This is a genomic window from Flavobacterium caseinilyticum (genome assembly GCF_004349085.1).
GTDB classification, from domain to species: domain Bacteria; phylum Bacteroidota; class Bacteroidia; order Flavobacteriales; family Flavobacteriaceae; genus Flavobacterium; species Flavobacterium caseinilyticum.
Genome location: NZ_SMFM01000007.1, coordinates 57,672 through 115,342 on the forward strand (window position 1 = coordinate 57,672; position 57,671 = coordinate 115,342).

Consider the following 57,671-nt stretch of genomic DNA (forward strand, 5'->3'; position numbering starts at 1 on the left):
ATATAAAAGAGGTTTTGGTGTACCAACTTTAATTGCGGTTCACCCAGAAAATAATCCAAACGGAGAAGGTTTTGAACAAGCAAAAGCGTATGCTGTTGCTACAGGTGGTCACAAAGCTGGAGTATTGAACTCTTCATTTGTAGCCGAAGTAAAATCGGATTTAATGGGAGAGCAAACCATTCTTTGTGGAATGTTACAAACAGGTTCTATTTTATGTTTTGACAAAATGGTTGAAAAAGGAATCGAGCCTGCTTATGCTTCAAAATTAATTCAGTACGGTTGGGAAACAGTAACTGAAGCCTTGAAACATGGTGGAATTACTAATATGATGGATCGTTTGTCCAATCCTGCAAAAATTGAAGCGTATGAATTAGCAGATGAATTAAAAGACATCATGCGTCCGTTGTTTCAAAAACACATGGATGATATTATCTCTGGTGAATTTTCAAAAAACATGATGATTGACTGGGCTAATGATGATATCAACTTATTGACTTGGAGAGCTGCAACTGCAGAAACTAACTTCGAAAAAACAGCTCCTACAACAGCAGATATTTCGGAACAGGAGTATTTTGACAATGGTGTTTTGATGATTGCCATGGTAAAAGCAGGTGTAGAATTGGCTTTTGAAACCATGACTCAAACTGGAATTATTGAAGAATCAGCGTATTATGAATCTTTGCACGAATTGCCTTTGATTGCAAATACAGTGGCTAGAAAAAAATTATATGAAATGAACAGAATCATTTCAGATACTGCAGAATATGGTTGTTATTTATTTGATCATGCTTGTAAACCGTTATTGACTGATTTTATGAAAACGGTGGATACTAATGTAATTGGAAAACCTTTTTCAACTACAAATGGAGTAGATAATGCTGTTCTTATTGCTGTAAACAAAAGTATTCGCCAACATCCAATAGAAGAAGTAGGGGAATGGTTGAGAGAATCGATGACTGCCATGAAAAAAATAGGATAATATAACAGCAATTACCACACATGAGGGCGTGCAGGGATTAGCATTATATCATTTGATTTCATAATATCTTGGATTAGTTAAAAAAATATTAAAAAATATAAATGGATATGGATGCTTGTACATTCACTTAACTTTAAAACCAATAAAGTTAGGTGAAGTAGTCCCTACTATTTTGTTTGATTAACCGAAAACTAATGTCTCTTTATATTTTAAAATAAACCTAGCAATAAATTCCATTCATAGATAATATGGTTCTCGTTAACTATAATTTATCAAGTTTTTTAGGACCATATTCCATTGTGATTAAATTTTGTTGATTCAAAGGTGGGAAAGATTTTATCTATCTCGCCTTTTCGTATTTTGTAAATTTTGTCAAAAACAGTAAGAATTAAACAAATTACTATTATAAGTGCTTTTTTATTTGAGAATCTATTTTTTTTTGCAAGTATTAATAATTTAAATAGTTTTAAGAATAGCGAGAGATTTGATACTTTTATAAAAAATTAAAACATGAGCTATTATAAAATTGAAAATTTAGAACAATATTTTAAACATTATAACAAATCAGTTCGTGAACCAAGAAAATTTTGGGGAAAAATAGCAGAAGAAAATTTCACTTGGTACCAACAATGGGATAAAGTGGTAGATTTTAATATGGCGGAAGCCGAAATCAAATGGTTTACGGAAGCTAAAGTAAATATTACAAAAAACTGTATCGACAGACATCTTAATAAAAGAGGGGAAAAGACTGCTATAATTTTTGAGCCTAATGATCCTGCTGAAGAAGCATTGCATATTACTTATAATGAATTACACCAACGCGTTTGTAAAATGGCCAACGTACTTCGTGAACAAGGAATAAAAAAAGGAGATCGCGTTTGCATTTATTTACCAATGATTCCTGAATTAGCCATTACTACTTTGGCTTGTGCCAGAATTGGAGCTATACATTCGGTTGTTTTTGCAGGATTCTCATCCTCTGCCGTAGCGACAAGAATTAATGACAGCGAATGTAAAATGGTTATCACTTCAGATGGTGGTTTTCGTGGAAATAAAACTATTGACTTAAAAGGAATAATTGATGAAGCATTAGAAAAATGTCCTTGTGTTGAAAAAGTTTTAGTGGCTAAAAGAATTCACACCGATATTAATATGGAAGAAGGCCGTGATCAATGGCTGCAACCTCTTTTAGACGAAGCTTCAGATAATAATGTTGCCGAAATAATGGATGCCGAAGATCCATTATTTATTTTATATACTTCTGGTTCGACAGGAAAACCAAAAGGAATGGTGCATACTACTGCGGGTTATATGGTTTATACGGCCTATACTTTCAAGAATGTTTTCAATTATGAAGAAAACGATATTTTTTGGTGTACCGCCGATATAGGCTGGATTACCGGGCATTCGTATACTTTATATGGTCCTTTATTGAATGGAGGAACAACAGTAATTTTTGAAGGTGTTCCCAGTTATCCTGACTTTAGTCGTTTTTGGGAAATTATCGAAAAGCATAAAATAACGCAGTTTTACACAGCGCCAACGGCAATTCGTTCTTTGGCAAAAGAAAGTTTAGAATATGTTCAAAAATATCCATTAAAATCTTTAAAAGTAATTGGATCTGTAGGAGAACCCATAAATGAGGAAGCTTGGCACTGGTACAATGACCATGTGGGAGATAAAAGATGTCCAGTGGTAGATACCTGGTGGCAAACTGAAACCGGTGGAATTATGATTGCGCCAATCGCTTTTGTTACTCCAACCAAACCAACATACGCAACTTTGCCCTTACCGGGAATACAACCCGTTTTGATGGACGAAAAGCGTAATGAAATTGAAGGCAATCAAGTGGTTGGTAGCTTGTGTATCAAGTTTCCCTGGCCTGGAATTGCCAGAACAATTTGGGGAGATCATCAGCGCTATAAAGACACTTATTTTTCTACTTTTCCTGGAAAATTTTTCACAGGAGACGGTGCTTTGCGTGATGAAGTAGGTTATTATAGAATTACAGGCAGGGTAGATGACGTAGTTATTGTATCCGGTCATAATTTAGGAACTGCTCCAATTGAGGATGCCATTAATGAACATCCAGCAGTTGCTGAATCAGCGATTGTGGGTTTCCCACATGACATTAAAGGAAATGCATTATATGGTTTTGTCACTTTAAAAGAAACTGGAGAATATCGAAATAAAGAAAATCTGATCAAAGAAATTAATCAGCATATAACAGATCACATTGGACCGATTGCCAAGTTGGATAAAATTCAATTTGTATCTGGTTTGCCAAAAACAAGATCCGGAAAAATCATGCGTAGGATTCTGCGCAAAATTGCAGAAGGTGATTATTCAAACTTTGGTGATACATCGACCTTGCTAAATCCTGAAGTTATTGATGAAATAAAAGAAGGAAAACTGTAAATTAAAAGAGAAGCTGTTTGAATCAAACAGCTTTTTTTTTGCACTACTACGACAAGGAGTAATCAAATTAATTATGTAAGCTTTATATTTAATTATATAGCTGTATTGGCAAACATTTTTATAAATTTACTTCTGTATGAAAAATAAAGAAGTCCTAATTATCGGTGGCGGTTTGGCAGGTTTGACGGCTGCAATTCATTTATCCCAAATTGGATTCAAAATTACTGTTGTAGAAAAAAATGAATTTCCGAAACACAAAGTTTGTGGCGAATACATATCAAACGAGGTTTTGCCTTATCTCAATTCGCTTAATTTAGATATCGCAGGTTTACTTCCAACAACTATTACTCATCTTGAATTTTCTACAAGTTCCGGGAAAATTATCAAAAACAGTTTGCCTCTCGGAGGATTCGGTATTAGCCGTTTTACATTGGATGAATATTTATATAAAAAAGCAGTTGCGAACGGCTGCGAAATAATCAGCGATACAGTTGAATCGATTGTTTTTGACGACGATGCATTTACCGTAACCACTTCAGATAATACCATTTTAAAATCGGAGATTGTAATTGGTGCTTTTGGAAAACGTTCAAATATCGATCAGAAATTAAATCGTAATTTCATTCTGAAAAAGTCTCCTTGGTTGGCTGTAAAGGCTCATTATTCAGGAGATTTTCCTAATGATTTGGTTGGTTTACATAATTTTAAAGGAGGATATTGCGGCGTTTCAAGAGTAGAAAATGACATCATCAATATTTGTTATTTGGCTGATTATGAGACCTTTAAACAATTTAAAAATATTGATGATTATCAAGAAAAAGTAGTGTCTCAAAACCCACATTTAAAAGTAATTTTCGAAAAAAGCAATTTGCTTTTTGAAAAGCCTTTAACAATCAGCCAAATTTGTTTTGAGCAAAAACAAGCCGTGGAAAATCATATTTTAATGATTGGCGATACTGCCGGATTAATTCATCCTTTATGCGGCAACGGAATGGCAATGGCTATTCATAGTGCAAAAATTGTCTCCGAATTAGTGGAAAAATATTTCAGTAAAGAAATCAAATCCAGAAATGAATTAGAAGAATCATATATTCAGGAATGGAATTTTAATTTCAAGAAAAGACTTAAAATGGGGCGATTGCTATCGAATCTTTTGCAAAAGCAGAGACTATCCGATGTATTGATGCGGATATTAATTATATTTCCGTTTTTATTGCCAAAAATCATAAAAAAAACACACGGGAAACCTATAATTTTAAACTTATAAATGCTTATCAATACCCAATATAGAACGGATCAACCGGAAACGATGGACGATTTTGCCATGGAAGGAGAAATCTTACGGGATGCATTAGACAAAATTGCCAGAATTAACCAGCTTTTAGGAGGAAACCAGTTAACTTTACGAGGTGTTCATAAATTGATTGAAAACATTTCCAAAACAACTGCAATTACTATCGTCGATGTCGGTTGTGGTAATGGTGATATGCTAAGAACTTTAGCCGATTATGGGTTAAAAAATAATTTGAATTTTCAATTGATAGGAATTGATGCAAATAACTTCACCGTTAATCATGCGGAACATTTATCTCAAAATTATCCAAATATAACCTATCAGTGTGAGGATATATTTGATAAATCTTTTGAAGAATTAAAATATGATATTGTTCTGTGCACATTGACATTGCATCATTTTAAAGACAATGAAATAATTCATTTATTAAATATTTTTAATGCAAATGCAAAAATTGGAATTGTTATTAATGACCTGCACAGGAGTGCAATAGCGTATCGTCTTTTTCAAGCATTATGTTTTGTTTTTCGATTGAATGCCATGTCCCGTGACGATGGATTAATTTCGATTTTAAGAGGATTTAAAAAAGTAGAATTAATAAATTTTTCAGAAAAATTAAATTTTAGCAACTATAAAATCCAATGGAAATGGGCTTTTCGCTACCAATGGATAATTTCAAAAATATGAGTGTAAAAATAAAAACAGTAAGCAAACAGTTACCCAAATATTCAAGAAATACAGAAGAAATTATTCCATTTCTTGATGCTTGGCTCGTTGGACAAGACGAGCGCTTCATTAGAAAAGTAAAGAAGATTTTTGAAGGTGCAGCTGTTGATAAACGATACTCCATTATGGATCCAATTGAAGTATTTACAAAAACTTCATTTGAGGAAAGAAACGATATTTATGTTCGTGAAGTAATTGAATTAGGTGAAAAAGTGCTAGAAAAAGCGTTGAAAAAAGCCAATTGGAATCCAGAGGATTTAGACTACATCATTACAGTAAGTTGCACTGGAATTATGATTCCGTCACTGGATGCTTATTTAATCAATAAATTGAAATTACGTCAGGATATTGTTCGGCTTCCAGTCACCGAAATGGGCTGTGCAGCTGGTATTTCGGGAATTATTTACGCTAAAAATTTCTTGCAGGCTAATCCTGGCAAACGGGCTGCCGTAATTGCTGTCGAAAGCCCTACAGCTACGTTTCAACTAGACGATTTTTCGATGGCAAATATTGTGAGTGCAGCTATTTTTGGTGATGGCGCTGCTTGTGTTTTGCTATCTTCCCATGAAGATGATGAAGGTCCCGAAATTCTAGCTGAAGAAATGTATCATTTTTATGACAACATACACATGATGGGTTTTAAGCTTACCAATTCAGGTCTGCAGATGGTGTTAGATATTGAAGTTCCTGAAACAATTGCTTCTCATTTTCCGGATATTATTCATCCTTTTTTAGAAAAAAACAATATGGAAATGGGGGATATCGACCATCTAATATTTCATCCAGGTGGAAAGAAAATTGTTCAAACGGTTGAAGCTTTATTTTCTGATTTAGGGAAAAATATAACCGATACCAAAGAAGTATTGCGTTTGTACGGAAATATGTCGAGTGCAACTGTTTTATATGTTTTGGAACGAATTATGGATGGTGCTCCAAAAAAAGGGGAGAAAGGATTAATGCTGAGTTTTGGACCGGGATTTTCGGCGCAACGAGTTTTATTACAGTTTTAGCCCCTAACCCGTAAATGAGGGAATAGAATAACTATGAGGAAAGAAGAAATTATATCAAAATTACCGTACTCCAAACCGTTTTTATTTGTGGATGAAATTCTTTATATCGATGAAAATGGAGTCGAAGGTAACTATACTTTTGATGAAAATCTTGATTTTTACAAAGGGCATTTCAAGGATTTCCCTGTTACTCCGGGTGTTATTTTAACAGAAGTTATGGCTCAGATCGGTGTAGTTTGTCTGGGGATATTTTTATTGAATGATACATTTAGTAAAACTACCTCAATTGCTTTAACATCAACAGAAATAGAATTTTTAAAACCTGTTTTTCCAAATGAAAAAGTGACTGTGGTGTCGGAAAAGATATATTTTAGATTTGGAAAATTGAAATGTAAAGTTAGCATGCTAAACAACAACGGAGAAGTTGCTTGTACAGGAATAATCGCAGGAATGATGATATCCCCACCCCAACCCTCCCCGAAAGGAAGGGAGCGAAAACCGGATTAAAATAATTTATTGAAAATGTCATTGGAATTTAATTTTATATGAACAAACGAGTAGTAATAACGGGACTTGGTGTTGTTTCTCCAAATGGAGTAGGGCTTGACACGTTTACTCATGCTATCAAAAATGGGATTTCTGGTATTAAAAAAGATTCTGAATTAGAACGGTTACAATTTTCCTGTCAGATTTCCGGAACGCCTGAAGTTTCTGTTGAATTATCATTAAACTATTTTTCTGAATTAGAATTGCGGAATTTTAATGCAACTGGTATTTTATACGGTGTGATCGCTGGAATAGATGCATGGAAAGATGCCGGTTTATCTTTGGAAATCAATGAAGAACCGGATTGGGACAGCGGAACTATTTTTGGGACTGGAACTTCAGGAATCGAAAAATTTAGAGAAAGCATCTATAAAATTGATGATTTTCAGACACGAAGATTGGGAAGTACGGCCGTGGCGCAAACTATGAATAGTGGCGTCAGCGCGTATTTAGGAGGAAAATTAGGTTTAGGAAATCAGGTAACAACTAATTCGTCAGCGTGTACAACCGGAACGGAAAGTATATTGATGGCGTATGAACGCATACGGTCAGGTCAGGCAAAACGTATTTTAGCAGGAAGCACAAGTGATTCTGGTCCTTACATTTGGGGCGGATTCGATGCAATGCGAGTTTGTACTTTTAAACACAATGATTCTCCAGAACAAGGTTCAAGACCAATGAGTGCCAGCGCTTCGGGATTTGTTCCTGGAAGTGGAGCAGGAGGCCTGGTTTTAGAAGATCTGGATACTGCGGTAGCTCGTGGTGCAAAAATTTATGCAGAAGTTTTAGGTGGAAATATTAATTCTGGTGGACAACGCGGATCAGGAACTATGACAGCTCCAAATCCCACAGCGGTTCAGAAATGCATTAAAAATGCTATTGCAAATGCAGGAATTCATCCAAATGATATAGATGCTATAAACGGACATTTGACCGCAACATCCAAAGACAGTCTAGAAATTCAAAATTGGAGTGAAGCTTTAAGAAGAAAAGGAACTGATTTTCCATATATTAATTCGTTGAAATCAATGGTTGGCCATTGTTTGTCAGGAGCGGGAAGTATTGAAAGCGTGGCTTCGGTACTGCAATTGCATCACGGATTTGTTTTTCCGAATATAAATTGTGAAGATATGAATCCTGCGATTACAGCTCTTATTGATGAATCCAGAATCCCCATAAAATTGATTGAAAAAGATTTAAATATTGTTGCAAAAGCCAGTTTTGGTTTTGGAGATGTCAATGGTTGCGTCATTTTTAAGAAATTCAAGCAATAAATGTTAATAAAAAATTTAAAAAATAAATTATAAATTAGTTACGAAAATATTGAGATAGTTATGAATAAAGAAGATATAATTGAGCAATTGAAAGGTATTGTAAAGCCATATGTTGCAAATCAGGAAGCATTTGAAATACTTACAGAAGAAACGGATTTTATCAACGATCTGAAAATTAACTCCGCTAATTTAGTCGATGTCATTTTAGATATTGAAGAAAAATACAACATTATAATTGATAATGAATCAATGGAACGTATGATCAACGTAAAATCCGCAATGGAAATTATTGAAACTAAGTTATCCGAGAAAGAAGTTGATTCTTAAAGTTTTAAATTGTAGGGTCTATAAATCTAAATCTGGGACAAAATGATAGGAAATGATATTGTAGATTTGGTTTTAGCCAAAAAAGAAAGCAACTGGCAACGCAAAGGGTTTTTAAATAAAATTTTCACAACAAAGGAGCAATTACTTATTACTGCTGCCGAAAATCAGGAAGTCATGGTTTGGAATTTATGGACCAGAAAAGAAGCCGGATATAAAATTTACAACAGGCAGACTAGTATCAGAGGGTATTTTCCTTTGCAATTAGAATGTCATTACGAAAGTGAAACTACAGGAACAGTTTATTGCAATGGCAATAAATATCATACAGAAACCAAAATTTCAAAGGACAGCATCTATACTATTGCAGTTGCCGAAAAAGATTATTTTAGACAACTGAGGAATTTAAACACGGATGTTAAGCTATGCAAAAACAACGGAATTCCTTTTATAATTGATGATTTGACTAAAATTGAAATACCCGTATCGATTACGCATCACGGGCGTTTTTGGAAAGGAATTACCCTAGGATTTAATACTCCAAATATTATTTAATTCCCAATCTAGACTTTAATTTTAAGAAAAGTAAAGCTGTTTTATACGCATCTTCCGAAGCAGAATTTCGATCACTTTTAGGAATATTGTATATCTTGCAAAGTTCATCGAGTGAAAATTGCTTGTCATTTGCATCCGTGAGTTTACGGTGCATGACATCAACATCCAATGCTTCATTTTTCAATCTTCCACAATCTAATTTTTCTAACGCTTCATTTATCATATCCACATCAAAATCGATATGATGCCCCACAAGTACTGAATTTCCAATATATTCAATAAATGCTTTTACAGCATCAGGCTCTCCCAGTTTTTGCATTTTTGTCTCGACCAAAAATTCTGTAGAAAGCCCGTTGTCATGAAAAAATTTATACTGCAGAATAACGGCTTCAAAATTATCTGCAATAATGATACTATTATCGATTACGGCAAAGGAACCAATCGACAAAATAACATCCTTAGCAGGATTTAAACCTGAGGTTTCAGTGGAGATAACCACAAATCTTGTTGATTTTTTATCAAATTTTGCAAGATAGCTTTTCCAAAATTCAGGATATTCTTTATTGATATTTTTTAACCAGTCTAACATAATTTATGAAAATTGAGTAAGTTGAAATTTACTTTTTATTAATTCTTCCAGTTCTTTCATAGGTGCTAAAGCGTTTTTTAATTTTTCTTTATCAATTTTTGACATTTCATCAAGATTAATAAACTGACCTGAATTATCATTTTTCAGGCCTTCCAATGTTCTGAATTTCGATAAAACTAAAAAGGCTTCGGCACAATTAAGATAAATTTCACCATGTTTTGGATCTGCAATCGCCATCTGTCTAAAACGTTGGTGTGTATTATTGATTCCCTTTATACCATAACTCAAGGCAAATAATCGAGCACCGTCGATTAAAGGCATTAAAGCACGTGTTTTAATATCAAATTTATCTTTATTTAAACCTTCTTCTTCAACATTAAATTTTTTGAAAAAACTTAAAGGAGAATTTTTTCTCAACGCGTCATTTCCTAAAAAGTCGAAAAATAAAGTGTTATTTTTAGCATTTTTGAAAATTACGTTTCCAATCGCATCTTCAATCCTTTGTTCTCCAAAAGTAATTTCATAATCAAAGAAAATACTGCTTAAATCATTACTATTCTCCCCTGGAGTGTTCATCCAGCTGTCATATTGTTTTATCCAGTCTGTGAGTGATTTACACCAAATCATATTACTTCCCATATGGCCATTTGGACACAAATCATAACCAATTTTCTCAAGTGTTGAAGTTGTTCTTTTACCTAACTTGAGGAAATAGTCTTTCACTTCTTTGTACTTATCGGCTGCTACATCTTCAAATATTAAAATACTATCCTGATCGGTTAAAAGTAGCTGTTCCTTTCTTCCCTGACTACCTATACTTAACCATGCAAAACGGGCAGGAGGGGAACCTAAATCTAAAATCGATAATTCGACGGAACGTTTGATCAGTGCCAAATTAATTTCGCTGGCAATATTGAAAACGTGAGAAAGAGGTATATTTTTTGATATCGAAGTCTGTATCAAATCAGTCAATCTTTCTCTTATTTGTTTTAATTCTTTGGATGATTGTGAACGCTTAATTTCTTTAATTAAAACCCCTGGATTACTGGCTTGTGCGGCAATTAAATCATGTTCAGTGATCATTCCCTTCAATGTAGATTTATCTGTTCCATCTTGAGTTACACATAAATGCGTCACATTATGCTTTAACATCAATAATTGCGCTTCGGCAAGAGAAACATTCTCAACTACTGTAATCACTGGAGAAGACATTATTTTGTCTACTGAAATTGTTATAGGATATCGTCCGGTGGCAATTTTTGAACGCATATCAGTATCGGTAATTATTCCTAATGGGATGTTATTCTCGCAAATAACAATATTATTTTTCAGGGTTTCTGTCATTAATTGCGCAACATCCTGAACAATAGCATTTTTTGCCGTTATTAAAGGCGAATTATTATAGGTTAACGATTGGAAATATTGCATTTCTGATTGTTGATCAGAATAGAAAACATTATCGGAAATCAGTTTGCCGATCAAATTTTCTTTGTCTTTTGGATTTCTCGTATTGACTGCGAAACTTTCTAATAAAAAATTCAAAACATCAGAATTGTTAGCAACAAAAGGGCGAAAGGTAGCAATAGGAATTGCATAAACAATGCTTTCTTCTCTTGCTTTAGCGGTCATCATGTAGTTGTTTTTGGCAAAAAACGGACGTAAACCAAAAATATCTCCTTCGTTACATTTATTTAATAGAGTTTCTTCCGCATCTGCAATTACCGACAGATTAATAACTCCTGATGCCACCACATAGAAACTATCATGTAAAATATCGTTAATTTGAAATAATGTTTTATGTTTTTCTAAATTTACCACCCGGATACTTGTCGCAATTTCAGATAATTCTTCAAACGTCAAGTGATTAAATGGAGAATATTCCTTTAAAAAATCAGCAATGTGTTCCGCAATTGTATTCATAATTGGTCAAATAAATAATGTATTGTTTGTAAAAATAACAAAATAATAAATTATAATACGGTCATTTTTCTGGTAAAACAATTTAATTGTTAAGTTCATAATTTTTTCTTAAAATTAAAAGGAAATATGCTAAGTTAATGGAACTTATTTTATTTTTATGAGATAAACTAAATCATTTAAATCATGAGATTACTTAAAAAAATACATCTTTTACTTGTAGCATTTTTGATCACAAATTCCATAAATGCTCAAGAGAAACCAACAAGCACAAAGGAAATGGTTTCGGGAAAAATTAATGATGCTACAATCACCATCAATTACGGAAGTCCATCTGCTAGAGATAGAGAAATTTGGGGTAAATTAGTTCCATTTAATCAAGTTTGGCGTGCTGGTGCCAATGATGCTACAACTTTTGAAACTGACAAAGAACTTATTGTTGAAGGCTCAAAATTGCCTGCGGGAAAATATTCTTTTTTTATAATTCCAAAAGAAAAGGAATCCGTTGTTATCTTTAATAAAGAATCCAAACAATGGGGAGCTTATAAATACAAAGAAAATGAAGATCAACTCCGAGTTACCGTTAAACAAAAAGTCGCGAAGTCAAAAGCTGAAAAATTAATATATACAATAGATGCCAATACTGTTTCATTAAGTTGGGATAATTGGATAATTCCAATTTCTGTGAAGTAAAATTTATTTTCATATGTTATAACGGCATTACCAGTAGGTAATGCCGTTTTTGTTTTATTCTAAAATAACTATAAATTCTATTTTACATAATATAAATTATAGTTCATTTATCTATAATAGTATTTCAGTGCTTTTATACAGATTATTGCAAATGGTCATCTTCTAGCCGCAATTCAAATTTATTTGATCTAACATTTTGAATGGCTTCTTTATTATCTACCTTTGCAAAATATTAAAAAATTCAGTTTTCATGGCTATCACCGTAATGACAAAAACAAAATACATCAAATTGATCCTGATTTTAGGCTCATTAACAGCCTTAGGTCCTTTTTCAATTGACATGTATTTACCGGGATTTGCTGGGATTGCTAAAGATCTGAATACTTCGGTTGCAAATGTTTCGATGACTTTATCCAGTTATTTTATTGGAATTTCTGCAGGACAATTACTTTACGGACCTTTATTAGATCGTTATGGCAGAAAAAAACCGCTGTTTATTGGACTATTAATTTACATATTAGCTTCTTTAGGTTGCGTTTTTGTAACTGATATTGATACTTTTATTGGATTGCGATTCATTCAGGCTGTCGGTAGTTGTGCTGCAACTGTAGCTTCTGTTTCTATGGTTCGGGATTTATTTCCTGTGAAAGATATTCCTAAAGTATTCTCATTACTGATGCTTGTTGTTGGGCTTTCGCCAATGCTTGCGCCAACTATTGGTGGTTACGTGACCGAATATTATGGTTGGCATACTGTATTTTTTATATTAATGTGTATGGGAATTGTGATTCTATTGGCAGCTCAAATTGGTTTACCAAATACTTTTAAACCCGACACTTCAATTTCATTAAAGCCAAAACCAATTATTACTAATTTTATCATTATTCTAAAAGAACCACAGTTTTATACCTATGCTTTTGCTGGAGCGGTAGCATTTTCTGGATTGTTTACCTATGTAGCGGCATCTCCTATTTTATTCATGGATATTTTTGAAGTAAATGGTAAAACCTATGGATGGATATTTGCTTTTATGTCCTTGAGTTTTATAAGTGCCAGTCAGTTAAATTCTTTGTTGTTAAGAAAGTTTACAAGCGAACAGATGATATTAGGAGCATTAATTTCACAATCAGTGATTAGTGTTTTATTTCTAATCTTGGCAATGAATAATCTTTTGGGATTATATGAAACTATTGCCATGCTATTTTTATTCTTAGCCTGCTTAGGAATTTCAAATCCAAATACCGCTGGACTGACGCTTGCTCCTTTCTCAAGAAATGCGGGAAGTGCCTCAGCATTAATGGGGGCCATCCAGCTAGGGTTAGGCGCTTTAGCATCTTTTGCTGTAGGTATTTTTGTAAAAAACTCAATGTTGCCAATGGTTTGGATTATGACAGTTTCTACAATCCTTGCTTTGATTATTTTACTTCTTGGAAAACGAAACATAAAAAAAACTATTGCACTTTCTACTGATGAAGAAATTGTAATAGTTCATTAATTATACCTTTAGATTTATAATTATTTAGGTTCTATTTTTACTTTTTTATCAGGTCTGATAATCATACGTAAAGATTGATCTTTTGCGAAATAAGCAATCATCCAGTTGAAGAATGTTTTTACTCTGTTGCGATAAGTAATGAGAGAAATCAGGTGAATAAACAACCATATTATCCACGCAAAAAATCCTTTGAAATGCATTTTGGGTTTAGGTAAATCGACTACAGCCTTATTTTTTCCTATAATAGCCATTGATCCTTTATCATTATATTTAAAGGGTTTTAATGGCTTTTTTTCTCGCATTCGTTTAAAGTTATTTGCCAAATTTATCCCTTGTTGAATGGCGACCTGAGCCACTTGTGGATGACCATTGGGAAAATCGGTATCAGTAAGCTGAATACAAGTGTCGCCTATCGCATAGATATTTTCAGTACCATTCACTTTATTGAAGGCATCGGTAGCCATACGTTTTCCGCGACCATAACTTTCAGCTGGAATTCCTTCGAAAACTTTTGCAGAAACTCCCGCGGCCCAAATTAAATTCTTGGTTTGAATGGTTTCGCCATTTCCAAAATACACGGTGTCATCAATATAATCCACCACAGTAGTATTTAATTTTACTACAACACCTAATTTTGTCAGTGCTTCCAGTGTATCTTCCTGCGACGCTTTACTCATAGGTGATAATAAGGCATTGGCACCGTCAACCAGATAAATGTTACTTGCCGTAGTACTTAATTCCGGATATTCTTTCAGTAAAATGCTTTTACGCATTTCAGCAAACATTCCAGAAACTTCCACTCCTGTTGGACCGCCGCCAGCCACAACAATGGTTAATAATTTTCGGCGTTCGCGCATGTCTTTGCAAATGGCTGCTTTTTCCAAATTTTTCAATAAAGTGTTACGCATCACGATGGCATCATTCAGCGTTTTCATTGGAATGGCATTTTTCTTTACGTTTTCCATGCCAAAATAACTTGTTTCCGCACCAGTGGCAAAAACTAAGTAATCGTATGTTAATTCTCCATTATTGAGAATGATTTTATTTTCGGAAGGATTTACTTTTAATAAATTTCCCAGACGAAATTTCAGATTTTTTTTACCCGAGAAAAATTTTCGAAAAGGATAACTGATACTTGACGGTTCTAAAAACGCCGTTGCAACCTGATATATAAGTGGGGCAAAGAAATTATAATTATTTTTATCAACGAGCGTCACGTTGATTTCTTTTTCATTTAACAGTTCTTTAGCAAGATTAATTCCTGCAAATCCTCCACCTATTATTACAATTTCCATAAAGTATCATTTAATATTCAATCAAAAAAAACATCCATAAATATACACTATTTATGGATGTAACTAAATTAACAAGTATTAAAAAACTTATAAATTTTTACTTCATTTTTTGTCTTTTAACCGGTTTTTCTGTTGGTTCGTTTTTATTTTGCAATATATAATTAGCCAATAATTTTTCAATTAACTCATCTTTAGTCAAATGATGAAAAACTGTTTTTATTTTTTCTTTTAATTCAGGAGCAACATCATGATTAGGTTTAGTTTTGAAGATTTGCTTGGCCCATAATAACGTATTATTTTCTTCGATGCTGGCAACAGTTGGTTTTTTGAATTGGGTAAATTTTATTCCTAATTCTTTTTCGAAATCAGCAATTTCAGCTACTTCTTCAGGTTGTAAAACCGTTAACGAAAGACCCTTCGCTCCTGCTCTTGCCGTTCTTCCGCTGCGGTGCACGTATGCTTCATAAACGTCCGGTAAGTGATAATTGACTACGTAAGAAATTTCTTTTACGTCAATTCCTCTTGCCGCTAAATCTGTCGCAACTAATATATTGATATGTCCTTCGCGGAATTGTTCCATTATCCTGTCTCGAATTCCTTGTGATAAACTTCCGTGTAATGCACCTGATGAAAAGCGGTTTATGGCTAAGTTTTTGGCTAATTTATTGACCGCTGCTTTCGTTTTACAAAAGATAATTCCGCGTTCACCTTCTTTAGAATTCAGGAAATGCATCAAAACATCCAGTTTTTCAATGGGATCCACAACAATATATTCATGGTCAATTCCTTGATTTCCTATTGTTTCCATGTTGGCACTAACTTGTACCACATTTTTATTCAAATAATTCTGAATCAATTGTTTGATAGTCCCAGGCATGGTTGCCGAGAATAAAAAAGTACGATGAGTTGCAGGTAATTCCGCTACAATCTCGTCTAAACTTTCTTTTAAAATAGTCACCATTTCATCGGCTTCATCGAGCACAAGAAATTTAGTTTCTTTTAAGTTTATTGCTTTTCGCTGAATTAAATCGATTAGACGTCCTGGAGTTGCCACGACAATATGTGTAGGCAGTGAAAGTCTTTCTATTTGTGGTTTGATTGGAATTCCCCCGCAAGTTGAAGCAATAGAAACATCGGGTAAAAATTTAGCAAAATCTTCTAAGTTTCTAAAAATCTGGTGTCCTAATTCCCGAGTTGGAACTAAAACAACAGCTTGTACAACTGGTAAATTAGTATCAATTAATTGTAAAATTGGTAATCCAAAAGCCGCCGTTTTTCCTGTACCTGTTTTAGCAAGACCAACGAAATCCGTAGTGTTTGATAAAAGTAACGGAATTGTTTTTTGTTGAATTTCTGTGGGTACAACAATTTTTAATTCGGTGATCGCTTTTACTAGTGGTGCTGAAATTCCTAAATCAGAGAATTGTTTTGGCATTTTTTTGGATTTTATATTTTATAAAAAATAGTTGTTGTGTAAACGTAATTTTTAGCCCCGATGGAAACGGCATCCTGTTGTGGCGGGGTTCGCCACGACAGATATAGTGTACAGCGGGATTAGCTCCTTAAAAAGAAATTAATCTTCATCGGGTTCGTTCATAATTTTCTCACGGTATTTTTTTCCGGTTAGCAATACCAGTTTTAATTTGTAATCGTCAACAAGCCATTCGCGGTAATTTTTACTGCACTGACTCAAACATTTTGAATAACGCTTGATGCGACAATCGATATCATCATCTAACAATTTTCCCAATGCTTTGGCCTCTTGCAGGGTCTCGGAATTATCAATACACATCGAAGCGTGTTGTTCCAATGATTTTTCCAGTACTTCTTTTGAACGCAAATTTTGTTTGATGATGAGTTTATGTTCTTCATCAACATCAAAAGTTACGACTTCGGTTTTACTGAATTTAGCTCGTACTTCAGGCGGCATGCTGTATTTAAAATACAATTCAATTTCAGTATCGTCACGTAAATTTTCCAAGTAAAACTCCGGTGATTTAAAGATGTGCTGCCAGTTTACCGGCTCACTCCACAATCCGAATCGTGCTGCATTATTACCAAGATCGATAACGCTAAAAATATCTTTGTTAGGTAATTTTCTGGAACCACGACCAATCATTTGGTAATATAATGTCAATGATTTTGTCGCTCTGTTTAAGATGATAGTTTCCACAGTTGGCTCATCAAAACCGGTAGTAAGAATCCCAACTGATGTTAGAATAGCATCCGGTGTATGCTTGAACCAATGTAAAATATCTTTTCTTTCCTCGTTATTGCTGGTATTATCCAAGTGGCGGATGGCATAACCGGCTTCTCTAAATGTTTCATATACATATAAAGATGTATTGATTCCATTATTGAAAATTAAGGTTTTCTTGCCCAAAGATTTCTCAGTATAGGCATGCAATAATTTTTCTTGCATGGCCATATTCGTGTATAAATCATCCGATGATTTCACGGTGTAATCTCCGTTGATTCCTACTTTTAGAGAGGTCAAACCAACATCATAGCTGTACGTTACTGCTTTTGCCAAAAATCCATTTTCAATCAACGAACTTATGGTGTCTCCTACGATTAATTCGTCGTAGCTTTCATGCATTGGCAGCTTAATATTTGAACTTAAAGGCGTTGCGGTAACTCCTAATATAAACGCATTTTTGAAGGAACTCAATAATTTTCGAAAAGAATTGTAATGTGCCTCATCGATGATGACCAAACCTACATTATCCAAATGCAATTTTTCATCGTTGATACGGTTTTTCAAAGTTTCGACCATGGCAACAAAACACGAATAATCGTTTTGATCCGGAAGTTCTTTCACTTTACTGTTGATAATTTTGTTTTTTACATCAAAACCCTTCAACATTTTTGAAGTTTGCTTACATAACTCAATTCGGTGTGTTAAAACAACTACTTTTTTATCGTGTTGTGATAAGTAACGTCGCACTATTTCTGAAAAAACTACAGTTTTACCGCCGCCAGTAGGCAATTGATATAACAAATGGTGTTGTGGAGGTGCGTTATCTATGCGTTCAAATATGGCGTCAATGTCGCCTTGTTGGTACGCATACAGTTCTTTTTTGTCTTCGATTTCTATTTCTAAAGTGTTTTGGGACATTGCTTATTGTTGGATTTTTGCAAAAATACACCTAAAAAACAGTTTAGTTGTCAATTTTAATCAAAAAAAATAGGATTGGTTAAATAAAATTGAATTATACACGAAGCTAATATTCGAATCGCTCAATAATAGCATTGAACTCAGGTTCGTTGTACCATTTTTGTGTAATGGTTTCATTATGTATGGCTACTATTCTTGTTTTGAAATCGGTGAGTATTCCATTTGCAATCAAAAAAACAACAGCTTGTTCAAAGGAATTGAACATACTTTTAAAAAACAAGTCTTGTTTTATAACATTTTCCGATGCAAAGGTTTGTGCAATTTCAATATTGTATAACATTACGTCAGCGATTACATAAGGATCCACTCCCAAGAGAATAAAGTGCTTAATATATTTTTGTCCAACGGAGCGTCGCATTTTAGGTTTGCTGCGTCTGCCCGCCTTTTTGAAAGGAAAATATTCATTTGAAATTTTGAGTTTACATTCCTGCAAAAGCGTTTCTTCTTTTGGATTGAAAACAAAATTATAATAGACTTTTACAGGACTGAATTTCTCGTACAATTCTAGAATTTGCTCTTCGAGTTGCTCTTTATTCAATTCAGCTACGTATTTTTTTAAATCGCGTTTGCTCATTATCAAAGTTTAAGAATACAAAAGTAATTTACTTTAGGTCCCAATGTGCCGAAAATCAATGATAATACTTAATTTTGGCACAAATAAAAGTAGACGTGCTTTTTTTCCTAACCTAATTTTCTACTTTTATACTCAAATTTATTTCTTATGCTCAAAATTTTCAAAATTGTCGCTTTACTGGAAGGTATTTCTTATCTGGCTTTATTTTCAAACATGCTTATTGTAAAGCCATCCAATCTATCGTTGTACAAAACATTACTTTTTCCAATAGGAATGGCTCACGGAATCTTATTTGTGAGTTATATCATTTTAGCGATCATGCTGAAGTTTGAACAAAACTGGGACTGGAAAAAATTCGGTATTATCTGTCTTGGTTCCCTAATTCCTTTTGGAACTTTTTATGTAGATAAGAAATATTTACAGAATGTATAAATACATAGAAAAAATATTTACTTTTCTATATCCTGTTTTCCGAAAATGGGGTTTGGGAACCAGTTTAGCTTCCTATTTTAGCTTGTTGCTCAATATCATTATTTTGTGCGTCTTGGCTTACTTAATCTATGTGGTTTTTCGACTGATCTTAGTAACGATTATGGCCGTTATTGCCCAGAAAACTAAAACCAGATTTGATGATTTACTTGTCACCAATGAAACGGCAAAATACATCGCTCATTTAATTCCATTATTGTTTATTTACAAATCAGTACCAATTATTCTAGACCGATTTGAATATTGGGAAGGCTTTTTTGGAAAATTAGTTGGCATCTACATCATAATATTAGTTTTATGGATTGTACGAACTATTTTCAACGCCTTACGCGATTACTTGAAGCTGAAACCTCGGTACAGCGACAAACCTATTGACAGTTTTATTCAGGTAATCATGATTATGCTTTGGGTAATAGGAATTACATTGATTATTTCCAAATTATTCAATATCAACCAAAAAGAGCTGTTGACCATTTTAGGAGCAGTTTCTGCAGTAATTATTTTGATTTTCAGGGACACTATTTTGGGTTTCGTTTCCAGCGTACAAGTCTCTATAAATGATATGGTTCGTATTGGCGACTGGATTACGATGGATAAATTTGGTGCCGATGGAGATGTGATCGAAATCAATCTGGCAACAGTAAAAGTTCGAAATTTTGATAACACCACGACTACTATCCCAACCTACAGTTTAAGTTCCGATTCGTTTCAAAACTGGCGCGGAATGCTCAATTCTGATGGGCGACGCATCAAAAGACACATTCTGATTAAAACAAGCAGCATCCGATTTTTAGAAGAAGCAGAATTAAGTGATTTGAAAAAAATACATCTTATATCGGATTATATTGACACCCGAAAATCAGAGATTGACGAATATAATTCCACTAATAAAATAGATAAATCAATTGCCATTAACGGTCGAAATTTGACCAATTTAGGCTTGTTTAGAAAATACATAACCGAATATTTATTCCAATATCCTGGATTAAATCAACAGATGTTGATGCTTTGTCGCCAATTGCAATCGACCTCACATGGAGTTCCACTTGAAGTTTACGTATTTTCCCATGACAAACGTTTTGAAAATTATGAGTACATCATGTCAGATATATTTGATCATATTATTGCCTCAGTGGGTTATTTTGATTTGGAAATTTTTGAAACCGCGACAGAAAATGAATCAAAAGTTTAATTGGGATTTAAATTTCATTTTTTTTCCATTGTCTTCTTTTCAAATTACCAAATGTTTAATTCTTTATAAAAAATTAAAATTTTAACTTCATTCCGCCTATTTTTTTTTAATTTTAAATAAAAAAAAATGAACGAGCGTGATACTTTTTTAAGTGAATTTCGAGGACAAACCATTGGTTCCGTTACCACACAATCTACAACTGAAGAATCATTTCAAAATGAAGTGCTGAGACCAATTCTAAAGCTACAAAATGATTTATTTGTGGCCTCTTTCACCAATTATATCAGTAAAAATAAAGCTGATTTTTACAGCCATTCTCTTGACAAAAAACAATCGATCATAGAAAATGCAATCCAAAAAGACATCAAATTTAGAAATGTTTTGAAGGGAATGGTGATAGGTTTATTCACTTCCGATGAATATGCCATTTACACAAAAAACTCCTCCAATATCAATAAAAGAATGATGAGTATGCTGGTAGAGAGGTTGAAAAGCCAATTGCAACTTTTTGAAATTAAAAAAAGTAATTAGCTGTTTTACTTCTATTTTTTAATATTTCCCGAAGCCATAACATATTTTCACGCTCTAATCATCCTTGATTACAGCCGAATGCCTTTAATATTTGAAATTACGATATGTTAAAACAATTTGATTTATTGCTTATAATGTAAAAAATGACTCCTTATTAATTTAAATGTCACAATTTAAATTCCAATTTAATAATTCTAATCTTTTTATAATAATTATTATTCAAGTTAGTTTTTCTATGCCGTTTGTATGACTTTTTTTCATTATAATTGTTAAAATTAATAGTATGAAGGAAGAATATTTTAAATGGCATTCCCCAAATTTAAACAGGGAAATTGAAATGTTGGTTTTTGGACATGCTGGATATCCTGTTATCTTATTTCCGACTTCTATGGGAAGTTATCATGAAAACAAAGATATGGGATTGATCGAATCCGCAAAATGGTATCTTGAGCAAGGTTTAATCCAAATATTTTGCCCGGACAGTATTGACAAGGACAGTTTTTACAATAAAAACATCCATCCCGTTCACCGTATAGAAAATCACGTTAGATATGACAAAATGATTTGTCACGAAATTGTTGAAAAAGTAAAGAATAATACCTCTTCTGGTAAAGTTGCTATTGCTGGCTGCAGTTTTGGAGGCTATCATGCAGCAAATTTTGCTTTTCGTCATCCAGGTTATGTGAGTCACCTGTTTTCAATGAGCGGTGCTTTTAATATTAAGAGTTTTTTGGATGGTTTTCATAACGAAGATGTATTTTACAACAGTCCGGAAGATTATTTATATGGACTTAATGATCCTGAATTATGGCAAATGGATATCGTCTTAGGAACTTCCAATTGGGATATTTGCTTTGATGCGAGTCTAAAATTAAGTAAGGTTTTAAGTGATCGAAGTGTCCATCACTGGCTGGATATTCGGCAGGACCGAAAACATGACTGGCCGGTTTGGAAAGAAATGTTTCCGCATTATTTATCGAGAATTAAGTTTTTCTAGCCCTTAGCCGAAAACAGAAAAAAAAATGAAATTAAGTAATTAATAAAAGAATCAAGATGAAAAAAATTGGAATTTTATTTGGAATGGAAGACACCTTTCCGCAAGCATTTATTGACCGCGTCAATTCAAAAAACGAAAAAGGAATCATTGCTGAAGCAGTAGCTATAGATAAAGTAGTTCAAAATCAAGATGGACAATATGCTGTAATTATTGACCGAATTTCGCAAGATGTTCCTTTTTATCGTGCGTATCTTAAAAATGCAGCTTTAACAGGAACCAATGTAATCAACAATCCTTTCTGGTGGAGCGCTGATGATAAATTTTTCAATAATGCATTGGCTGATACACTTGGAGTTCCACTGCCTAACACTGTGATTCTTCCTTCGGCAGAACATCCTACTGATACGACCGGAAAATCATTCCGAAATTTAAAATACCCAATGGATTGGGAAGGAATCTTTGACTACATAGGTTTTCCTGCGTACATGAAACCGTATGCCGGCGGCGGCTGGAAAAACGTGTATCGATTAGAAAATAAAGAAGAATTTTGGGAAAAACATCAGGAAACTGGACAATTAGTGATGATGTTACAGGAGGAAATTGTTTTCACGGAGTATTTCAGAGTGTATTGTCTGGGTTGCAAAGCCGTTCGAATTATGCAGTACGAACCAAGAAACCCGCATCATTTACGCTATGTCCTTGATGGACCTCCTGTAAATAAAAAATTATTGGCAACTATAAAAGACTATACTTTAAAACTTTGTAAAGGATTAGGATATGATTTTAATACGGTTGAATTTGCGGTTCGCGACGGCATTCCTTACGCTATTGATTTTGGAAATCCAGCGCCTGATGCCGAGTTATCTTCAGTAGGTGCTGAAAATTTTGAATGGGTTGTGGAAGAATCGGCAAAAATGGCAATTGATGCAGCAAAAAAACAGAAACCTGGCAAAATGAATTTGACTTGGGGTACTTTTATCAAAGATGCCGCCGGAGGAAAGTAATCAGTACTCAGTAATCAGCCTCAGTATTCAATTTGTCATTGCAAAGATCGTGTAATTTCAACTATAAACGAAGTTGTCAAAGGGAAGAGAAATGTAATTTTAGATAAAAGTTAAATTGATTACGAAATGCCCTAGCCCCGATTGAAGTGGAAATCCTTTTTTGTCCTGATTTTTTTCAGGACAAAAAAGATTGAAGCGGAAAGCGGGAATTAGCTCCAAAAAAAAATAAACTAATGAAAAAATTACCCGTTTTTACACTTGGTGTAGAAGAAGAATATCAAATTATAGATCCTGATACCAGAGATTTGCGTTCACATTTGTCGAAAATTGTCGATGGCGCAAAAATAATTTTAAATGAGCAAGTTAAGTCGGAAATGCACCAATCAGTGGTGGAAGTGGGAACTAATATTTGCCATAGTGTGAATGATGCCAGAAATGAGATTCGGTTTTTACGGTCCAAAATTGTTGAACTGGCAGACAAGCAAGAATTGATTGTAGGTGGTGCTGGAACGCATCCTTTCTCGAAATGGCAGGATCAGCCCATTACGGACGATCCCCGATACCATGATATTGTGAATGAATTGCAGGATGCGGCGCGTTCTAATTTGATTTTTGGAATGCATTGTCATGTTGGAATTGAAAATCGTGAAATCGGATTGCAATTGATGAATCAGGCAACCTATTTCTTGCCGCATATCTTTGCACTTTCAACAAATTCTCCGTTTTGGGAAGGAAGACAAACCGGATACAAATCCTTCAGAACGAAAGTTTTTGATAAATTCCCAAGAACGGGTTTACCGGAATATTTTGATTCAGTGAGTTCGTATGATAATTATTTGGAGACTTTGGTAAAGACTAAATGTATCGATAATCCTAAGAAAATTTGGTGGGATTTAAGGTTGCACCCATTTTATAATACGATTGAATTCAGAATTTGTGATATGTCATTGACAGTGGATGAAACCATTTGTATCGTGGCAATAATCCAGGCGATTGTAGCTAAACTTTACAAATTGAATACGAATAATACCAGTTTTAATGTGTACAGACTGGCCTTGATAAAAGAAAATAAATTTCGGGCGGCACGTTACGGAATTGAGAATAACATGATTGATTTTGGTTTGCAAAAGGAAGTAGAAACAAAAATGCTTATTCTGGAATTGCTTGAATTCATTGATGATGTTGTGGATGAATTAGGAAGTCGCGACGATATAAATTACGTTCATGAAATTTTGAAAAACGGAACAGGAGCAGATAAGCAGTTGGCTGTTTTTCAAGAAACGGGCGATCTTTCAAGGGTGGTTGACTTTATAACCAGTGAATTTACAAAAGGATTATAAAATATAAGTTACCTTTGCCTATTGTTTTTTAAAAAAAATTATGCCCAATAAAATCATAAAAATAGCCCTTCTAGATATGTACAACGGAGAACCTAATCAGGGAATGCGTTGTATTATTGAAATTATAAATAGATTTAGTCCCGTAGTGAGTTTTAAAATTTTTGATGTTCGTTTGAAAAGTCAACTACCTGACATTAATGATTTTGATATTTATATTTCAACGGGTGGTCCTGGAAATCCATTAATTGGAGATGGAAATTGGGATAAAAAGTATTATGATTTTATTGATTCATTAAATAAATGGAACGTTGAAAATCCAGTAAAAAAACATGTGTTATTTATTTGCCATTCTTTTCAAATGGCTTGTTTGCATTTTGGTTTGGCGACCGTCACCAAAAGAAATGACACTTCTTTTGGCGTGATGACTATGCATAAAACGAACGAAGGGCAGACAGATCCTTTATTTGAAGGATTGGCGGATCCTTTTTATGCCATTGATTCAAGAGATTATCAGGTCGTACAACCTAAACTTAGTGTTTTTGCCAAAAAAGGAGCGAAAATTATTTCTTTGGAGAAAATCAGAGATCATGTACAATATGAACGTGCGATTATGGCCGTTCGTTTTACAGATTATTTTGTGGGCACACAATTTCATCCCGAAGCTGATCCGATAAGTTTTGTTTCCCATTTGAGAAATAAAGAAGCAAAAGAGAAGATCATGAAAATGAAAGGAAAAAAGAAGTTTAGAAACATGCTGGAAGATTTATTGGATGATGATAAAATTTACAGAACAAATGAAACTTTGATTCCTAATTTTCTTCGAATAGCAATCAATGATTTGATGAAAACTAAAAAAACATTCTCCAACTAACTTAAAACATTTCAAATGATTACAAAATATCGGGAGTTATTTAATGCTCAGTTTACAGAAAAGAAATATCAGGAATTCAAAGATGATATTGCTTCCGATTTTAATTATTTGCCTACTTTCCGTTTAGCTGAAACTCCTTTTTTTATTTCTAAAGAATTAAAAGAACAATTAATTGAAGGTTGCAATGATGTTATAGCTTTCATTCTGAAAGAAGATTTTAAATCACTCACAAACAAATCATTAGAGCTTAATCATAAAGTTCCTAATGAGGATGGCCACACTACTTTTTTAGCGATTGATTTTGGAATTTGTGAAGAAAACGGTCAAATTATCCCTAAACTAATCGAGGTACAAGGATTTCCTTCTTTGTACAATTATCAGTTTAATTTATATCAAAAGTTTCAAAACCACTTTCCTTTTCTTAGTGAATTGACTCCATTTATAAACAATATTGAACCACAAGAATATTTGGATATTTTAGAGGAAGCAATTTGCAATCATCATCCAAAAGAAAATGTTATTCTGCTTGAAATTGAACCCGAAAAACAAAACACCAAAATTGATTTTTATTACTGCAAACGAGATATTGGGATACCGATAATTTGCGTTACCGAACTCATTAAAAAAGACAAACTACTGTTTTATAAAAATGAAAAAGGTGATGAAATCCTGATAAAACGGATTTATAACCGGGTTATTTTTGATGAATTGGATTTACGAACGGATTTAAAATTAAACTTTCATTTTTCCGATGATTTAGATGTAGAATGGGCAGGTCATCCTAATTGGTTTTTCAGAATCAGTAAATTTATCTTACCTTTTTTAAAAGGAAAATATTTTATCGAAACTACTTTATTGAGTGACTTAAAAGAGATTCCTCAGGATTTAGAAAATTATGTTCTAAAACCGCTATTTTCATTTTCAGGAACAGGAGTTGTTTTCCATGTAACCAAGGAAGATATTGAAGCTGTTGTTGAAAAAGAACTTTATATTCTACAAAAAAAAGTAAACTACCTCCCTATTGTGCAATCTCCAGACGGAAAAGTGAAAGCTGAAGTTCGTGTTCTATGTATTTGGAAAAAAGAAGATGCCGCTCCTACTCTTCTCTGTAATTTGGTGCGGTTGAGTCGCGGCGAAATGATAGGTGTAAAATTCAATCAAGATAAAGACTGGGTGGGCGGAACACTTGGTTTATTTGAAAGATAATAACGATATTTTTACCCAATAAAAAAGACCAAATTTTATTGGTCTTTTTTATTTACGTCAGTGAATTAAAACATTTATTTAGGTGAATCAAGGGCTAAAATGTGCCGTTAGGCACTAAATATTCTTTTAGAAAACAACAATTGAAACGTTTTTAGCGTGCCGTAGGTACGCAACAAAACCATAATTGTTGCGTACCTAATGCGCGCTAAGGAATTTTAAACCCGATTACTACCAATATTTAGTGCCCAACGGCACAAAAAAAAATAGGCTTTCAACCCGGGATTCGCATTACTCTGTAATGTTAAAACCAGCGACATAGAAATTTTTGTTTATTTCCAGTTTTGAATTTTCAGTTTTTGCAGGAATCCTTTTCCATTCCGTTTCAGGTTGCAGCAATTCATCCTTTCCATTCAAAGTTACTTTCACAGGCATATTTAAACCTGTTACACAATTCGTCCATCGATAACCCATTTGATTATCCTTAAAAAAATATTCCAATGTAGGAATTCTGGTGTCTCTTAAATACTGATTAAAAACAGTCGATAAGTCGATTGCAACTTGCTGACTTAAATAATCCTCAATTTGTTTAGTCGTTACCGTTTGGTGATAAAAAGTACTATTCAAACCTCTTAAAATCCCTCTCCATTTTTCATCATCATTTACCAGTTGACGAACTGTATGCAACATATTCGCCCCTTTTGGATACATATCTCCTGAACCTTCATTGTTCACATCATAGTTTCCGATTATTGGTTTGTCATTTTTGATGTTTTTTCTAGTTCCTCTAACGTACTCAAAACCAGCTTCTTTTCCATAGTAATATTCTACAAAAAGACTTTCCGAATAGTTCGTAAAACTCTCATGAATCCACATATCAGCAATATCTTTATACGTAATATTATTCGCAAACCACTCATGTCCAGATTCGTGGATAATGATGAAATCGAATTTTAATCCCCAACCCGTTCCGCTCAAATCACGTCCTAAATATCCATTTTGAAATTTATTTCCATACGTCACTGAACTTTGATGTTCCATTCCTAAATACGGAGCTTCTACTAATTTATAACTGTCTTCATAAAAAGGATACGGTCCAAACCAGTGTTCAAAGGCTTTCAACATTTTTGGAACATCCTGAAATTGTTTTTTGGCTTTCGCCAAATTGTCTCGTAAAACATAATAGGTACAATCTAAATCGCCTTTTTCTCCTTTGTATTTTTCAGAAAAAGAAACATAATCACCAATGTTTATATTCACACCGTAATTATTGATTGGATTTGAAACATACCAATTGTAAGTTTTGGTTCCGTCTTTTAGTTGTTTGACGCTTATCAGACGGCCGTTGGATACATTTGTTAAATTATTTGGAACATTTACACTGATCAGCATATTTTCCACTTCATCGTACATGTGATCTTTATTTGGCCACCAAACACTTGCTCCCAATCCTTGACAAGACGATGCAATAAAAGGCTTTCCATTAGTGTCGCTTTTCCAAGTGATTCCTCCGTCCCATGGCGGATTTACAGCTACTTTTGGCTTTCCTCCATAAAACACAGTCAGTTCTTTTATTGCCCCTTTTGTTTGAGAAGCAACCAGTTCTACAAAAAAAGCATTTCCTTCTCTTCTGTATTTTAAAGACTTTCCGTCCTGAATAACTTTAAAAATTTGCATTGGATTTTGTAAATCAATTTGCATAATCATATATTCCTCAACAACTTGATATTTTATAGTATTGGAACCAGAAATAGTGCTATCTGCAGGATTTACTTTTATGTCAAGATGGTAATTTTTTACGTCCCACCATGCTCTTTCTTTGGTGATGCTACCGCGTAAAGTATCTTGTCTGGTGAATATTTCTTCTTTTTTTTCTAAAAGTCCTTGTGCATTTAAACCATTAAAAATGATAAATGTGATAAAAATATAACGGAATTGCTTTTTCATAGTGAATTCATTTTTGACAAAAATAACCTTTAAAATTGTAGAAATATAATTACTTAAATTTATTTTCCAGGATAGATTTGGACATATTCTTGAAGCAATTTATTTTGTTTTCCTCTAATTTCCATAATTACTTTATTATTTTTAAAATCAAATTTCAGTAAACCAAAATTGATATCTTTAATCACCTCTGCTTTTACATAAGGATTTTCTTCGCCAGAAAAAGAAGTATAAGTATGTGTTAATCCACTCGAGGTAAAATCGACTAACGGATACGCTAATCCAGTAACGTTTTTGGAAGAAAATGTAGCAATATGGCGATCTCCAGAGATTATAAAAGTTCCTTTCACTTTGGTGGAAACTATTAATTGCTCTAATTTTTCTATTTCATGAGGAAAATTTCCCCAAGCTTCAAAACCATGTTTATTGGATAAAAACTGAATACTACTTACTATAACATTAAATTGTGCATCGGAATTTTGAAGTTCTTTTTTTAGCCATTTCCATTGTGTTTCACCTAACATGGTACCTTCACCATATTTATTGGGTTGGAAACGCTTTTTTGAATCGGTGGCTTTAGTGAGTGCTGTTCTAAAAAAACGAGAATCCAAGACAATTATTTTGACTTTATTTCCATCAATAGCAATTGTTTTGGCAGTATAAATTCCATCTCTTATTCGTTCCGGTGCGTTTTGTGAAGTTCCTAAAAAGTCTAATAATAACTGTTGACTTTCTCTTTTAAATGGATATTCTACTCCTCCGTCATTGGCGCCAAAATCGTGATCATCCCATGTTCCAAGAACGATTTTATCTTTAATAAATTTGAGATAATCAGCATCCTGTTTCTGAATTTCATAATTATTTCTAAGAAATTGCATATCCTCGGTATCCGAATACACATTATCACCTCCCCAAATCCAAACGGACGGATGATTTTCATCTATTGCTGGCCAAAGTTCATTCTTAATTTTCTGGTTGTCGCAGGAACCAAATGCAACAGTAAAATATTCATTTTGAATCGGTTTTTGAGATACAATTAGACTACCATTATCGTATGATTTACAGCTAATAAATCCTAAAAAACTAAAAATAAAAATTATTTTTTTCATGTGACAAAGAAATGGAAATGGTTATTTAGTATGTAAAATTTCTACGAAGATATAAAAAACAGTGTAGTTGTAGTTTAACTCAACTTTAAATAAAAAAGCGACTATATCTATTGAAACAGTCGCTTTTTTTTATTCAACAAGAGTATTTAATGCAAGTTGGTAACTTTACTTTGTTCAACCACGGCTGTGAAATCATTGGCTAAACGATTGCCATAATCTTCTAAAAGTTCTAAAACTCGCTGCTGATTATCTGATTTTACAATTAATCCTGCATGATATTCCAGCGGCACTTTAAAGCAAACTTCAGGATCTGAAAAGGATGATAAATTAGGATGCTGGAATTTTGATAGGGTCAGTACAATTCCGGCATATCCTTTTTTTACTTTTGGCAAAACATATTTATCGTCTTTTACTAATCCATTTTCAATTGAAGCCCACTCCTTCCATAAATTGATATTGGAAGCTTCGGCAACCATTTCCGCTAAATGTGCTCCTCCCACGCGTGAAGATGTTTCCAGAAAATAAATTTGTCCGTCTTCATTGCTTTTTATAAATTCGGTATGTGCGGCTCCATGTTTCAATCCAAAGCCTTTCATTACTTTCTCATTTAACTTTTTTATAGCTTTATCATCCTCTGAATTATATTTGATATTTGCAGAACGAAAAACGCCTCCTCCTTGGGAAATTTCCATTGGTGTGGCTAAATATTTTGAAGTCAAACTAAAGATTACTTTACTGTCCGAAATTAAACTGTCACAATGATACACATCGCCTGGTTTGAATTGTTCTAATAAATATTTAAATCTGTTATTCCCCATTTCATTGATATGAATCCACAAATTCTCTTTGTCATAAACTTTTATAATCCCAGATGCCGAAGCTTCGGAACGAGGTTTCAAAACCCATGGAGCTTCAATAGTATCAGCAAAAGTATTGATGTCATGATCATTAAATAAAGAACAAAAAGCTGGAATAGGTATTCCACAACTCTTGGCTCTCATACGCATGGCGAGTTTATCTCTAAAATAACGTCCGGTTGTTTGTCCCATCCCGTCAATACGCAGATTTTCTCTTAAATAAGTAGCTTTTTCAACATCATAATCATCCAGAGCAACAATGGCATCAATTTTTGTAGACTTCATAAAATTCCCAACACCAAGCAACAAATGTTCTAGATTCCAATCGACGTCCTGACCTTCCATGTAGAAAATTTCATCAATATGTTGATGAGGCCATGGTTTATCTCTCAGTTTTTCACTCGTCACTAAATAGACTTTGTTGCCTAACTTTTTTAAATTAATTAAAAAATCGGCACCCTTGAAATAATTTGAAATACAAAGAAAGGTTTTAGAATTTTCCATTGGTTATAAATTTTCTATGAATTTAGTTAATAAATGAACACCAAAAGCTGTTGCATGTTTACTTTTTGCAAATTCGTCATCTCCAAATGCCACTCCTGCCACATCAAGATGTGCCCAAGCTTTATGTTCTTGCGTAAAATATTCTAAAAATTTGGCAGCACTTATGGCTCCGGCAACTGGTTTTCCGCTATAATTTTTGACATCGGCAATATCGCTATCAATATCTGATTTGTAAGCGTCCCAAAGCGGTAAAGGCCACAATCGTTCCCCTATTGAATCTCCGCTTTCTTGCAATTTCCTCGCCATTTCTACATTATTGGTAAACAATGCACCACATTCATAGCCTAGAGTTGCCACGCTGCTTCCGGTCAGTGTAGCAATATCAACGATATATTCAGGTTTGAAATTTTTAATTAAGTACGATAATCCATCCGCTAATACAAGTCGGCCTTCAGCATCCGTATCAATAATTTCTATCGAATGTCCGCTGTAACTATGAATTACGTCGCTGGGTAAAAATGATTTGGCATCCACAGCATTTTCAGCACAAGGAACAATTGCAGTTACTTTTATAGGTAGTTGTAAATCAGCAATTAGTTGCATCGCACCGAATACAGCGCCACCACCGGCCATGTCACATTTCATATGAACCATTCCGGCTGTTTTTATGTTTAATCCTCCGGTATCGAAAGTGATTCCTTTTCCAACAAGCCCAACATGTTTCATGTGTTTTACTTCGGTAGTTGGAGTATAATTCATGATAATAAACTGTGGTTCATTTTCACTACCTTTTCCAACAGCCAAAAATGCACCAAGACCAACAATTTTTGAAGCTTCATAACCAAGAACTTCAACATCAAATCCGTATTTTTCTCCAGTTTCCTTGGCCCAAATCGCCAAGTATTTTGGATTGATTGTGTTAGGTGGCAAATCGACCAAATTATAAGTACTCAGTTGCGCTTTTGCAATTTTAATTCCTTTTGTGGCTGCAGCCAAATAATCATTTTCCGTCACCAAATTCAAGGTAAATTCAGAATTTAAAAAAGGATGTTCTTCTTTTTCGGATTTAAAATGACCTAAATTATACGTTCCCAAAAGCAAACCGGAAATCATTGCTTCAATTTGTTCTTCAACACATTGTTCTGGTATAACTAAAGCAACATTCGAACTGAAATTTTCTTTCTGTTTGGATGAAATACGTCTAAAAATAGTTTTTAAAGATTTGTAATCAATCGTTTTTCCCAAACCAATAAAAATATACGTATTGTCATTTTTTTCGGCTACGTAGTGTGTATCTTTTTTTCCAAAAAAAACTTTGGAGGCAATCTCCAGTCCATGGAATGCTATAGGAACAATACTTTTTGAATAGGTTTCAAAAACCGGAATCAAAATTGTACCTGAAAAACTATCTAAATTTGTAATTGTTTTTGTTATCATTTTCTTTAATTTTTATAGCTTTTGGTTGAATTTTATAGAATTCTGTATGCTTTATTCTTAAGATTAAATTGTAATAAATTGTGCGTTTAAGAATTTTTTTTATTAAAAAACAACCACTCGATTGCCTTAGGAAATTCATCACTCCAATACGTTTCGCTGTGTTTTCCTTGCCTGTTAATACTTAAATTAATTTGAGATTTATCTTCTATAAATTGGTTCGAAAGTAAATCATTCTGAAACTTTTTTATGTGCTCAATCATCGTTTTACTTTCATCACCACCGGCATATAAATATACTTTGGTGTCTGCTGTATTCGCTTTTTTTGCGTCAATTTTTAGTTCTGGAACCACCCAAAGTGATGGTGAAAAAATCATTAGCTTACCAAATGTTTCGGGATTCCTGAGGCCACTAAAAATACTGATTAATCCTCCCATGGAACTTCCTCCTATTCCTGTAAATTCACGTTCTTTTTTGGTTCTGAAATTACTGTCAACGTAAGGTTTTAGTGTATCTGTTACAAAACGAATGTATTTCTTGCCTTGCCCTTTTCCCAAAACTGTTTTCCCTACATTATATTCCTTTATGCGATCTTCCTCAGCGTGTTCTATGGCAATGATTATGATTTTTCCAATTTTATACTCGGACATAACTGCCAGTTTTTTGTCAATTTCCCAATTTCCAAATTCAGCTTTTTCGTTGAACAAATTTTGGGCATCCTGCAAATACATCACCGGATAACTCTCACTCGAATGATCATAATCATGTGGTAAAAGCGCCCAAATTTTTCTTGTTTTGTTGAGTTGCGGAATTTTAAATTCATCCGATATCAACTGCACTTGTGGCAAATACGATTGTTTAAATGGCAACCAGTTTTTTCTCCACCTGGCAACATGTTCATTTTGTATTCCAGTATGCGCATCTGTCGAGCGATTTTCGGTTCGATTTCCATGGCTGTCAATTTCAACTTCACTCCAATCTCCTTTTGTAAATTTATACAAAAGCATAGCAGGATAATCAAAATCATGAGAAAATTTGTAGTGATATGAACCGTTTCCAATCTTTTCCATCACAAATTCTTTGTCCTGTGTTCGCCAATTATTAAAATTTCCTGAAATATAAACCGGTCGAGAATCATCTTCGTCAGTTGTCAGAATTATGTGTAATCCTGTATTTATTATAGAATCGCTTAGATCTTGATTAAAGGTGGTATTATCTGTATTCATTACGTGTATGCGCTTCTTTAATTATAAATAATAGTAAATATAGTTGATTGCCATTGGAAATAAAAGAAAAAAGAAAACCCAATAGCAAATGAATTTCCTATTGGGTTTTCTAAATATGAATGAAATAAATTAATTTTTCTTCTGGCGACTTTTCAAAACTTCAACAACATCATCTAATTTAAAACCTTTGGCTTGCAATAAAATAAGATAATGAAATAGTAAATCAGCACTTTCGCCTAAGAATAAATCGTCGTTGTCATCTTTAGCTTCGATCACCACTTCAATGGCTTCCTCTCCTACTTTCTGTGCAATTTTGTTCATCCCTAATTTAAACAAGGAAGCCACATAACTTTTCTCAGAGTCTGCATTTTCTTTTCGAAGTTGAATCGTATCCTCTAACGTTGTTAAAAAGCCATAATCCTCCTTGTTTTCGTCTGCCCAACATGTATCAGTTCCCTTGTGACACGTTGGTCCTTCTGGTTTTACCTGAATTAATAACGTATCATTATCACAGTCGTTTTTGATGTCAATCAGATTCAGAAAATTGCCACTTTCTTCGCCTTTTGTCCAAAGTCTTTGTTTGGTACGACTATAAAATGTTACTTTTTTAGTTTCCACCGTTTTTTGATACGCTTCAGCATTCATGAAACCCAACATCAAAACCGTTTTGGTTTCGCTGTCTTGAATGATGGCTGGAATTAATCCGTCTGTATTTTTTGAGAAATCTATGTTCATTTTTTTTATTTAAAGATTAAAAAATTAAAGATTGAAAGATTGTCTAATCGGATTTTCTTTTCTCTTTATTCTATTATCTGTTTCTATATCCTAACTTCGATATTATTATTTTTAAGCTCTGTTTTTAATGTCTTGATTTCAATTTCTTTAAAATGAAATACGCTCGCGGCCAAAGCTGCATCTGCTTTTCCATCCAAAAAAGTATCCACAAAATGTTGTATGTTTCCCGCACCACCGGAAGCTATTATCGGAATATTAACTAATTCCGAAAGTCTAGCCAAAGCTTCATTAGCAAACCCGTTTTTAGTTCCGTCATTATCCATTGACGTGAATAAGATTTCGCCTGCGCCGCGTTCTTCAACTTCTTTCGCCCAATCAAATAAATTCAATTCTGTAGGTACTTTTCCACCCACTAAATGAACAATCCATTGACCGTCAATTTGCTTTGCATCAATCGCAACAACGACACATTGACTTCCGAATTTTTGAGCCAAATCATTAATTAACTGTGGATTTTTTACAGCAGATGAATTAATCGAAACCTTATCCGCACCGTTTTGCAACAATATTTCAACATCTTTTACAGATGAAATTCCACCACCAACAGTAAACGGAATATTAATCGTTGAAGCTACTTTTCGAACCAAATCAACTAGGGTTTTTCTTCTTTCTTCCGTTGCCGAAATATCCAAAAAAACCAATTCATCAGCACCTTCATCCGAATATATTTTGGCCAGTTCCACGGGATCTCCGGCATCCCGTAAGTCTACAAAATTAACACCTTTTACGGTTCTTCCGTTTTTTATATCGAGACAGGGAATAATTCTTTTTGTTAACATCGTTTTATTGTTTTACGTAGAGACGCACTGTAGAGACGCACTGCAGTGCGTCTCTACTTAAACCTACATTATGATAAATTGTTCTAACTGTTTCAATGAAATTCGTCCCTCGTAAATCGCCTTTCCGATTATCGTTCCTTCACAACCCAATTCGGCTAGTCTTGGCAACTCGTCAAAAGTAGAAATTCCTCCTGAAGCAATTAATTTTATTCCTTTGGCTTCATCCAAAATTTTTGCATATAAATCAAAAGATGGTCCTTCAAGCATGCCGTCTTTGGCGATATCCGTACAAATTACATACTGAATTCCTTTATGTTGGTAGTCTTGTATAAAAGGAATCAAATCTTCGTTTGAATCTTCCAACCAACCGGAAACCGCTACTTTTTCATTATTCGCATCTGCTCCCAAAATAATTTTATCAGAACCATATTCTGCAATCCATTTTTCGAATAGTTCTCTATTCTTCACGGCAATACTTCCACCTGTAATTTGATTCGCACCACTTTCAAACGCAATTTTTAAATCGGAATCCGATTTTAATCCACCACCAAAATCAATTTTTAATTTGGTATGAGTAGCAATCTGCTCCAGTATTTTATAATTCACAATTTGGCTTGACTTTGCTCCGTCTAAATCAACCAAGTGCAAATATTCAATTCCATGTGCTTCAAATGACTTAGCCACTTCAAGCGGATTCTCGTTGTAGATGATTTTGGTATTGTAATCGCCTTTTGATAAGCGAACACATTTTCCGTCTATGATATCTATTGCGGGTATTATTCTCATTTTAATTAGTCTTAAAGTTTGTAAGTCGAAAGTCTTAAAGAATCAACTTAAAGTTTTAAAAAATTTCCTAAAATTTGCTCTCCAATATCGCCACTTTTTTCCGGGTGAAATTGTGTTCCGTAGAAATTATCTTTTTGTAAAGCTGAAGCATATTCAACTTCATAATCAGTTGTAGCAATGGCTTCAGGGCAATTAGGAGCATAAAAACTATGCACTAAATACATATATTCATTTTCAGAAATTCCGTTGAATAAATCCGATTTCAAATTGTAAATTTGGTTCCAGCCCATCTGTGGCACTTTAACTTTTGGCGTAAATTTGATCACATCAACATCAAAAATTCCTAAACCTGTAGTGTTTCCTTCCTCTGATTTGTTGCACATCAATTGCATGCCCAAACAGATTCCCAAAACGGGTTGTTTCAAGGTTGGAATTAATACATCAAGACCACTGTCAATAAGCATTTTCATTGCAAAACTAGCTTCGCCTACACCCGGAAATATCACCCGGTCTGCAGCCTTAATTTCTTTCCAATCATTACTCAAAACAGCCTCAAAACCTAATCTTTCAATGGCGAATTTTATGCTTTGAATATTTCCTGCGCCGTAATTTATGATTACTATTTTCATTTTACTTTTGTTTCAAGTTTAAAGTTTAAAGTTTAAAGTTGCTCGAGTCAACCTGAAACTTTAAACTTTAAACAATTTTACAACATTCCTTTCGTACTTGGCAAAATCATCTTTTCTGTATCGCGTTTTACTGCTACTTTTATCGCTTTTGCAAAAGCTTTAAAAATCGCTTCAATCTTGTGATGTTCGTTCGTTCCTTCTGCTTTGATATTGATGTTCGCTTTAGCACCGTCTGAGAATGATTTGAAGAAATGATAAAACATCTCTGTTGGCATTTTTCCAACCATTTCACGTTTGAATTCGGTTTCCCAAACCAGCCAGTTTCTGCCTCCAAAATCAATGGCAACTTGCGCTAAACAGTCATCCATTGGTAAACAAAAACCGTATCTTTCTATTCCTAACTTATTTCCTAATGCTTTTGCAAAAACTTCTCCAAGTGCAATTGCTGTATCTTCAATCGTGTGGTGTTCATCCACTTCTAAATCCCCTTTTACTAGGATTTCTAAATCCATTTGTCCGTGACGCGCAATTTGGTCCAGCATGTGGTCAAAAAAGGCAATTCCTGTTTCGATTTTGCTTTTCCCAGTTCCGTCAAGGTTTAAGTTTATGTAAATATCCGTTTCATTCGTTTTTCTTTCTATCGAAGCTGAACGCTCTTCTAATTTCAAAAACTCATAAATCACTTTCCAATCAGTCGTTTGTAAAGCAATAACCGAATCCAATTCATTTCTTTTAGAGGATATTTCATCACCTCCCAAAGCTTCATCTCTGTTAATAAAAATCGCTTTTGAACCCAAGTTTTTGGCTAATTCCACATCAGTTATTCTGTCTCCGATGACGAATGAATTTTCTAAATCATATTCTGGATTGTCGATATATTGTGTCAACATTCCAGTCGCAGGTTTGCGAGTCGGTGCATTTTGGTACGGAAAAGTTTTATCGATAAATACTTCTTTAAAAACAACGCCTTCATTTTCAAACGCTTTCATAATTAAGTTATGAACTGGCCAAAAGTTAATTTCAGGATGAGAATCAGTTCCCAAACCATCTTGATTTGTCACCATTACTAATTCAAAATCCAATTCCTTTGCTATTTTACCAAGATATTGAAAGGCATTTGGATAAAATTCTAATTTTTCAAAACTGTCTAATTGATAATCATTTGGTTCCAAAACCATTGTTCCGTCACGATCTATAAAAAGTATTTTTTTCATTAAAAAAAGTTTAAAGTTTAAGGTTTAAAGTTGTTTTAAAACCTCAATTAATTTCATATTTTCTTTTTCAGTTCCAACAGTAAAACGCAAACAATTATCGCATAATGGTTGGGTTGTTCGATTACGGATTACAATTCCTTTTGCAATCAATTCATCGTATCTTTTATTGGCATCATCCACTTTTACCAAAATAAAATTAGCTTCTGTTGGATAAATTTTTTCGACAAATTTAATATCAAGTAATACTTTAAGTAATTCCTCTCTTTGTTTTATTATCGAATCAATTTCAGCTTTTATTTTATCTTTATCCTTTAATCGTTCTAAAGCCCTTTTTTGACTCAATTCATTCACATTATACGGTGGTTTTATTTTATTTAAAACTGAAATTACTTCCGTAGAGGCATAACAAATTCCCAATCTAATTCCTGCCAGGCCATACGCTTTTGATAATGTTTGAGTGATGATCAAGTTTGGATATTCATCCAGTTCATTGCTCCAGCTATCTTTTTTAGAAAAATCAATATAAGCTTCATCAATCACTACTAATCCTTTGAAATTTTGCAAAAGGTACGCAACACTTTCATCTGAAAATGAATTTCCGGTTGGGTTATTTGGAGAACACAAAAAGATGATTTTTGTGTTTTCATTAACAGCTTCCATAATTTTTTCAATTTGCGGTTGAAAATCATCCGAAAGCAATACTTCTTTGTTTTCTACGGCATTGATATTTGCCAAAACACTATACATTCCATACGTTGGTGGCAAAGTGATTACATTATCTTTTTTTGGTTCACAAAAAGCTCTGAACAATAAATCCAACACTTCATCACTTCCGTTACCTAATAAAATTTGATTCGTTTTCACAAATTTTTGTTTTGCCAAAACCTCTTTTACACTCATTTGTTGAGGATCCGGATAACGGTTTACGCCATTTTCAAATGGATTTTCATTAGCGTCCAAAAAAATCATTTCTGCAGTATCAAAATCCTCAAATTCATCGCGAGCCGAAGAATACGGTTTCATTTGCTTAACGTTTTCTCTGACCAAATTATTTATGTCGAAATTATTTTCCATCTTCAATCGCTTTTAATCGTAATGTAACTGCATTTTTGTGTGCTTGTAATCCTTCAGCTTCTGCCATTATTTCAATCGCTTTCCCGATATTTTTTATTCCCTTTTCCGTTATTTTTTGAAAAGTCATCGTTTTCGTAAAACTATCCAGATTTACACCGCTATAATTTTTGGCATAACCATTAGTTGGCAATGTATGATTAGTCCCGGAAGCATAATCTCCGGCACTTTCAGGAGTATAATTCCCTATGAATACAGAACCCGCGTTTTGAACACCATTGCTGTAAAAATCATCAAATTCTGAGCAAATAATAAAGTGTTCCGGTCCGTATTCATTGATTAAGTCCAAAGCAATTTTATCATTTTCAACAAAAATCAATTTAGAATTCGCAATCGCTTTTTCGGCAATCGCTTTTCTTGGCAACGATTCCAATTGTATTTGAATTTCAGTCTCTACGGCATCAATTAATTTCTTGGAAGTAGAAACTAAAATTACTTGGCTATCCGCTCCGTGTTCTGCTTGTGATAACAAATCCGAAGCTACAAAAGCCGGAACTGCAGTCTCATCAGCAACAATCAGTAATTCTGATGGTCCAGCTGGCATATCTATTGCGACACCAAATTGTGTAGCCAATTGTTTTGCAACTGTCACAAATTGATTTCCGGGACCAAAAATTTTATACACTTTTGGAATCGTTTCTGTTCCAAAAGTCATTCCTGCAATAGCCTGAATTCCTCCTACTTTTAATATTTTTGTCACTCCACATAAATTTGCAGCGTACAAAATCGCAGGATTTACAACTCCATTTTTATCCGGTGGCGAACAAAGAACAATTTCGTTACAACCAGCAATTTCTGCAGGAACAGCAAGCATTAAAACAGTAGAAAATAAAGGGGCGGTTCCACCAGGAATATATAATCCGATTTTTTGAATCGGTCTTTTTTCCTGCCAGCAATTTACTCCTTCAATTGTTTCTACAGCAACTCTATCCGTTTTTTGAGCAATATGAAATTTTGAAATATTAGATTTGGCTAACTCAATAGCTTCTTTCAACTCTGGAGAAACGGAAGCAATTGCCAAATCAATTTCAGCTTTAGAAACTTCAATAGTATCAATTTTGGCACCATCAAAAAGCGACGTATATTTTGCAACAGCAACATCACCTTTCTTTTGAACTTCACTGAAAATTTCTTTTACAGTGGCTTCAATGTCATCAATAGTTTTGGTAGGACGCTCTAAAATTGAGGACCAAGATTCTGCTTTAGGATTGTATATTTTATTCATTTATAGTTTTATTCAAAGATTAAATAATAGAATTATTCCGTTTTTAAACTCATAATTCACAACTTATAATTTAAAATTCTTAAAGTACCATCTTCTCAATTGGACAAACCAAAATGCCTTCGGCACCAGCTTCTTTCAATTGATCAATAACATCCCAGAAAGTATCTTTATCGATTACAGAGTGAACGCTGCTCCATCCCTCTTGTGCCAAAGGCAAAACCGTCAAACTTCGTAACACAGGAAGAATTTTACCAACTGCTTCAATTTTGTCATTTGGGACATTCATCAAAATGTATTTTGATTTTCTTGCTCTTAAAACAGATTCGATTCTGAATTTTAACGTGTCAATTATTTTTTGAGATTCAGGACTTACTTTTGGCGAAACAGCTAAAACTGCTTCACTTTTAAAAATAACTTCAACCTCTTTGAGATTATTTTTAAATAATGTACTTCCGCTGGAAACAATATCAACAATAGCATCAGCTAAACCAATGTTTGGAGCAATTTCTACCGAACCTGAAATTTGGTGAATATCAACTGTCACGCCTTTAGAGCTAAAAAAATCAAGGACTGTTTTAGGGTAAGAAGTTGCTATGCGCATACCTTCTAAATCCTGAACGGATTTGTAATCAAATGTTTTTGGTACAGCAACAGATACTTTACATTTTGAAAAACCTAATTTTTGAATTACTTCAATATCCCCGCCTTTTTCGACTAAAAGATTATCCCCAACGATAGCAATATCTACAACTCCATCAATCAAATATTGAGGAATATCCGAATTTCTTAAATATAAAACCTCTAAAGGGAAATTGGATGCTTCGGCTTTTAATTGGTCTATTCCGTTATCAATTGAAATACCTGCATCTTTTAAAATTTGAATGCTGTCCTCGTTTAAACGTCCTGATTTTTGAATTGCAATTTTTAATGTACTCATTTTGTCTTTTTTTGTTTTTGTTTAAAGTATTTTGATTGAGTACAAATAATGGGTAATAAAAAACCCGTTTGATGTACTCAAACGGGTTTTTAGAATATGATGATTTACACACATACCATTAACACATCGCTTGAGAGCAATAATGAAAATGATGATGATGCAATTGATTTGTAAACATTTTAGTGTACTTGTTTTAATTCTTGTGCAAATATAAGAGATAAATTATTTACAAAGCAATTTTTATTGTAACTTATAAACTAATTTTTGTTAAATGGATATTATTCGTCTTCGTTTTGATACTCTTTTTCCAAAGATGGATTCTCATTCACAGGTACAGCAGCAGCATTATTTTTTCTAATTTCTGTATGACGAATTTCTCCTCCCGAAGTTCCAACATTTATCGACATAATTCCACTTATCAATGCTAAAACAAGTGTAATAATGGAAAATATTTTTGCCAATCGGAATTTTTTTACAGCGGCTACTACTGAAATCAACGCAAAAACTCCGGTTGCATACAGCAGTAAAGCAAATTTTTCCGCTAATTCTTCGTGTTCATGGATGATTGCTTTACCAATATTTGGAAAATCTTCCACCACTTCCTCTGCTCCTTCTCCAGTTCCCATACTGAACGCACCAAAAATAGCTGCAACAATAAATAAAACATAACTAGTATTTTTTATGGAATTGTTCTTTAATAATATTCCTGTAATCAGGATTGCAATTCCAAAAAAAGTTCCAATAATTGGAAAATGGTTAACAACCAAGTGTAAATGAGCATCATTCATAATATAATTTTTTGAGGTTTAATACTGTTTAATTTTTTCTAATATGTTAATTATTTTATCCCGCCAGTGAAACTCCGATTAGGGAACCAATTCCATAAGTCACGGCTGCAGCCAGCAATCCAAAAGAAACTTGTCTAAATCCGGAAAATAAAACGCTTTTTCCTGTAAGTAAAGTAATAGCGGCACCAATGCCAAAAAGTCCAACAACACTGCTTCCTAAACTAAGCAAAATTGCATTTTTTCCATCTAAAAACATAAATGGATATAATGGAATAATCGCTCCAATAGCAAAAAGCACAAATGAAGCTATTGCCGCTTCCCAGGCTGAACCGCCTAATTCTTCCTTATCAATTCCCAGTTCCTCCGTGATAATGGCATCAATTGCCGTTTGAGGATTTTCAAAAGCTTTGTCAGCCAGTTTTTGTGCTTCTACTGCATTCATTCCTTTGGCTTGATACAATAAAACTAATTCTTTTTTCTCTTCTTCGGGAGAAGCTTCTAATTCTTCGGTTTCCAAATCGATTTGGCGCTGGTTTAATTCTCTTGAACTTTGTACCGAAAGCCATTCGCCTAGTGCCATGGAGATTGCTCCTGCCATAAGTCCCGCAATTCCCGTTAATAGTATGGTATTATTAGAAACAGCTGCTCCAGCAACTCCCATGACTAAACTCATATTCGAAACCAATCCATCATTGGAACCTAAAACAGCAGCTCGCAATGCATTTCCACCTACTGATTTATGCCTGCTTTCAAATTTAGACAATAAGCCACCGGAAACATTCAAGGCAGCATTATTGTTTACGGCTTCAATGATATTAAGATGATTGTGCTCAAAACCTGTTGGTTTCTCTCCGCTTTTAAGTTTATTTTTAATTGAATTTACTGCAAACTGCTTTTCAATATTGGAAAGGTTGCTGATAATAGAACTGTAACCAAAGATTTTACCCAACTTCAATTGGAATTTCGCTCGTCCTGATGGCGAAGGTATTTTGTAATTTGGTTCCAAAGTCAACACTTTATCAAACATGTGTTTCGCGTGTCCTTTCTCAATTTCACCCAAACTCAACAATACTCTTGAAAGATTATCATCCGATTGAATGGCAGCAATACTATCATACAAAAAGGCAGTATCAACCTCTGTTTGCAACTGATCTTTTAGTTTTTTCAAGTCCATTTTATTTGTTTCTTTATTAATTAGCCAAATCGAACACCCCTTTTGTCAAAATTCTTGAAGAATCATTAATCATAGTATTTGGAAGTATTTCGACAAACTTTTCAGATTTCTCGCCTATTTTAACGCTTACTTTCTTGAATGAATATCCGTTTTTTTCATTGTCCAATAAAAGCACGAAATTTTTGTTGTTTTCAGTTAGTAATGCTTCAGAAGGAATCGCCAAGCCTTTTTTGGAATCGATAATTATTTCAGCTTCTACAAACATTCCTGTTAATAATTTTTGCTTGATAGCATCATCTAAATGTCCATGAATATTAATTGTTCTGTCGTTTCCTTCTATTGATTTTCCAACCAAATGTACGTCGGCATTAAAAACATCTTTAGAAGCTTCAGGAACTTTAAAATGTATTTTTTGTCCAATTTTCACATTCAAAATATCTTTTTCAAAAACGGCCAACTCTAAATGCAAATGATCCGTATCGACAATTTCTAAAATCACATCCGAAGGCGCCACATACATTCCCACATTGGCATTCATAATTACAATATCCCCTGTTATTGGAGAAAAAATAGTGATTGTTGAAGTCAAAATTCCTTTCTCTACATTTCTTGGGTTAATATTCAAAAGCACTAATTTGGCACGTAAACTTTGATGCATTGCTTTGGCTCTTCGGTATTCACTTTCTGCTTTTAGGTAGTTTTTTTGCGAAGTTATTTTTTCATCATACAATGTTTTTTGTCTGTCATATTCAGATTTCAGGAAATTAAGTTGCTCAGCCACTTCCATATAATCTTTTTGAATATCAAGAAATTCCGTGTTTTGTAGCGTTAACAAAGCTTGTCCTTTTGTTACTTTGTTTCCAACTAGCAGTGTTGTTGATTTCACATAACCGCCCATAAAAGTGTTCACTTTAGCTCGATTTTGTGGCGGTACGTCAATTTTTCCCGAAGACTTAACCGTAACATCAAAATCCTGTTCTGTTGGAGTGGCAATCTCCATTCCCGAAGATTTGAATTGGACGGAAGTTACAGTTGTCAAACCGTCGTCTTTTTGTTCCACTTCCTCTGTTTTTGATTCTTTACAAGAAAATAAAGCAATGGATAAAGCAATTATATATAGAGATTTTTTCATTAGTTGTATTTTAAAAATTTAGGTATTGTAAATCTAATTGGGTTTGGTTGAATTGCAAAATAGTATCTAAATAGTCCACTTGAATTGTTGTGGCATTTTCTAAACTTTGGATGTATTGGAAAAAATCAATTTCACCATGTTTGTAGCTATTGTTTCCTACTTTTATAATCTCATCCGATAATTTTTTCCCGTAAAGATTGTAGTAGTTTATCGCTTCCTGATGCTTCGCTAATTCATTCTTTTTTTGATTAATGTACTTCTCTATTTTTACTTCTTCATTTTGCTTTTGTTGTTCCCAACTTTGTAATTCTAGCTGTGCGACTTTGCTTTTAGAAATATTACCAGAGAATAATATTGGCACTGCTAAACCAACTTGAAAACCATACAATGACTGTGATAATCCGTTATTTTTTCCTTGAAAATAATCCAAGTTAATATCCGGCAACCAATGTTGTTTTTGTAGCTTTATTTGGTTTTTATAATTTTCAGTAACACTTTCTAAATAAGTAGTATAAAATAATTTACTTGTTGCATCAGTAAAAGTATTTAAAGGTGTAATTGAATTGCTTTTTATTGCTACCATTTCATCGGTTTGAAGCAAGGATTGCAACAGTTCATATTGTCCTTTTTTATCATTTTCAATTTGTGAAAGTTTGGTTCTAATTTGTCTGAATTTAGCTTGAGCAGTAATTTTTTCAAGATAATTAGTTTCTCCTAATTCAAAACGTCTGTCGCTTGCTTTAGAGAAATTTTGGTACAAACTATCCAAATATTGATAGAGTTTTTCTTGATGTTGTAAATAAACAATCTGCTGAAACGACTTAGAAACAGCTAAAGAAAGTTTGTTTTTTTGAATATCAAAATTGGCTTTTTCCCTTTCATATTCTGAGGAAAATACTTTTTTCTGCGCTCCGTAAACCGTTGGAAAAGAAAAACGTTGCTGTACGCCAAATACTCTTAAAGGTTCGTTATTGAGTGCCAAATTATTTTGATCGTAACTGTAATAAATATTAGTTTTATCAAAAGTATTTGCCGTTTTGATATTGGCTTTAGTTTTATCCACTTGCAATTGAGCTGCTTTTATTCCTTTATTATTTTGAATTGCTTTTGACATTAAACTATCCAATTCCGGATTAGCATTTTGTGAAAAAGCCAACGAAGAACTCAACAAAAACAAAATGATATAAGTTGAACTTTGATGTTTCTTAAACTTCGCTTTTTTGAAGGATTGACTATCAAAAACCTTATATAAAATAGGTAAAACAATCATCGTCAAAATAGTTGCCGTAAACAATCCGCCAATGACTACCGTTGCTAATGGTCGTTGCACTTCTGCCCCGGCCGAAGATGAAATTGCCATTGGTAAAAATCCTAATGCAGCAGCCGAAGCGGTCAATAAAACCGGACGTAATCTATCGGTAGTTCCTTTTAAAATTAATGCATCGATATCTTTCATGCCTTGGTGTTTGAGTTCTTTAAAATGTTCGATTAGGACAATTCCGTTTAATACTGCAATTCCGAAAAGCGCGATAAAACCAACGCCTGCCGAAATACTGAACGGTAAATCTCTCATCCATAAAAATAGAACTCCACCAACTGCTGAAAAAGGAATTGCTGAATAGACCATTAACGCTTCTTTTACGGAGCCAAATGCAAAATACAATAGAATAAAAATCAAAAATAAAGCGATAGGAACTGCAATCATCAAGCGGGCTTTGGCACTCTGTAAATTTTCAAATTGTCCGCCATATTTCACATAATATCCGTCTGGCATTTTAATTTGGGTATCTACAATTTTCTGAATATCGGTCACTACGCTTTGCAAATCTCGGTTCCGAACATTGATTCCCACTACAATTCTTCGATTGGTATTGTCTCTTGAAATTTTTGCGGGACCTTCAGTATATTCGATAGAAGCCAATTCACTCAACGGAATTTGTTCTCCGTTAGGCGTTGGAACATATAAATTACGTAAATCTTCAATGTCGTGACGGTTTGCTTGATCCAAACGAATTACCATATCAAATCGTTTCTCGCCTTCAAAAACATTTCCAACGGTTTTTCCGGCAAAGCCCAGCGCAATCATTTCGTTTAAATCAGCAATATTCAAACCGTAACGAGCAATTTTCGAGCGATCATAAACCACTGACATTTGTGGCAAACCTTCTGTTTTTTCGACAATAATATCCGAAGCTCCTTCTACTTTTGCAATAGCATTTTTGATTTCATTCGCTTTTATTGCCAAAATATTTAAGTCTTCGCCAAACACTTTAACTGCCACATCAGATCGGGTTCCAGAAATTAATTCGTTAAAACGCATTTCTATGGGCTGCGTAAATTCGATTTCCATATTGGGAATTTCTTTTTCCAGAGCTGCTTTTATTTTGTCTGCCAATTCATCTTTGGAAGATGCCGAAGTCCAATCTGATTTGGGTTTCAATTTTACAATAATATCACTTTCTTCCATGGACATAGGATCTGTAGGCACTTCGGCAGCTCCAATTCTGCTGACAACTTGTGTGACTTCCGGGAAGTTATTGAGGATTATTTTCTCTATTTTGGTGGTTATCGCTATTGTTTTTGTCAATGAAGTTCCTGTTTTTAAAACCGGCTGAATCACAAAATCACCTTCATCAAGCGTAGGAATAAATTCTCCTCCCATGGTTGCAAATAATCCTACGGCCAGCAATAATAAACCTAATGCGCCATACATTACTTTTTTGGTATTGCTTATCGCCCAAGTAATTATCGGTAAATACCCGGATTTCAGTTTACGGATTAATATACTGGAGATTGAATTTGGATTTTCTGCTTCTGGTTTTAAAAACAAAGAAGAAACAACTGGAACATAGGTAAAACAGAAAATCATAGCGCCTAATAAAGCAAAACTAAACGTCATTGCCATCGGTTTGAACATTTTACCTTCAATTCCGGATAAGGATAGAATTGGAATAAAAACAATCAGAATAATCAATTGGCCAAAAATAGCTGAATTCATCATTTTGGAAGCACTATTATAGGTAATTTGGTCAATTTCCAACTGGCGTTCTTCCTTGTTTAGATTCACTAAATGAGCTGATTTACTGGCAATTTGAAATGCAATGAATTCAACAATAATTACAGCGCCATCGATAATTATTCCAAAATCAATAGCACCCAGACTCATCAAATTGGCATCAATACCAAAAATATTCATGAACGAAATGGCGAATAATAAACACAAAGGAATGACAGAGGCCACGACCAATCCGGAACGCCAGTTTCCTAACAATAAAATGACAACAAAAATCACGATTAAACATCCTAAAATCAAGTTTTCGGCAACGGTAAAAGTTGTTTTTCCTACTAATTCGCTTCGTTCCAGAAAACCGTTGATGTATACACCGTCCGGCAATGTTTTTTGAATTTCGGTAACTCTATCCTTAACATCATCAATTACTTGTTTCGAATTCCCACCTTTAAGCATCATCACTTGTCCTAGTACTTTTTCGCCTTCGCCATTACCCGTGATCGCACCAAAACGGTTGGCATGACCAAAACGGACTTGCGCTACATTCTTGATATAAACCGGCAATCCATTGGTATTTGTAACAACAATATTCCCAATATCTTTTAGTGAATTAACTTTTCCTTCGCCTCGAATAAAGTAACTTTGATTCACTTTTTCGATATATGCACCGCCGGCGATACTGTTGTTTTTTTCTAATGCTGTAAAAACATCCGCAGTAGTGATATTCATCGCTTTCAAACTTGACGGATTAATCGCAATTTCGTATTGCTTCAAAAAACCACCCCAAGTATTGATTTCTACAACACCTTTTATTCCTGACAATTGACGTTTTACCACCCAATCCTGAATGGTACGCAAGTCAGTTACGGAATAATTATTCTTAAATTCTGGTTTTACTTCTAAAGTATATTGATAAATTTCTCCAAGTCCTGTAGTAATTGGACCCATTTCCGGTGTTCCAAAACCTTGCGGAATTTTCTCTGAGGCAGTTTTTATTTTCTCCGCAATAAGTTGTCTTGGAAGATAAGTTCCTAAATTTTCATCAAAAACAATCGTGACAACAGATAAGCCAAATTTTGAAATGGAACGAATTTCAGTGACACCAGGCAAATTAGCCATTTCAATTTCAACAGGATACGTGATAAACTGTTCAATATCTTGTGTAGAAAGGTTACGAGAAGTGGTAATTACCTGAACTTGGTTGTTCGTCACATCAGGAACGGCTCCAATAGATATTTGGAAAACAGAAAACAAACCAAATCCAAAAACTCCTAAAGTAAAGAGTAAAACAATTAGTTTATTTTTTAAGCTAAAGGCAATAATTTTTTCGAGCATTTTTATCTTATTTATACTTCAAAAGTAAAGTTTAAAGATAAGGATTTCTTTAAGAACTACTTAAGGTCTGCTTTAAATAAACTTAAAATAATAGTATGATTTTACAAATAAAAAATTACATATCTAAAGATAATTTTGAATTTATTTTAAGATCTATTAATGAGATAATTTTGTATAAAAAAAACGGGTGAACTTGAAGTCTCACCCGTTTTTTATTTGGAAATATAGCGTTACTCTTTTTCGTTGGATAAACCAAAAAGATTTCCTTTTTCAAAAGTTTTTAAATCCTTTTTTAAAGTTTTACTGTTACGTTTGGTAAGTTCTGCAGCATCAAGATTTGTTAAATCCGGTTTTCCTGCATTTACCCAAGCCGTGTACCAAAAACTTGCTGTTGCGGTGATTGCTTTTTTCATTTGTTGTTCAACCATTCCGTTCAAATCCGTATGTAATTTAGTGGCATATTCATCAGAATATAAGGTTCCGCCATATTTGTTTTTGACAATATTTCCAGCAGAATCTGTTACATACATTTTGTTTTCAGCAGTCGCAGTTCTAAGTTTTTTATCGGCAGCCAATAAAGGTTCTACCAGACTGTGCGTGTCAAAAATGATATCCCAAGTTGCCTTGTCCACATTTTCTAAATATTTTCCTTGCGCTACATTCAATTTATAATCTTTGGCAAACAATTCCGGCAAACGGCTTTCCCATAAGGAATGAATTCCTTTTTGATTCGTATTTTGTCCATCATGATTGTCCGATGTATGCAAAGGCATATGCGCATCAGCAATATAATGACCTAAATCACCCGCAATAAATAATATTTCATTCTTTCTTTTATCTTTGAAAGCCTTCGTCAATTTGACCATCATATCCTGAATATACCAAGGTAAAATTCCGTTTTTAGTCAAAAACTTCTCGTCATATTTCAGCTTTGCTTCGTCCATAGTCTTAGGAAATGTAGCCACATTACCAAAGTTTTCCATGTCAAAATAATGACGTGGCGGTTCTGCTTTGTCATTCAAAACATTTCTTCTTAAATCTGGAACGGTAGATTCCTGAGTAATGAAATCAATATGATTGTAAAAAAAGGTTTGTAATGGTTTTGGCAATGCCATTACTGCCGCTCTGTTGATTCGTTCATGACCAATAACGCCCCATGACAAAAGAAAAAGGGCAACTCCAAGAACAGATAAAGTGATTAGTGTAGGTCTAATTTTAAAATTTTTCATTAAATTTATTTTTTTGAAGTACAAATGTATTTCTTTAAATCGTTATTAGAAAAAATTGGGTTTAAGATTCTGTTAATTAAATAAGAAAACTTACAAATATGTTTCGACATCAAGGAAAAAACAGAACTTTTATTCATAATCTTCGTTTAGCCACTTTATTATCTTTTGTTGCCGGAATCGTAAATGTTACGGGAGTTTTATCGGTACAAACATTGACCACAAATGTTACGGGACATTTTGCCTATTTTGCAGAAGAAATCATGAAACAAGATTATTCAGCCGCAGTTACCTTTTTTGTATTCACTATTTTCTTTTTGTTGGGCGCCTTTACATCTAACTTTTTAGCAGAATTGATTTCGAAAAAGCATCCAAATTTATCTCATGTCATTCCAATTTCATTAGAAATGATTGTTTTGATTAGTGTTGGGATTTTTGGCATCGCCTCTGATTTGTCGGGTTCGGAAGGAAAATGGATTGCTTTTGCAATGCTTTTTGCGATGGGAATACAAAACTCTTTGGTAACAAAAATTTCTCAATCTACTGTTAGAACAACCCATTTAACTGGGCTTTTTACTGATTTAGGAATCGAATTGTCTCAATTATTTTTCTATAAAAAAACCGAAGAAAAGAAAAAATTAAAGACCAGTATTTATCTGAGATTATCCATAATTATTTTCTTTTTTGTAGGCTGTATTACGGGTGGTTTTCTTTATAATTTACTGGAAATGAAAACGCTTTTTGTAGCTGCAACATTTTTATTGTTTGCGCTTTTGTATGATTATCTCCGATTGCAATTTCATGTGATCAAACGAAAAACCTTTCATCATAAAACTATTTTAGATAAATAATTGAAATTAAAGTCGCAATTGCAATAAATGTCCAGAGCAAGATTCCCTGCGCCAGCGGTTTTAATCCCACTGATTTTAAGACATTTATATTTAATCCGGCTCCAATCAGAAACAAAGTTACCGTAAGACCAATTTTGGCAACCGAAACCAAGTGCGGTGCTACACTCTCTATTTGTGGCAGATAGGTATTGGCAATCATTGCCAAAATAAACAAGCCAATAAAATAAGGAATTTTTATTTTACCAGATTTATTTTTAAAAATAAACGCCGTAATCAGTGCAACAGGGATAATCCACAACGCTCGGGCTAATTTTACTGTTGTGGCTATTTGCAAGGCTTCAGGGCCAAATTTACTCGCCGCTCCTACCACAGAACTCGTGTCATGAATTGCAATGGCACACCATAATCCGAACTCTTTTTGAGTTAAATCCAACCAATGACCCACGGCAGGAAATAAAAACAGTGCTGCTGAATTTAGGATGAATATCACTCCCAGAGCAATTGAGGTTTGTTTTTCATTGGATTTGATTACTGGTGCAATCGCTGCAATGGCACTTCCACCACAAATCGCAGTTCCACAAGAAATTAAATGAGATGTTTTCTTATCGGTTTTAAACCATTTTCCAAGAAAAGTTCCTAAAATTAAAGTACTCAAAATAGAAATAATGGTAAACAAAAAACCTTCCTTTCCTGCAGCAACAGCACTATGAACATTCATTCCAAATCCTAAACCAACGACTGAAAATTGCAACAGATAATTGGTGGCTTTGTGATTCAATTCTAAAAAAGGGTGTCCGAAAAAGTTGGCGACAATCAATCCTAATACTAAAGCAATTGGCGGAGAAGCGAAAATTGTGGATAACAATAGCAAGACAACAAAAATAAGTTGCTGCAAAGGGGCTTCAACTTTAAAAAAAATAAAAGATTCTTTTTGAATTCCTTTTTGATGCGTTTCCAATGTAAAGTTGTTGAATTAGTACAGTACAAAGGTGGAACGATAAAACTGGTAATACCAATCGCAAATTATAATCCGCTATAACTTTAAATTATAATGATTGGAAATGTTTTGGATAAACAAATCCGCTAGTGAATCCGTTTTTCCCTGTAACGTAATGACATAAAAGAAACGTTCAATAACTAAGTCTTTAATATCTAAAATAGCCAATTCATTGTTTCGAAGTTCTTTTTTTATCGCATGAATCGAGATAAAAGCCACACAATCAGAGTTCATCAAATAGGATTTAATACTTTCGGTACTTCCTAATTGCATTTCAATTTGTAGTTCAGATAGTTTAATTTCAAAAGGTTTCAATGCGTGTTCAATAACTTCAAGTGTTCCAGAACCTTGTTCTCGCATTAAAAAATGCATCCTTTTGAAATATTCCTGAGTCACTTCATCACGACTTACTAATGGATTGGTACTCCTACAAACTAAAACCAATTCGTCCTTTAAAAACTCAGAATATTTAATGGATTTATTTTTTGATTGCCCTTCAACAATTCCTATTTCAATTTCCTGGTTTAGTAAAGCATTTTCTATTTGTTCGGTGTTTCCATTAAGTAAACTCACTTTTACATCTTGTAATTTTTGGTGGAAACGAGCTAAAAGTGGCGGAATTATATACTGAGAAATCGTTGTACTAGCGCCTAATCGCAACAATCCGGAACGTTGATTAATAAGAGTGCTCATATCAAAATCGATTTCTCTATAAAGTTCGAAAATGTTTTTGGTATGTTTTAATAACACTTCACCTGCAGGTGTCAATGCGATTTTGGAACCATTCCTGTCAAACAATTTGATTTTATATTGCTCTTCTAACTCTTGAATATGTTTGGAAATCGCAGGTTGCGTAATGAATAATTCGGTTGCTGCTTTTGTAAAACTCAAACGATTTGCAACGGTATAAAATACTTTCAGTCTAAAATCCATGTTATTTAATTGTATTAGAGTAATCCGTTGTATTTTCGAACAAACCATTCCGTTGCCAACAAAAATGAAATTAAAACCAATAACCAAATCCAATCTATCAAAGGAGTTTTAGTAACAATGTTCTTCTCTATCGCTTTATATTCATCATTTTCCAAAAGCGTTTTAATCAACACATCAACTTGGTCTGTGAAAAAAGCTTTTCCTTGCGTTTGCGTGGCTAATTGTGTCAATTTCTCAACATCGGGATTGACAAATTGCTTTTCGATATCAAAATCAAGAATTTCAAAACTACTGGAATAGGTCGTTTTTGAATTCAATTCTTTGACAGTAAACGCATAAGAACCCGCTTTCAATCCGTCAAGATTGACTTTATAGGAATTATTTCCTTTTAGTAAATCGTAATTTTTAGTTTGCTTCGTTTTAGTATTGGTCACCGCAATTGTCAAACGGGCTTTCTCATCAAACTCATAATTTTTATTGAAAAATTGAGCGGTTATTTCAATGGCTTCACCTGAATTATAAAAACTTTCATGTTCAACCACCAGTGACTTTTTAGAATTATTAGAAGCCAGAAATTGAATAATCTTATCGATGAAAACATCATATTTTTCAAAGGATTGATTATTGACATGCGTTTGTAAACGCCATTTCCAGCTGTTTTCTCCTAAAAGATAAGCAACTCGTTTGCCTTGATTTTCTGTAAAAGCCAACAAAGGCGCATTCGTATCAATTGTTCTAATTTTGGACGAAAGCAAAACTGACACCGCTCCTTTTGTGGTTACGTTTCCAAAAGCATTTTGCAAAGGCGGTAAATTTTCAAACCCGATATTGTCAGCTGCAAACAAATTAAACTGCCCATTAAAAACCGACAAATAATCTTCTTTTTGTCCGCTCATTTTAAAGCTCAAATTATCCTGTTGCTGATTCAGAAAATTGAAATCGGTGTTGTTTCCAGTAATGACAAACGTGTTAATTCCTGCAGCTTTATTATTCTCAAAAATGGTTTTAAATTCAGCTGTTGGTTGGTATAAAATCAAAATATTATAATCTTGTAATGATTTGATTTCATTTGGATTAATAATTATGACTTTACGTTGCACATTAGATTCAATTGCTCTTTTTAGAGCCCCTAAATCAGGATGATTTATAGCAGATACAATAACAATATTTGTTTTTTGATCAATAACTTCAACGGCAAAATTCTTGGTATTGTTATACGTATTTTTTTCCTTTTCTTTTGATGAAATTGTAGCTTTAAAAACTTGTAATCCTATTTTATCAGCCGGTAAAAGTATGTTTACAGTTGCTGTTTTTTTGGAAGGTGAAAAGGCAATGGATTGTTTACTTAATACCGAATTGCCTTGTGAAATGATAAAATCAGCTGTGATATTTTTAGTTCCTGAATACTGCAAAAAAGCTTCTACAGGAAATTTGTTTTTGTGAAAAGCATATTTATTAACGTTCAGTTGATTGATTTTAAAATCTAAAAAAGTTGTCGTATCACCTACAATTATAGGATATACTTTATTTACTGCATCAAAACTAAAAACGTAATCATTCCCGGAAGTTTGGTTTCCGTCAGTAATCAAAACCGTTGGATAGATAGTATTCTTATAAATGCTTTTTAAATTTTTGGCTACAACATCAATATTAGTTTGCGTTCCTTTAAAATCAAATTTTTCCGTAGGTTCAAAATCATCCGAAAACTGATACGATTGCACATCAAATTTCTCTCTTAAATCTGAATTTGATTGTATTCTTTTATACAATTCCAATGCTTTTTCATTAGCATTCAAAAACGAAATGGAACTCGAATTATCAACAACAATGGGCAAAGGCGTTTTTACCGTTTCCAGCGTATTTTTGGTTAGTATTGGATTAATCGATAACAATAAAATTCCAAAAATGGATAAAAACCGCAAAAAAGCCAAAAACCAACCAATTTTCGATTTGTTTTTGGCTTTGTATATATATTGAAAAAACGACAAACCGCCAGCTACTAGTAATGAAAGAAGTAATAATAGCAAGGTAGTTGTTGTCATTCTCTTTTTATTTTAAATGATAAATTTTAAATTTTGAATTCTTCTAACATTTAAAATTCATCATTTATAATTTATAATTATTTTAAGTAAGCATTCCTCCACAAACGTTCATAACTTGTCCAGTTACATAGGCACTCATATCTGATGCAAAGAAAAGACAAGCATTAGCAACATCTTCGGTCGTTCCCCCACGTTTCAACGGAATTCCGTCTCTCCATCCTTTCACAACATCCTCGTTTAATTTAGCCGTCATTTCCGTTTCTATAAAACCCGGAGCAATTACATTACAACGAATGTTACGTGATCCTAATTCTAATGCTACTGATTTAGAAAAACCAATAACTCCCGCTTTAGAAGCCGCATAATTCGTCTGTCCAGCATTTCCTTTTACACCTACTACTGAACTCATATTGATAATCGAACCGGAACGTTGTTTCAAAAAAGTCCGTTGAATGGCTTTGGTCATATTAAAAACCGACTTCAAGTTAACATCAATTACTTGATCAAAATCTTCTTCAGACATACGCATCAAAAGGTTATCTTTAGTAATTCCCGCGTTGTTTATTAGAATATCAACCGTTCCAAATTCAGCTAAAACAGCATCGACAAGAGTTTGAGCATCATTAAAATCGGCAGCATTCGATTGATATCCTTTGGCCTTAATTCCAATAGCGTTTAATTCGTTTTCAAGAGCCAAAGCAGATTCTACTGATGAACTATATGTAAAGGCAACATTTGCACCATGTTTTGCAAAAACTTCAGCAATTCCTTTTCCAATTCCACGACTCGCACCAGTAATTATGGCCACTTTTCCTTCTAGTAATTTCATATTCAAAAATAAGTTTAAAATTTATTTGAAGCTATTCCTGCTATCCGCTTCAATCTTTTAGGATCGCTATCGCTCACATAAAAGGATTTCCACTATTATCAGGGCTATCTTACACTCGTCAAATATAGAATAATTCTCTTTTTAAAAAAAATTCAAAAGCAAGAACAGTCAATATTTCATTATTAAATTTTTAAGAATCGGTTTGCCCATTTATCCCAAAACGAACCGTAAATAGCCACTAATGTGAAAATCAGTAAAAATAAATGATACCAGGCATTACTGATTAAATCAAAAAAATCTAATTTGCCATTGGCGTAGTTCAATATAAGCAATATTTGAGCACCATATGGTAAAATTCCTTGAATTATACACGAAAAAATATCCAGAATCGCCGCCGTTTTTTTTGGATTTAAATGATACTCATCATTGATTTCTTTTGCAATAGGTCCCGTAATTACAATAGAAACCGTATTGTTAGCTATCGCTAAATTAGCAAAACCTACTAAAGCACCAATTCCCGCTTGAGCTGATTTTTTACTTTTTATTCTTTTTTTAATTTGAACTAATAAATACGTTATTCCACCTGCTTTATCTACCATAGCAGCTAGACCTCCAGTAAGCATTGATAATAAGAAAATATCAGTCATACTGGTAAAACCTTCATATATTTTTTGAGTAAACTCCATTAACGCAAACGAACCACTAAAATATCCAATGATTCCTGCTAATAAAGTACCAATTAGCAACGTTGAAAAAACATTAACACCTACAACTGCCAATCCTATTACTAAAAGATAAGGCACAATTGCAATCCAGGAAAAATTATTTTTTTCAATAGCAACTGTGACAATATCCGAGTTTAAACCAAGATAAAAGAAAACCAGAATAGTCAAAATTGCAGCTGGAAAGGCTATAAACAAGTTAATTTTGAACTTGTCTTTTAGATCACACCCTAGTGATTGCGTTGCTGCGATAGTAGTGTCAGAAATCATGGAAAGATTATCACCTAACATAGAGCCACCTAATAAAGCGCCTGAAATCAAAGGTAATGAAGCACCACTTTTATCAGCTAATGCAACAGCAATAGGACCAATCGCTACAATTGCACCAACCGAAGTTCCTGTAGCAGTTGATAAAAAAGAAGCTATCAAGAAAATTCCTAACGGAAAATAGGCAACGTCGATAGTATTTATTCCAAGATTCACGACAGCATCAACACCGCCCATTGCTTTGCTCACGACTGCGAAAGCTCCCGCTAGCAGGTAAATCAAACACATTGTCATAATTTTGCTTTCCCCACATCCTGCAATCAATGTAGCAACTTTATCCTCAGTTGAGGATTTGAAAAGTAAAAAAGCAGCAATAATACCAACTAAAACAGCCACCGGTGATGGAAAAGCATAAAAATCATTCAAAATGATTCCTGCTCCCAAAAAAGTAAAAATAAAAACAAATAAAGGAATTAATGCAAAGGCATTTCCTTTGTCTTTGGAAAATAAAGTCATAAAAATAATTTAAAATTAAAAATTATGACGAAAAACAAAGCTAAATATGGGAATGTAAACAACATTTTTTCCAAAGGATTTGGCTTATCGTTTTAGCACCTTGCTTGTTGTTGCAGGTTGCTATCCTATTGAAGGATTCGTGATAACGGGTGCAAAAGTAATTAATTATTTATGAAATATTTCGAATTTCATTCAAAAAAATAATAATACAAAAAAAGCGTCACATAAAAATGTGACGCAATTATAAGTAAGATATTGAAAAACAGCTATAAATAATTAAAAAGCTACATTCCATTTTGGCAATCTTCCATTTTCATCAAGGAAGTTTTGTAAAACTTGTCCTTCTACAAATGTTGGGATTACTTTAGTCTTATCATTGAATGTTTCATACCATACCACTTCGAGCGTACTGATATCTTCGATTTTCATTTGTGCGGGCCAAGAATATTTTCTTCCAGTTTTTGCAAATTGGTGTCCTTCAACAATCTTATCTTTCAAACCACCATTTTTGATTTTTAAAGTTCCGTCATTCTGAACAGTTCCAGTAGAAGCAACCATAATTAACTCTTTTTCATCCCCAACGGAATACACTAAAAATACTCCAGATCCTTCTGATGCGTTGCAAACTTCTGCTAAACTATCCTCTGTGGTAAATGAAAACTGATTGGTAACTTTGAATTTTTTTAACTCTTTGTACATATTATTTTATTTTTATTTAAACTGATTTCGGCAAAAAAATACCCCACAAAATCGTGAGGCCCATTAGAAACCAGTCGTTTATGTTT

50 protein-coding genes and 1 riboswitch (1 of these 51 only partly in view) are annotated in these 57,671 nt (G+C 33.7%); of the genes, 20 read left to right on the plus strand and 30 right to left on the minus strand.

The window, feature by feature from the left end:
• From ilvC to E0F89_RS13405, 9 genes are all read left to right on the plus strand, one after another.
• On the plus strand, nucleotides 1-979 hold the 3' portion of the coding sequence (ilvC, locus tag E0F89_RS13365; protein ID WP_131910277.1) for a ketol-acid reductoisomerase. The gene continues 491 nt to the left of window position 1, outside the view; the window shows 979 of its 1,470 coding nt (coding positions 492-1,470); the start codon falls outside the window, past its left edge; the stop codon is at nucleotides 977-979.
• Between the two features lie 510 nt (nucleotides 980-1,489).
• A complete protein-coding gene (gene acs / locus E0F89_RS13370) occupies nucleotides 1,490-3,397 on the plus strand; it encodes an acetate--CoA ligase (protein WP_131910278.1) in 1,908 nt (635 codons plus the stop codon).
• A gap of 136 nt (nucleotides 3,398-3,533) precedes the next feature.
• Nucleotides 3,534-4,664: an NAD(P)/FAD-dependent oxidoreductase gene (locus E0F89_RS13375; protein WP_131910279.1), complete on the plus strand. Its 1,131-nt coding sequence runs from the start codon at nucleotides 3,534-3,536 to the stop codon at nucleotides 4,662-4,664.
• Complete coding sequence (locus tag E0F89_RS13380) at nucleotides 4,665-5,378, plus strand: methyltransferase domain-containing protein (protein WP_131910280.1); 714 nt, start codon at nucleotides 4,665-4,667, stop codon at nucleotides 5,376-5,378.
• Entirely contained in the window at nucleotides 5,375-6,427 is a 1,053-nt protein-coding gene (locus E0F89_RS13385) for a type III polyketide synthase (protein ID WP_131910281.1), read from the plus strand. The genes E0F89_RS13380 and E0F89_RS13385 overlap by 4 nt, the downstream gene beginning before the upstream one ends.
• 33 nt (nucleotides 6,428-6,460) lie before the next feature.
• Nucleotides 6,461-6,934, plus strand: coding sequence for a 3-hydroxyacyl-ACP dehydratase FabZ family protein (locus tag E0F89_RS13390; protein WP_131910282.1), 474 nt, complete (start codon nucleotides 6,461-6,463; stop codon nucleotides 6,932-6,934).
• 38 nt (nucleotides 6,935-6,972) lie between these two features.
• Nucleotides 6,973-8,247 (plus strand): beta-ketoacyl-[acyl-carrier-protein] synthase family protein, encoded by a 1,275-nt coding sequence (locus E0F89_RS13395; RefSeq protein ID WP_131910283.1) that lies wholly within the window; start codon nucleotides 6,973-6,975, stop codon nucleotides 8,245-8,247.
• 60 nt (nucleotides 8,248-8,307) lie between these two features.
• Nucleotides 8,308-8,574 (plus strand): acyl carrier protein, encoded by a 267-nt coding sequence (locus E0F89_RS13400; RefSeq protein WP_131910284.1) that lies wholly within the window; start codon nucleotides 8,308-8,310, stop codon nucleotides 8,572-8,574.
• A gap of 42 nt (nucleotides 8,575-8,616) precedes the next feature.
• A complete protein-coding gene (locus tag E0F89_RS13405; protein WP_131910285.1) occupies nucleotides 8,617-9,126 on the plus strand; it encodes a 4'-phosphopantetheinyl transferase family protein in 510 nt (169 codons plus the stop codon).
• Here E0F89_RS13405 and E0F89_RS13410 read toward each other — a convergent pair.
• Both E0F89_RS13410 and E0F89_RS13415 read right to left on the minus strand, forming a co-directional pair.
• On the minus strand, nucleotides 9,119-9,715 hold the full coding sequence (locus E0F89_RS13410) for a 3'-5' exonuclease (protein WP_131910286.1): 597 nt from the start codon (nucleotides 9,713-9,715) through the stop codon (nucleotides 9,119-9,121). The genes E0F89_RS13405 and E0F89_RS13410 overlap by 8 nt on opposite strands.
• A gap of 3 nt (nucleotides 9,716-9,718) precedes the next feature.
• Nucleotides 9,719-11,635 (minus strand): DUF294 nucleotidyltransferase-like domain-containing protein, encoded by a 1,917-nt coding sequence (locus tag E0F89_RS13415; protein ID WP_131910287.1) that lies wholly within the window; start codon nucleotides 11,633-11,635, stop codon nucleotides 9,719-9,721.
• 183 nt (nucleotides 11,636-11,818) lie between these two features.
• Here E0F89_RS13415 and E0F89_RS13420 point away from each other — a divergent pair, with 183 nt between their 5' ends.
• Complete coding sequence (locus E0F89_RS13420) at nucleotides 11,819-12,325, plus strand: DUF2911 domain-containing protein (protein WP_131910288.1); 507 nt, start codon at nucleotides 11,819-11,821, stop codon at nucleotides 12,323-12,325.
• A gap of 265 nt (nucleotides 12,326-12,590) precedes the next feature.
• Nucleotides 12,591-13,820 carry a multidrug effflux MFS transporter gene (locus E0F89_RS13425; protein WP_131910382.1) on the plus strand — a complete coding sequence of 410 codons (1,230 nt, stop codon included), beginning with the start codon at nucleotides 12,591-12,593 and terminating at the stop codon, nucleotides 13,818-13,820.
• Nucleotides 13,821-13,840: 20 nt separating this feature from the next.
• Here E0F89_RS13425 and E0F89_RS13430 read toward each other — a convergent pair whose 3' ends face one another.
• The 4 genes from E0F89_RS13430 to E0F89_RS13445 form a co-directional block, all read right to left on the minus strand.
• On the minus strand, nucleotides 13,841-15,115 hold the full coding sequence (locus E0F89_RS13430; protein ID WP_131910289.1) for an NAD(P)/FAD-dependent oxidoreductase: 1,275 nt from the start codon (nucleotides 15,113-15,115) through the stop codon (nucleotides 13,841-13,843).
• Nucleotides 15,116-15,212: 97 nt separating this feature from the next.
• Nucleotides 15,213-16,550, minus strand: a complete 1,338-nt coding sequence (locus E0F89_RS13435) for a DEAD/DEAH box helicase (protein WP_131910290.1) — start codon at nucleotides 16,548-16,550, stop codon at nucleotides 15,213-15,215.
• A 138-nt stretch (nucleotides 16,551-16,688) separates the two neighbouring features.
• Nucleotides 16,689-18,233: a DEAD/DEAH box helicase gene (locus E0F89_RS13440; RefSeq protein WP_131910291.1), complete on the minus strand. Its 1,545-nt coding sequence runs from the start codon at nucleotides 18,231-18,233 to the stop codon at nucleotides 16,689-16,691.
• Between the two features lie 106 nt (nucleotides 18,234-18,339).
• Nucleotides 18,340-18,867, minus strand: coding sequence for a DUF6155 family protein (locus E0F89_RS13445; RefSeq protein ID WP_131910292.1), 528 nt, complete (start codon nucleotides 18,865-18,867; stop codon nucleotides 18,340-18,342).
• Between the two features lie 147 nt (nucleotides 18,868-19,014).
• Here E0F89_RS13445 and E0F89_RS13450 point away from each other — a divergent pair, with 147 nt between their 5' ends.
• The 8 genes from E0F89_RS13450 to E0F89_RS13485 all read left to right on the plus strand — a co-directional run bounded on the left by E0F89_RS13450 (nucleotide 19,015) and on the right by E0F89_RS13485 (nucleotide 26,497).
• The gene (locus E0F89_RS13450; RefSeq protein WP_131910293.1) at nucleotides 19,015-19,299 is read left to right on the plus strand and encodes a DUF3817 domain-containing protein; all 285 of its coding nucleotides are present in this window, start codon (nucleotides 19,015-19,017) and stop codon (nucleotides 19,297-19,299) included.
• Nucleotides 19,292-20,548, plus strand: a complete 1,257-nt coding sequence (locus E0F89_RS13455; RefSeq protein ID WP_131910294.1) for a mechanosensitive ion channel family protein — start codon at nucleotides 19,292-19,294, stop codon at nucleotides 20,546-20,548. Before E0F89_RS13450 ends, E0F89_RS13455 begins: the two co-directional genes overlap by 8 nt.
• 126 nt (nucleotides 20,549-20,674) lie before the next feature.
• Nucleotides 20,675-21,079 (plus strand): glyoxalase, encoded by a 405-nt coding sequence (locus E0F89_RS13460; protein WP_131910295.1) that lies wholly within the window; start codon nucleotides 20,675-20,677, stop codon nucleotides 21,077-21,079.
• Between the two features lie 283 nt (nucleotides 21,080-21,362).
• A complete protein-coding gene (locus E0F89_RS13465; protein WP_131910296.1) occupies nucleotides 21,363-22,076 on the plus strand; it encodes an esterase family protein in 714 nt (237 codons plus the stop codon).
• Between the two features lie 56 nt (nucleotides 22,077-22,132).
• A complete protein-coding gene (locus E0F89_RS13470) occupies nucleotides 22,133-23,080 on the plus strand; it encodes an ATP-grasp domain-containing protein (protein WP_131910297.1) in 948 nt (315 codons plus the stop codon).
• A gap of 233 nt (nucleotides 23,081-23,313) precedes the next feature.
• A complete protein-coding gene (locus tag E0F89_RS13475) occupies nucleotides 23,314-24,420 on the plus strand; it encodes a carboxylate-amine ligase (protein WP_131910298.1) in 1,107 nt (368 codons plus the stop codon).
• Nucleotides 24,421-24,460: 40 nt separating this feature from the next.
• Nucleotides 24,461-25,291, plus strand: coding sequence for a type 1 glutamine amidotransferase (locus E0F89_RS13480; RefSeq protein WP_131910299.1), 831 nt, complete (start codon nucleotides 24,461-24,463; stop codon nucleotides 25,289-25,291).
• A 15-nt stretch (nucleotides 25,292-25,306) separates the two neighbouring features.
• Nucleotides 25,307-26,497 (plus strand): ATP-grasp domain-containing protein, encoded by a 1,191-nt coding sequence (locus E0F89_RS13485; RefSeq protein ID WP_131910300.1) that lies wholly within the window; start codon nucleotides 25,307-25,309, stop codon nucleotides 26,495-26,497.
• Nucleotides 26,498-26,785: 288 nt separating this feature from the next.
• Here the strand turns inward: E0F89_RS13485 and E0F89_RS13490 are convergent, their stop codons facing one another.
• The 18 genes from E0F89_RS13490 to E0F89_RS13575 all read right to left on the minus strand — a co-directional run bounded on the left by E0F89_RS13490 (nucleotide 26,786) and on the right by E0F89_RS13575 (nucleotide 49,732).
• Complete coding sequence (locus tag E0F89_RS13490; RefSeq protein ID WP_131910301.1) at nucleotides 26,786-28,441, minus strand: M1 family metallopeptidase; 1,656 nt, start codon at nucleotides 28,439-28,441, stop codon at nucleotides 26,786-26,788.
• A 59-nt stretch (nucleotides 28,442-28,500) separates the two neighbouring features.
• Nucleotides 28,501-29,547, minus strand: coding sequence for an alkaline phosphatase D family protein (locus E0F89_RS13495; protein ID WP_131910302.1), 1,047 nt, complete (start codon nucleotides 29,545-29,547; stop codon nucleotides 28,501-28,503).
• 146 nt (nucleotides 29,548-29,693) lie between these two features.
• Nucleotides 29,694-30,908: an ATP-grasp domain-containing protein gene (locus tag E0F89_RS13500; RefSeq protein WP_131910303.1), complete on the minus strand. Its 1,215-nt coding sequence runs from the start codon at nucleotides 30,906-30,908 to the stop codon at nucleotides 29,694-29,696.
• 3 nt (nucleotides 30,909-30,911) lie between these two features.
• Nucleotides 30,912-32,345: a leucyl aminopeptidase family protein gene (locus E0F89_RS13505; RefSeq protein ID WP_131910304.1), complete on the minus strand. Its 1,434-nt coding sequence runs from the start codon at nucleotides 32,343-32,345 to the stop codon at nucleotides 30,912-30,914.
• Between the two features lie 86 nt (nucleotides 32,346-32,431).
• Nucleotides 32,432-33,568: an alpha/beta hydrolase gene (locus E0F89_RS13510; RefSeq protein WP_131910305.1), complete on the minus strand. Its 1,137-nt coding sequence runs from the start codon at nucleotides 33,566-33,568 to the stop codon at nucleotides 32,432-32,434.
• Nucleotides 33,569-33,697: 129 nt separating this feature from the next.
• On the minus strand, nucleotides 33,698-34,303 hold the full coding sequence (gene hisIE, locus E0F89_RS13515) for a bifunctional phosphoribosyl-AMP cyclohydrolase/phosphoribosyl-ATP diphosphatase HisIE (RefSeq protein WP_131910306.1): 606 nt from the start codon (nucleotides 34,301-34,303) through the stop codon (nucleotides 33,698-33,700).
• 83 nt (nucleotides 34,304-34,386) lie between these two features.
• Nucleotides 34,387-35,142 (minus strand): imidazole glycerol phosphate synthase subunit HisF, encoded by a 756-nt coding sequence (hisF, locus tag E0F89_RS13520; protein WP_131910307.1) that lies wholly within the window; start codon nucleotides 35,140-35,142, stop codon nucleotides 34,387-34,389.
• 63 nt (nucleotides 35,143-35,205) lie between these two features.
• Complete coding sequence (gene hisA / locus E0F89_RS13525; RefSeq protein ID WP_131910308.1) at nucleotides 35,206-35,928, minus strand: 1-(5-phosphoribosyl)-5-[(5-phosphoribosylamino)methylideneamino]imidazole-4-carboxamide isomerase; 723 nt, start codon at nucleotides 35,926-35,928, stop codon at nucleotides 35,206-35,208.
• 47 nt (nucleotides 35,929-35,975) lie between these two features.
• Nucleotides 35,976-36,557, minus strand: a complete 582-nt coding sequence (gene hisH, locus E0F89_RS13530) for an imidazole glycerol phosphate synthase subunit HisH (protein ID WP_131910309.1) — start codon at nucleotides 36,555-36,557, stop codon at nucleotides 35,976-35,978.
• Between the two features lie 77 nt (nucleotides 36,558-36,634).
• Nucleotides 36,635-37,771 (minus strand): bifunctional histidinol-phosphatase/imidazoleglycerol-phosphate dehydratase HisB, encoded by a 1,137-nt coding sequence (gene hisB, locus E0F89_RS13535; RefSeq protein WP_131910310.1) that lies wholly within the window; start codon nucleotides 37,769-37,771, stop codon nucleotides 36,635-36,637.
• A gap of 24 nt (nucleotides 37,772-37,795) precedes the next feature.
• Complete coding sequence (hisC, locus tag E0F89_RS13540) at nucleotides 37,796-38,845, minus strand: histidinol-phosphate transaminase (protein ID WP_131910311.1); 1,050 nt, start codon at nucleotides 38,843-38,845, stop codon at nucleotides 37,796-37,798.
• Nucleotides 38,835-40,127, minus strand: a complete 1,293-nt coding sequence (gene hisD / locus E0F89_RS13545; protein WP_131910312.1) for a histidinol dehydrogenase — start codon at nucleotides 40,125-40,127, stop codon at nucleotides 38,835-38,837. Before hisD ends, hisC begins: the two co-directional genes overlap by 11 nt.
• A 79-nt stretch (nucleotides 40,128-40,206) precedes the next feature.
• Nucleotides 40,207-41,064: an ATP phosphoribosyltransferase gene (gene hisG / locus E0F89_RS13550; protein WP_131910313.1), complete on the minus strand. Its 858-nt coding sequence runs from the start codon at nucleotides 41,062-41,064 to the stop codon at nucleotides 40,207-40,209.
• Between the two features lie 278 nt (nucleotides 41,065-41,342).
• Nucleotides 41,343-41,852 (minus strand): hypothetical protein, encoded by a 510-nt coding sequence (locus E0F89_RS13555; RefSeq protein ID WP_131910314.1) that lies wholly within the window; start codon nucleotides 41,850-41,852, stop codon nucleotides 41,343-41,345.
• A gap of 55 nt (nucleotides 41,853-41,907) precedes the next feature.
• On the minus strand, nucleotides 41,908-43,026 hold the full coding sequence (locus E0F89_RS13560; protein ID WP_131910315.1) for a VIT1/CCC1 transporter family protein: 1,119 nt from the start codon (nucleotides 43,024-43,026) through the stop codon (nucleotides 41,908-41,910).
• A 16-nt stretch (nucleotides 43,027-43,042) separates the two neighbouring features.
• Nucleotides 43,043-44,158, minus strand: coding sequence for an efflux RND transporter periplasmic adaptor subunit (locus tag E0F89_RS13565; RefSeq protein WP_131910316.1), 1,116 nt, complete (start codon nucleotides 44,156-44,158; stop codon nucleotides 43,043-43,045).
• A 10-nt stretch (nucleotides 44,159-44,168) separates the two neighbouring features.
• Nucleotides 44,169-48,503 carry a CusA/CzcA family heavy metal efflux RND transporter gene (locus E0F89_RS13570; RefSeq protein ID WP_131910317.1) on the minus strand — a complete coding sequence of 1,445 codons (4,335 nt, stop codon included), beginning with the start codon at nucleotides 48,501-48,503 and terminating at the stop codon, nucleotides 44,169-44,171.
• A 230-nt stretch (nucleotides 48,504-48,733) separates the two neighbouring features.
• Nucleotides 48,734-49,732, minus strand: a complete 999-nt coding sequence (locus tag E0F89_RS13575; protein WP_131910318.1) for a zinc dependent phospholipase C family protein — start codon at nucleotides 49,730-49,732, stop codon at nucleotides 48,734-48,736.
• Between the two features lie 98 nt (nucleotides 49,733-49,830).
• Between E0F89_RS13575 and E0F89_RS13580 the strand changes: the two genes are divergently transcribed.
• The gene (locus E0F89_RS13580; RefSeq protein WP_131910319.1) at nucleotides 49,831-50,580 is read left to right on the plus strand and encodes a YoaK family protein; all 750 of its coding nucleotides are present in this window, start codon (nucleotides 49,831-49,833) and stop codon (nucleotides 50,578-50,580) included.
• Here the strand turns inward: E0F89_RS13580 and E0F89_RS13585 are convergent.
• The 6 genes from E0F89_RS13585 to E0F89_RS13610 form a co-directional block, all read right to left on the minus strand.
• On the minus strand, nucleotides 50,564-51,517 hold the full coding sequence (locus E0F89_RS13585; protein ID WP_131910383.1) for a YeiH family protein: 954 nt from the start codon (nucleotides 51,515-51,517) through the stop codon (nucleotides 50,564-50,566). The two genes, E0F89_RS13580 and E0F89_RS13585, sit on opposite strands and share 17 nt — an antisense overlap.
• 96 nt (nucleotides 51,518-51,613) lie before the next feature.
• On the minus strand, nucleotides 51,614-52,510 hold the full coding sequence (locus E0F89_RS13590; RefSeq protein WP_131910320.1) for a LysR family transcriptional regulator: 897 nt from the start codon (nucleotides 52,508-52,510) through the stop codon (nucleotides 51,614-51,616).
• 14 nt (nucleotides 52,511-52,524) lie between these two features.
• Nucleotides 52,525-54,552 (minus strand): hypothetical protein, encoded by a 2,028-nt coding sequence (locus tag E0F89_RS13595; RefSeq protein WP_131910321.1) that lies wholly within the window; start codon nucleotides 54,550-54,552, stop codon nucleotides 52,525-52,527.
• An 82-nt stretch (nucleotides 54,553-54,634) separates the two neighbouring features.
• The gene (gene fabG / locus E0F89_RS13600) at nucleotides 54,635-55,381 is read right to left on the minus strand and encodes a 3-oxoacyl-[acyl-carrier-protein] reductase (RefSeq protein ID WP_131910322.1); all 747 of its coding nucleotides are present in this window, start codon (nucleotides 55,379-55,381) and stop codon (nucleotides 54,635-54,637) included.
• Nucleotides 55,382-55,563: 182 nt separating this feature from the next.
• Complete coding sequence (locus E0F89_RS13605) at nucleotides 55,564-56,886, minus strand: Na+/H+ antiporter NhaC family protein (protein WP_131910323.1); 1,323 nt, start codon at nucleotides 56,884-56,886, stop codon at nucleotides 55,564-55,566.
• A 54-nt stretch (nucleotides 56,887-56,940) separates the two neighbouring features.
• Nucleotides 56,941-57,037: riboswitch (SAM-I-IV-variant riboswitch) on the minus strand.
• 125 nt (nucleotides 57,038-57,162) lie between these two features.
• Entirely contained in the window at nucleotides 57,163-57,585 is a 423-nt protein-coding gene (locus E0F89_RS13610) for a hypothetical protein (RefSeq protein WP_131910324.1), read from the minus strand.
• Between the last annotated feature and the right edge of the window lie 86 nt (nucleotides 57,586-57,671).

Coding starts and splice junctions, on each gene's coding strand:
- acs (WP_131910278.1), top strand. CDS start 1,490: ATGAGCTATTATAAAATTGAAAATTTAGAACAATATTTTAAACATTAT.
- E0F89_RS13375 (WP_131910279.1), top strand. CDS start 3,534: ATGAAAAATAAAGAAGTCCTAATTATCGGTGGCGGTTTGGCAGGTTTG.
- E0F89_RS13380 (WP_131910280.1), top strand. CDS start 4,665: ATGCTTATCAATACCCAATATAGAACGGATCAACCGGAAACGATGGAC.
- E0F89_RS13385 (WP_131910281.1), top strand. CDS start 5,375: ATGAGTGTAAAAATAAAAACAGTAAGCAAACAGTTACCCAAATATTCA.
- E0F89_RS13390 (WP_131910282.1), top strand. CDS start 6,461: ATGAGGAAAGAAGAAATTATATCAAAATTACCGTACTCCAAACCGTTT.
- E0F89_RS13395 (WP_131910283.1), top strand. CDS start 6,973: ATGAACAAACGAGTAGTAATAACGGGACTTGGTGTTGTTTCTCCAAAT.
- E0F89_RS13400 (WP_131910284.1), top strand. CDS start 8,308: ATGAATAAAGAAGATATAATTGAGCAATTGAAAGGTATTGTAAAGCCA.
- E0F89_RS13405 (WP_131910285.1), top strand. CDS start 8,617: ATGATAGGAAATGATATTGTAGATTTGGTTTTAGCCAAAAAAGAAAGC.
- E0F89_RS13410 (WP_131910286.1), bottom strand. CDS start 9,715: ATGTTAGACTGGTTAAAAAATATCAATAAAGAATATCCTGAATTTTGG.
- E0F89_RS13415 (WP_131910287.1), bottom strand. CDS start 11,635: ATGAATACAATTGCGGAACACATTGCTGATTTTTTAAAGGAATATTCT.
- E0F89_RS13420 (WP_131910288.1), top strand. CDS start 11,819: ATGAGATTACTTAAAAAAATACATCTTTTACTTGTAGCATTTTTGATC.
- E0F89_RS13425 (WP_131910382.1), top strand. CDS start 12,591: ATGACAAAAACAAAATACATCAAATTGATCCTGATTTTAGGCTCATTA.
- E0F89_RS13430 (WP_131910289.1), bottom strand. CDS start 15,115: ATGGAAATTGTAATAATAGGTGGAGGATTTGCAGGAATTAATCTTGCT.
- E0F89_RS13435 (WP_131910290.1), bottom strand. CDS start 16,550: ATGCCAAAACAATTCTCTGATTTAGGAATTTCAGCACCACTAGTAAAA.
- E0F89_RS13440 (WP_131910291.1), bottom strand. CDS start 18,233: ATGTCCCAAAACACTTTAGAAATAGAAATCGAAGACAAAAAAGAACTG.
- E0F89_RS13445 (WP_131910292.1), bottom strand. CDS start 18,867: ATGAGCAAACGCGATTTAAAAAAATACGTAGCTGAATTGAATAAAGAG.
- E0F89_RS13450 (WP_131910293.1), top strand. CDS start 19,015: ATGCTCAAAATTTTCAAAATTGTCGCTTTACTGGAAGGTATTTCTTAT.
- E0F89_RS13455 (WP_131910294.1), top strand. CDS start 19,292: ATGTATAAATACATAGAAAAAATATTTACTTTTCTATATCCTGTTTTC.
- E0F89_RS13460 (WP_131910295.1), top strand. CDS start 20,675: ATGAACGAGCGTGATACTTTTTTAAGTGAATTTCGAGGACAAACCATT.
- E0F89_RS13465 (WP_131910296.1), top strand. CDS start 21,363: ATGAAGGAAGAATATTTTAAATGGCATTCCCCAAATTTAAACAGGGAA.
- E0F89_RS13470 (WP_131910297.1), top strand. CDS start 22,133: ATGAAAAAAATTGGAATTTTATTTGGAATGGAAGACACCTTTCCGCAA.
- E0F89_RS13475 (WP_131910298.1), top strand. CDS start 23,314: ATGAAAAAATTACCCGTTTTTACACTTGGTGTAGAAGAAGAATATCAA.
- E0F89_RS13480 (WP_131910299.1), top strand. CDS start 24,461: ATGCCCAATAAAATCATAAAAATAGCCCTTCTAGATATGTACAACGGA.
- E0F89_RS13485 (WP_131910300.1), top strand. CDS start 25,307: ATGATTACAAAATATCGGGAGTTATTTAATGCTCAGTTTACAGAAAAG.
- E0F89_RS13490 (WP_131910301.1), bottom strand. CDS start 28,441: ATGAAAAAGCAATTCCGTTATATTTTTATCACATTTATCATTTTTAAT.
- E0F89_RS13495 (WP_131910302.1), bottom strand. CDS start 29,547: ATGAAAAAAATAATTTTTATTTTTAGTTTTTTAGGATTTATTAGCTGT.
- E0F89_RS13500 (WP_131910303.1), bottom strand. CDS start 30,908: ATGGAAAATTCTAAAACCTTTCTTTGTATTTCAAATTATTTCAAGGGT.
- E0F89_RS13505 (WP_131910304.1), bottom strand. CDS start 32,345: ATGATAACAAAAACAATTACAAATTTAGATAGTTTTTCAGGTACAATT.
- E0F89_RS13510 (WP_131910305.1), bottom strand. CDS start 33,568: ATGAATACAGATAATACCACCTTTAATCAAGATCTAAGCGATTCTATA.
- hisIE (WP_131910306.1), bottom strand. CDS start 34,303: ATGAACATAGATTTCTCAAAAAATACAGACGGATTAATTCCAGCCATC.
- hisF (WP_131910307.1), bottom strand. CDS start 35,142: ATGTTAACAAAAAGAATTATTCCCTGTCTCGATATAAAAAACGGAAGA.
- hisA (WP_131910308.1), bottom strand. CDS start 35,928: ATGAGAATAATACCCGCAATAGATATCATAGACGGAAAATGTGTTCGC.
- hisH (WP_131910309.1), bottom strand. CDS start 36,557: ATGAAAATAGTAATCATAAATTACGGCGCAGGAAATATTCAAAGCATA.
- hisB (WP_131910310.1), bottom strand. CDS start 37,771: ATGAAAAAAATACTTTTTATAGATCGTGACGGAACAATGGTTTTGGAA.
- hisC (WP_131910311.1), bottom strand. CDS start 38,845: ATGGAAAATAATTTCGACATAAATAATTTGGTCAGAGAAAACGTTAAG.
- hisD (WP_131910312.1), bottom strand. CDS start 40,127: ATGAATAAAATATACAATCCTAAAGCAGAATCTTGGTCCTCAATTTTA.
- hisG (WP_131910313.1), bottom strand. CDS start 41,064: ATGAGTACATTAAAAATTGCAATTCAAAAATCAGGACGTTTAAACGAG.
- E0F89_RS13555 (WP_131910314.1), bottom strand. CDS start 41,852: ATGAATGATGCTCATTTACACTTGGTTGTTAACCATTTTCCAATTATT.
- E0F89_RS13560 (WP_131910315.1), bottom strand. CDS start 43,026: ATGGACTTGAAAAAACTAAAAGATCAGTTGCAAACAGAGGTTGATACT.
- E0F89_RS13565 (WP_131910316.1), bottom strand. CDS start 44,158: ATGAAAAAATCTCTATATATAATTGCTTTATCCATTGCTTTATTTTCT.
- E0F89_RS13570 (WP_131910317.1), bottom strand. CDS start 48,503: ATGCTCGAAAAAATTATTGCCTTTAGCTTAAAAAATAAACTAATTGTT.
- E0F89_RS13575 (WP_131910318.1), bottom strand. CDS start 49,732: ATGAAAAATTTTAAAATTAGACCTACACTAATCACTTTATCTGTTCTT.
- E0F89_RS13580 (WP_131910319.1), top strand. CDS start 49,831: ATGTTTCGACATCAAGGAAAAAACAGAACTTTTATTCATAATCTTCGT.
- E0F89_RS13590 (WP_131910320.1), bottom strand. CDS start 52,510: ATGGATTTTAGACTGAAAGTATTTTATACCGTTGCAAATCGTTTGAGT.
- E0F89_RS13595 (WP_131910321.1), bottom strand. CDS start 54,552: ATGACAACAACTACCTTGCTATTATTACTTCTTTCATTACTAGTAGCT.
- fabG (WP_131910322.1), bottom strand. CDS start 55,381: ATGAAATTACTAGAAGGAAAAGTGGCCATAATTACTGGTGCGAGTCGT.
- E0F89_RS13605 (WP_131910323.1), bottom strand. CDS start 56,886: ATGACTTTATTTTCCAAAGACAAAGGAAATGCCTTTGCATTAATTCCT.
- E0F89_RS13610 (WP_131910324.1), bottom strand. CDS start 57,585: ATGTACAAAGAGTTAAAAAAATTCAAAGTTACCAATCAGTTTTCATTT.